This window comes from uncultured Pseudoxanthomonas sp. (assembly GCF_947498795.1).
Classification (GTDB): domain Bacteria; phylum Pseudomonadota; class Gammaproteobacteria; order Xanthomonadales; family Xanthomonadaceae; genus Pseudoxanthomonas_A.
The window spans coordinates 135,001-192,671 of record NZ_CANMLQ010000003.1; the positions used below are offsets into that span (position 1 = coordinate 135,001).

General features: G+C 67.9%; 45 protein-coding genes, 1 tRNA gene and 2 rRNA genes (2 of these 48 only partly in view). 29 read left to right on the forward strand and 19 right to left on the reverse strand.

Translation table 11 applies throughout. From position 1 onward, the window contains the following. The 7 genes from Q0907_RS10085 to Q0907_RS10115 all read left to right on the forward strand — a co-directional run. Positions 1–1,531: ribosomal RNA gene (locus Q0907_RS10085) — 23S ribosomal RNA — on the forward strand (it extends 1,348 nt beyond the left edge of the window). A gap of 126 nt (positions 1,532–1,657) precedes the next feature. Further along, positions 1,658–1,772 (forward strand): 5S ribosomal RNA (rrf, locus tag Q0907_RS10090). Positions 1,773–1,887: 115 nt separating this feature from the next. Then, complete coding sequence (locus Q0907_RS10095; protein ID WP_299344139.1) at positions 1,888–3,093, forward strand: dipeptidase; 1,206 nt, start codon at positions 1,888–1,890, stop codon at positions 3,091–3,093. 66 nt (positions 3,094–3,159) lie between these two features. Beyond that, positions 3,160–4,002: a metal-dependent hydrolase gene (locus tag Q0907_RS10100; RefSeq protein WP_299344142.1), complete on the forward strand. Its 843-nt coding sequence runs from the start codon at positions 3,160–3,162 to the stop codon at positions 4,000–4,002. Between the two features lie 185 nt (positions 4,003–4,187). Further along, positions 4,188–5,066 (forward strand): RNA polymerase sigma factor RpoH, encoded by an 879-nt coding sequence (rpoH, locus tag Q0907_RS10105; RefSeq protein ID WP_296282130.1) that lies wholly within the window; start codon positions 4,188–4,190, stop codon positions 5,064–5,066. Between the two features lie 76 nt (positions 5,067–5,142). Then, the gene (locus Q0907_RS10110) at positions 5,143–6,630 is read left to right on the forward strand and encodes a hypothetical protein (protein ID WP_299344145.1); all 1,488 of its coding nucleotides are present in this window, start codon (positions 5,143–5,145) and stop codon (positions 6,628–6,630) included. A 44-nt stretch (positions 6,631–6,674) separates the two neighbouring features. Then, positions 6,675–7,178, forward strand: coding sequence for a DUF1203 domain-containing protein (locus Q0907_RS10115; protein WP_299344148.1), 504 nt, complete (start codon positions 6,675–6,677; stop codon positions 7,176–7,178). Here the strand turns inward: Q0907_RS10115 and Q0907_RS10120 are convergent. The 3 genes from Q0907_RS10120 to Q0907_RS10130 form a co-directional block, all read right to left on the reverse strand. Next, entirely contained in the window at positions 7,151–8,428 is a 1,278-nt protein-coding gene (locus tag Q0907_RS10120; protein WP_299344151.1) for an NAD(P)/FAD-dependent oxidoreductase, read from the reverse strand. The genes Q0907_RS10115 and Q0907_RS10120 overlap by 28 nt on opposite strands. A 68-nt stretch (positions 8,429–8,496) precedes the next feature. Further along, the gene (locus tag Q0907_RS10125; RefSeq protein ID WP_299344153.1) at positions 8,497–9,813 is read right to left on the reverse strand and encodes an MFS transporter; all 1,317 of its coding nucleotides are present in this window, start codon (positions 9,811–9,813) and stop codon (positions 8,497–8,499) included. Further along, positions 9,813–11,999, reverse strand: a complete 2,187-nt coding sequence (locus Q0907_RS10130) for a primosomal protein N' (RefSeq protein ID WP_299344156.1) — start codon at positions 11,997–11,999, stop codon at positions 9,813–9,815. Before Q0907_RS10130 ends, Q0907_RS10125 begins: the two co-directional genes overlap by 1 nt. Positions 12,000–12,444: 445 nt before the next feature. Here Q0907_RS10130 and Q0907_RS10135 point away from each other — a divergent pair, with 445 nt between their 5' ends. After that, complete coding sequence (locus Q0907_RS10135) at positions 12,445–13,413, forward strand: hypothetical protein (RefSeq protein WP_299344159.1); 969 nt, start codon at positions 12,445–12,447, stop codon at positions 13,411–13,413. Next, positions 13,400–13,996 carry a DUF3106 domain-containing protein gene (locus Q0907_RS10140; RefSeq protein ID WP_299344162.1) on the forward strand — a complete coding sequence of 199 codons (597 nt, stop codon included), beginning with the start codon at positions 13,400–13,402 and terminating at the stop codon, positions 13,994–13,996. Before Q0907_RS10135 ends, Q0907_RS10140 begins: the two co-directional genes overlap by 14 nt. 42 nt (positions 13,997–14,038) lie before the next feature. Here Q0907_RS10140 and Q0907_RS10145 read toward each other — a convergent pair whose 3' ends face one another. Then, on the reverse strand, positions 14,039–15,265 hold the full coding sequence (locus Q0907_RS10145) for a DUF3667 domain-containing protein (RefSeq protein ID WP_299344165.1): 1,227 nt from the start codon (positions 15,263–15,265) through the stop codon (positions 14,039–14,041). Positions 15,266–15,367: 102 nt separating this feature from the next. Between Q0907_RS10145 and Q0907_RS10150 the strand changes: the two genes are divergently transcribed. Both Q0907_RS10150 and sppA read left to right on the forward strand, forming a co-directional pair. Then, positions 15,368–16,756: an MATE family efflux transporter gene (locus tag Q0907_RS10150; RefSeq protein ID WP_299344168.1), complete on the forward strand. Its 1,389-nt coding sequence runs from the start codon at positions 15,368–15,370 to the stop codon at positions 16,754–16,756. 49 nt (positions 16,757–16,805) lie between these two features. Next, entirely contained in the window at positions 16,806–18,710 is a 1,905-nt protein-coding gene (gene sppA, locus Q0907_RS10155) for a signal peptide peptidase SppA (protein ID WP_299344171.1), read from the forward strand. A 93-nt stretch (positions 18,711–18,803) separates the two neighbouring features. Here sppA and Q0907_RS10160 read toward each other — a convergent pair whose 3' ends face one another. After that, complete coding sequence (locus Q0907_RS10160) at positions 18,804–18,932, reverse strand: hypothetical protein (protein ID WP_296279150.1); 129 nt, start codon at positions 18,930–18,932, stop codon at positions 18,804–18,806. Positions 18,933–18,990: 58 nt separating this feature from the next. Here Q0907_RS10160 and Q0907_RS10165 point away from each other — a divergent pair, with 58 nt between their 5' ends. Next, a complete protein-coding gene (locus Q0907_RS10165; RefSeq protein WP_299344173.1) occupies positions 18,991–19,767 on the forward strand; it encodes an SDR family oxidoreductase in 777 nt (258 codons plus the stop codon). A gap of 71 nt (positions 19,768–19,838) precedes the next feature. Here the strand turns inward: Q0907_RS10165 and Q0907_RS10170 are convergent, their stop codons facing one another. The 10 genes from Q0907_RS10170 to Q0907_RS10215 all read right to left on the reverse strand — a co-directional run bounded on the left by Q0907_RS10170 (position 19,839) and on the right by Q0907_RS10215 (position 30,092). Further along, positions 19,839–20,492 (reverse strand): DUF4124 domain-containing protein, encoded by a 654-nt coding sequence (locus tag Q0907_RS10170; RefSeq protein ID WP_299344177.1) that lies wholly within the window; start codon positions 20,490–20,492, stop codon positions 19,839–19,841. A gap of 2 nt (positions 20,493–20,494) precedes the next feature. After that, the gene (locus Q0907_RS10175) at positions 20,495–21,208 is read right to left on the reverse strand and encodes a hypothetical protein (RefSeq protein WP_299344180.1); all 714 of its coding nucleotides are present in this window, start codon (positions 21,206–21,208) and stop codon (positions 20,495–20,497) included. 60 nt (positions 21,209–21,268) lie between these two features. Beyond that, positions 21,269–21,832 carry a Sua5/YciO/YrdC/YwlC family protein gene (locus Q0907_RS10180; RefSeq protein WP_299344183.1) on the reverse strand — a complete coding sequence of 188 codons (564 nt, stop codon included), beginning with the start codon at positions 21,830–21,832 and terminating at the stop codon, positions 21,269–21,271. A gap of 23 nt (positions 21,833–21,855) precedes the next feature. Then, a complete protein-coding gene (locus Q0907_RS10185; RefSeq protein ID WP_299344186.1) occupies positions 21,856–24,363 on the reverse strand; it encodes a DNA topoisomerase I in 2,508 nt (835 codons plus the stop codon). Positions 24,364–24,545: 182 nt separating this feature from the next. Beyond that, entirely contained in the window at positions 24,546–25,541 is a 996-nt protein-coding gene (locus Q0907_RS10190; RefSeq protein WP_296279156.1) for an RDD family protein, read from the reverse strand. Then, complete coding sequence (locus Q0907_RS10195; protein ID WP_299344189.1) at positions 25,538–26,428, reverse strand: RDD family protein; 891 nt, start codon at positions 26,426–26,428, stop codon at positions 25,538–25,540. The genes Q0907_RS10190 and Q0907_RS10195 overlap by 4 nt, the downstream gene beginning before the upstream one ends. Before the next feature lie 51 nt (positions 26,429–26,479). Then, positions 26,480–27,214: a pilin gene (locus tag Q0907_RS10200; protein WP_299344193.1), complete on the reverse strand. Its 735-nt coding sequence runs from the start codon at positions 27,212–27,214 to the stop codon at positions 26,480–26,482. 26 nt (positions 27,215–27,240) lie between these two features. After that, a complete protein-coding gene (locus Q0907_RS10205; RefSeq protein WP_299344195.1) occupies positions 27,241–27,714 on the reverse strand; it encodes a DUF494 family protein in 474 nt (157 codons plus the stop codon). Next, complete coding sequence (gene dprA / locus Q0907_RS10210; protein WP_299344197.1) at positions 27,711–28,889, reverse strand: DNA-processing protein DprA; 1,179 nt, start codon at positions 28,887–28,889, stop codon at positions 27,711–27,713. Before dprA ends, Q0907_RS10205 begins: the two co-directional genes overlap by 4 nt. 78 nt (positions 28,890–28,967) lie before the next feature. Further along, entirely contained in the window at positions 28,968–30,092 is a 1,125-nt protein-coding gene (locus Q0907_RS10215) for a LysM peptidoglycan-binding domain-containing protein (protein WP_296279161.1), read from the reverse strand. 132 nt (positions 30,093–30,224) lie between these two features. Here Q0907_RS10215 and def point away from each other — a divergent pair, with 132 nt between their 5' ends. The 7 genes from def (at position 30,225) to Q0907_RS10250 (ending at position 37,601) form a co-directional block, all read left to right on the forward strand. Then, positions 30,225–30,737: a peptide deformylase gene (def, locus tag Q0907_RS10220; protein ID WP_296279162.1), complete on the forward strand. Its 513-nt coding sequence runs from the start codon at positions 30,225–30,227 to the stop codon at positions 30,735–30,737. A 75-nt stretch (positions 30,738–30,812) separates the two neighbouring features. Beyond that, positions 30,813–31,733 carry a methionyl-tRNA formyltransferase gene (fmt, locus tag Q0907_RS10225; protein ID WP_296279163.1) on the forward strand — a complete coding sequence of 307 codons (921 nt, stop codon included), beginning with the start codon at positions 30,813–30,815 and terminating at the stop codon, positions 31,731–31,733. Beyond that, complete coding sequence (rsmB, locus tag Q0907_RS10230) at positions 31,730–33,025, forward strand: 16S rRNA (cytosine(967)-C(5))-methyltransferase RsmB (protein WP_299344201.1); 1,296 nt, start codon at positions 31,730–31,732, stop codon at positions 33,023–33,025. The genes fmt and rsmB overlap by 4 nt, the downstream gene beginning before the upstream one ends. A 205-nt stretch (positions 33,026–33,230) precedes the next feature. Continuing rightward, positions 33,231–34,544, forward strand: a complete 1,314-nt coding sequence (locus Q0907_RS10235; RefSeq protein ID WP_299344204.1) for an O-antigen ligase family protein — start codon at positions 33,231–33,233, stop codon at positions 34,542–34,544. A 98-nt stretch (positions 34,545–34,642) separates the two neighbouring features. Then, positions 34,643–35,719, forward strand: coding sequence for a glycosyltransferase (locus Q0907_RS10240; protein WP_299344207.1), 1,077 nt, complete (start codon positions 34,643–34,645; stop codon positions 35,717–35,719). 38 nt (positions 35,720–35,757) lie between these two features. Continuing rightward, positions 35,758–36,573 (forward strand): glycosyltransferase family 2 protein, encoded by an 816-nt coding sequence (locus Q0907_RS10245; RefSeq protein WP_299344210.1) that lies wholly within the window; start codon positions 35,758–35,760, stop codon positions 36,571–36,573. Beyond that, a complete protein-coding gene (locus tag Q0907_RS10250) occupies positions 36,573–37,601 on the forward strand; it encodes a CDP-glycerol glycerophosphotransferase family protein (protein ID WP_296279168.1) in 1,029 nt (342 codons plus the stop codon). Before Q0907_RS10245 ends, Q0907_RS10250 begins: the two co-directional genes overlap by 1 nt. A 91-nt stretch (positions 37,602–37,692) precedes the next feature. Here Q0907_RS10250 and Q0907_RS10255 read toward each other — a convergent pair whose 3' ends face one another. From Q0907_RS10255 to Q0907_RS10265, 3 genes are all read right to left on the reverse strand, one after another. Next, on the reverse strand, positions 37,693–39,219 hold the full coding sequence (locus Q0907_RS10255; RefSeq protein ID WP_299344212.1) for a PH domain-containing protein: 1,527 nt from the start codon (positions 39,217–39,219) through the stop codon (positions 37,693–37,695). After that, positions 39,219–39,725: a PH domain-containing protein gene (locus Q0907_RS10260; RefSeq protein ID WP_296279170.1), complete on the reverse strand. Its 507-nt coding sequence runs from the start codon at positions 39,723–39,725 to the stop codon at positions 39,219–39,221. The genes Q0907_RS10255 and Q0907_RS10260 overlap by 1 nt, the downstream gene beginning before the upstream one ends. Positions 39,726–39,804: 79 nt before the next feature. After that, positions 39,805–40,704 (reverse strand): lauroyl acyltransferase, encoded by a 900-nt coding sequence (locus Q0907_RS10265; protein WP_299344216.1) that lies wholly within the window; start codon positions 40,702–40,704, stop codon positions 39,805–39,807. A 92-nt stretch (positions 40,705–40,796) separates the two neighbouring features. Between Q0907_RS10265 and dtd the strand changes: the two genes are divergently transcribed. The 9 genes from dtd to Q0907_RS10310 all read left to right on the forward strand — a co-directional run bounded on the left by dtd (position 40,797) and on the right by Q0907_RS10310 (position 53,383). Continuing rightward, positions 40,797–41,237, forward strand: coding sequence for a D-aminoacyl-tRNA deacylase (dtd, locus tag Q0907_RS10270; protein ID WP_299344219.1), 441 nt, complete (start codon positions 40,797–40,799; stop codon positions 41,235–41,237). 99 nt (positions 41,238–41,336) lie between these two features. Next, positions 41,337–43,190, forward strand: coding sequence for an RNA polymerase sigma factor RpoD (rpoD, locus tag Q0907_RS10275; protein WP_296279173.1), 1,854 nt, complete (start codon positions 41,337–41,339; stop codon positions 43,188–43,190). A gap of 172 nt (positions 43,191–43,362) precedes the next feature. Further along, entirely contained in the window at positions 43,363–44,889 is a 1,527-nt protein-coding gene (locus Q0907_RS10280; RefSeq protein ID WP_299344222.1) for a glucan biosynthesis protein G, read from the forward strand. Next, positions 44,877–46,820, forward strand: a complete 1,944-nt coding sequence (gene mdoH, locus Q0907_RS10285; protein ID WP_299344224.1) for a glucans biosynthesis glucosyltransferase MdoH — start codon at positions 44,877–44,879, stop codon at positions 46,818–46,820. Before Q0907_RS10280 ends, mdoH begins: the two co-directional genes overlap by 13 nt. Continuing rightward, a tRNA-Ile gene (locus Q0907_RS10290) sits at positions 46,811–46,886 on the forward strand. The genes mdoH and Q0907_RS10290 overlap by 10 nt, the downstream gene beginning before the upstream one ends. A 219-nt stretch (positions 46,887–47,105) precedes the next feature. Further along, on the forward strand, positions 47,106–47,918 hold the full coding sequence (locus Q0907_RS10295; protein ID WP_299344226.1) for a transglutaminase family protein: 813 nt from the start codon (positions 47,106–47,108) through the stop codon (positions 47,916–47,918). Positions 47,919–48,079: 161 nt separating this feature from the next. Continuing rightward, positions 48,080–49,567, forward strand: coding sequence for a hypothetical protein (locus Q0907_RS10300; RefSeq protein WP_299344229.1), 1,488 nt, complete (start codon positions 48,080–48,082; stop codon positions 49,565–49,567). Positions 49,568–49,605: 38 nt separating this feature from the next. Continuing rightward, positions 49,606–50,280, forward strand: a complete 675-nt coding sequence (locus Q0907_RS10305) for a hypothetical protein (protein WP_299344231.1) — start codon at positions 49,606–49,608, stop codon at positions 50,278–50,280. Between the two features lie 313 nt (positions 50,281–50,593). After that, complete coding sequence (locus Q0907_RS10310; protein ID WP_299344233.1) at positions 50,594–53,383, forward strand: PAS domain-containing protein; 2,790 nt, start codon at positions 50,594–50,596, stop codon at positions 53,381–53,383. Positions 53,384–53,481: 98 nt separating this feature from the next. On the opposite strand, the gene Q0907_RS10315 is transcribed toward Q0907_RS10310, so the two are convergent. After that, on the reverse strand, positions 53,482–54,222 hold the full coding sequence (locus Q0907_RS10315) for a response regulator transcription factor (RefSeq protein WP_299344235.1): 741 nt from the start codon (positions 54,220–54,222) through the stop codon (positions 53,482–53,484). A gap of 226 nt (positions 54,223–54,448) precedes the next feature. On the opposite strand from Q0907_RS10315, the gene Q0907_RS10320 reads away from it, so the two are divergent. Further along, on the forward strand, positions 54,449–57,671 hold the beginning of the coding sequence (locus Q0907_RS10320; RefSeq protein WP_299344237.1) for a glycoside hydrolase family 94 protein. The gene runs 5,519 nt beyond the window's last position; the window shows 3,223 of its 8,742 coding nt (coding positions 1–3,223); the start codon lies at positions 54,449–54,451; its stop codon lies beyond the right edge, outside the window.

Below are 57,671 nucleotides of genomic sequence, written 5' to 3' on the forward strand. Positions count from 1 at the left end.
GCCGTAGTCGATGGGAAGCAGGTTAATATTCCTGCACCTCGCGTGAGTGCGATGGAGGGACGGAGAAGGTTAGGTGTACCGGGCGTTGGTTGTCCCGGGGAAAGGCGGTAGGTTTGGATCTTTGGCAAATCCGGGATCCTTTAAGACCGAGCACCGAGACGAGTCCTTTAGGACGAAGTCACTGATACCACGCTTCCAGGAAAAGCTCCTAAGCTTCAGCTCACGCAGACCGTACCGTAAACCGACACAGGTGGGTAGGATGAGAATTCTCAGGCGCTTGAGAGAACTCGGGTGAAGGAACTAGGCAACATGGCACCGTAACTTCGGGAGAAGGTGCACCCTCTTTGGTGGCCCATGCGGGCTATAGCTGAGGGGGGTCGCAGAAACCAGGCCGCTGCGACTGTTTATCAAAAACACAGCACTCTGCAAACACGAAAGTGGACGTATAGGGTGTGACGCCTGCCCGGTGCTGGAAGGTTAATTGATGGGGTCAGCCGCAAGGCGAAGCTCTTGATCGAAGCCCCAGTAAACGGCGGCCGTAACTATAACGGTCCTAAGGTAGCGAAATTCCTTGTCGGGTAAGTTCCGACCTGCACGAATGGCGTAACGACAGCGGCGCTGTCTCCACCCGAGACTCAGTGAAATTGAAATCGCTGTGAAGATGCAGCGTTCCCGTGGCAAGACGGAAAGACCCCGTGAACCTTTACTATAGCTTTACATTGAACGTTGAGTTCGTCTGTGTAGGATAGGTGGGAGGCTATGAAACCGAGGCGCTAGCTTCGGTGGAGCCAACCTTGAAATACCACCCTGATGTGCTTGACGTTCTAACCTAGGTCCGTAATCCGGATCGGGGACCATGTATGGTGGGTAGTTTGACTGGGGCGGTCTCCTCCCAAAGAGTAACGGAGGAGCTCGAAGGTACGCTCAGCGCGGTCGGACATCGCGCACTGTGTGCAAAGGCATAAGCGTGCTTGACTGCGAGATCGACGGATCAAGCAGGTACGAAAGTAGGACTTAGTGATCCGGTGGTTCTGTATGGAAGGGCCATCGCTCAACGGATAAAAGGTACTCCGGGGATAACAGGCTGATACCGCCCAAGAGTTCATATCGACGGCGGTGTTTGGCACCTCGATGTCGGCTCATCACATCCTGGGGCTGTAGTCGGTCCCAAGGGTATGGCTGTTCGCCATTTAAAGTGGTACGCGAGCTGGGTTCAGAACGTCGTGAGACAGTTCGGTCCCTATCTGCCATGGGCGTTGGAAGTTTGAGAGGGGCTGCTCCTAGTACGAGAGGACCGGAGTGGACGAACCTCTGGTGTTCCGGTTGTCACGCCAGTGGCATTGCCGGGTAGCTATGTTCGGAAGCGATAACCGCTGAAAGCATCTAAGCGGGAAGCGCGCCTCAAGATGAGACTTCCCGGGGCACAAGCCCCCTAAAGGAACCATCAAGACTAGGTGGTTGATAGGTCAGGTGTGTAAGTGGGGCAACCCATTGAGCTAACTGATACTAATGATCCGTGCGGCTTGACCATATAACCTCAAGTGGCCTTGGACTCGACGATATCGTCAGAGAAAATCCAATGCCCGCTACGTCACAAGACCCTATGAGAGATTGGCGCCTTAATCCGTTCCCTGGATGGCGACGCTCCAACCCTCTCCCTGGTGAAATTAGCGCTGTGGTCCCACCCGTTCCCATCCCGAACACGGAAGTGAAACGCAGCCGCGCCGATGGTAGTGTGGCTTAAGCCATGCAAGAGTAGGTCATCGCCAGGGGCTTTACCCCAAAACCCCCAGCTCAAAAGCTGGGGGTTTTTTCTTGCCCGTGTTTCGCCAACAATCGAGTCTCATCTCACGAAGGGGCGGGTGCATGAGGGTATGTCGATGGGCGTTGGCCGGCGCGCTGGCGATGATCTGCCTGGACGCCATGGCCGCCGATGAGGTGCCGCCGTCGGCAAGACGCGTGCACGATGAGGCACTCGTCCTGGATACCCATTTGGACACCCCTGCGAACTTCCGTCGCCCCGGTTGGAACATCGCCGACAACCACGAGCAAGAGGGAGATCTTTCACAAGTGGACCTGCCGCGCATGAAGGCGGGTGGGCTGGATGGCGGATTCTGGGTCATCTACACCGCGCAGGGTGCGCGCGACGTGGACGGCAAGCGCGCGGCTCGGGACCACGGACTGGATCGCCTGGTGAGCATCCATGAAATGCTTGCGGCCAACGCGGGGGAGATGGAGCTTGCGCTTACCGCCGATGACGCAGAGCGGATCGGACGCGCCGGCAAGCGCGTGTCTTTCATCAGCATGGAAAATGCCGCTCCCCTGGCCAGCGATCCCAGCTTGCTGACGGCCTACCATCGGCTTGGCCTGCGCATGCTGGGCATCATGCACGTGCGCAACAACGATTTCGGTGACTCTTCGACCGACCCGGCCGGGGCGGAATGGAATGGCCTGAGCCCGGCGGGTCGTCACCTGGTGGAAGAGGCCAATCGCCTCGGGGTCGTGCTGGACGCGTCGCATGCCAGCGACACCGTCTTCGATCAATTGCTCGCACTATCGAAGGCGCCGATCGTGCTGTCCCATACCAGTGCTGACGCGTTGTACGACCACGCTCGCAACATCGACGATTCGCGCATTCGGCAGCTCGCTTCGAAAGGGGGCGTCATCCACGTCAACGCGTTCGGTGGCTACCTGATCGATATCCCGAAGATTCCCGAGCGCGAAGCGGCCATGGATGCCCTTGGAGAAAAGTACGGCCCTGAAAATCGGCTGGCGACGGACCGCGTAACGGCATATCTGGCTGAGCGCCGTGCTATCGAAGCCCGGTACCCGGTCAAGCGCGCCACATTCGAGGACTACATGGCACACCTCCTTCACATCCTGAAGGTGGCGGGCGTAGACCATGTGGGGATCGGGGCGGATTGGGACGGCGGCGGCGGCGTGACCGGCATGGAGGATGTCAGCGCGTTGCCCCGGATCACGGACGCACTGCTGGCGGCCGGTTACACCGAGCAGGATGTCCGAAAGATCTGGAGTGGCAACCTACTGCGCGTGATCAGGGAAGCGCAAGCGATCGCATCCGCGGACCGTTGAGAACGCTCGACGATCGGCGTGCGGTCTTGCAGACGAATGTGACGGAGGCTTCGGGAGACAGGTGTCATGGAAGAGACGATCACCGCCCGTCGATTCATCGCCACGCTGGGCATGGACATCCCGAGGCATTGGCTGCCCGGCAATGAGGTGGTGTCGTCGTTGCTCAACGCGTACACCATTCTGGTGCCTGCCAACGAGGCGTTCTATATCCGAACGCTCAACGGGTGTCTGCCGCGCATCCCGGACGGCGCGCTTCGTGCGCGTTGCGAGGCCTTCCTCCGCCAGGAGGCGCAGCACGGGGTCGCGCACAAGCGTTACTGGGCAAATCTCGACGCGCAGGGTTACGCCTACCGTGGCGTGGAGCGCGTCGTGGAGCGATGCGTCTTCCGTGTGATGGATCGCCTCGCGCCCTTGTGGTTGCGCGTGTCGCTGGTGAGCTGCGTCGAGCATATCAATGCCTATCTGGGTTACGAATTCCTGAGCCAGTCGATCCTTGCAGACGCCGACCCGCGCCTTCGCGATCTGATGGAATGGCATTTCGCCGAGGAGATCGAGCATCGGGCAGTCGCATTCGACCTGCTCCAGGCGGTATCACCCTGCTATCCCGTGCGGATGCTGGGTGCGGCGATGACCGCCACGCTGTTCCATCTTCTGTTGACTGGCCTCGCAGGGTGGCTGCTCGCGCAGGATCGCCTGTTGTGGCGAAGGGCGACCCGGACACAGTTGATCAGTCATCTGGGGGCCGGACACGAGATGGGGCGCAGGTCGTTCGAGCACCTGCGTGACTACCTGGCGCCGCGGTTCGATCCTTACTGCTTGCCCGGCGCGGACGCGCTGGCGGCCGCCGTGCTGACGCGTCTGGGTGCGGAGCATTCGCCGTCCGTGGTCCCGATGGCGCCCCGAAACTGAACGATTGCCCGCTAATCCGCTTCCGCGGGTTACCGGCAGCACTGATGTTTGCGGCATATCCAAGTTGTTGATTAATAATCAATTTCATGCCTGGCGTTGAGGGTCCGGCTGTTGCAGGACTGGAACAATTCGGAACTTCCGGCACGGTTAGCAGTCGAACCCCCCGACTGCTAACATCCATGCCCATGAGCCAGAACACTCCCACTACCGCCCTGGTCACTCACAACCTGCCGATTCCCAGCGCGCTGGGTTCGCTCGACGCCTATATCAGCGCCGTGCACCAGATCCCGGTGCTGACGGTGGAAGACGAGCGTGCCCTCGCCAATCGTTACCGTGACGAGGAAGACCTTGATGCCGCGCGCGAGCTGGTGCATTCGCACCTACGCTTCGTCGTGCACGTGGCGCGTGGCTACAACGGCTACGGCCTGCCGCTCGGCGACCTGATCCAGGAAGGCAACATCGGCCTGATGAAGGCGGTGAAGCGCTTCGACCCGGACATGGGCGTGCGCCTCGTCAGTTTCGCGGTGCACTGGATCCGCGCCGAGATGCACGAGTTCATCCTGAAGAACTGGCGCATCGTGAAGGTCGCCACCACCAAGGCGCAGCGCAAGCTGTTCTTCAACCTGCGCAAGTCCAAGACGCGCCTGGGATGGATGAATGCCGAAGAGGTCAGCGCCATCGCCAAGGACCTCAACGTGTCCGAGCGCGAGGTGATGGAGATGGAATCGCGGCTGTCGGGGCGGGACATCGGGTTCGATGCGCCGTCGGACGAGGACGAGGACCATGCGCCCCCGTCACCCGCCAGCTATCTGGTCGCGCGCGACGAAGATCCGTCGCAGGCATACGAGCGCGCGGACAGCGAGGATAACCAGCTCGAGTTGCTGCGCGAGGGCTTGGCCAATCTCGATGACCGCTCGCGCGACATCATCAAGCGCCGCTGGCTGGATAGCGAAAGCAAGGTCACGCTGCAGGAGTTGGCCGACGAGTACGGCATTTCCGCCGAGCGCGTCCGCCAGGTCGAAGCCAATGCGCTGAAGAAGATGAAGGCGCTGTTCGCTGCCTGATCCAGGCATGCGCGAGTCGTTACCGGAGAGGCCCCATCGGGGCCTCTCCGCTTTTGTGGCGGGTGGATCGGCGGATGTGGTCCACTACGCCGCGACCCGCCGTGGGCGGCGCGGCAACCAGAAGGAGCAGGGCATGGGGTGGGGCAACAAGCGGCATTGGATCTTGGCATTGGTGGTGATGTGGGGAGCGTGGGGTGCGTCTGTCGTGCCGGCCCTGGCGGCGGACACGGGCAACCTCCCATCCGAGGGGCGAGAAGGCGGTGTGCGCTTCGGCATCGATCGCGAAGAGTACGACGCACAGGCGCGTGCGGCGATGCAGGTGGATCCCGTCGTGGCTGCGCATCTCGGTGCGATCCGCAAGATCTCGCTCGATGACGCCGCCAGCATGGACGAGCCCGGCCCGGACGTGCTGGTGTTCGACGTGGAAGGCAGCCGCGGCAAGGGGCGTGTTACCGCGCGCTTCATCACGGTCAGCGCCACCCAGGAAGCATTGGGACCCGGTGTCCTGGTCATGGCCGACGGCACGGAGCATACGATCACCGGCAGCGCCGATGCCCTGGCGGCGGAAGACGGCAGCCACGATCACCACCACCATGACCACGACGAGGACGTCGAGGCGGGGGCCGGTCTCTTCATCCAGCAGGCACGCGAAGCCGCGCAGCGCTATCCCGTGATCCAGCAGCACATCGGCCGAATCAGCGCCTTCGAGATCGACAGCGACGCTTCGGGCGCGGCGCCCGGCATGAACGCCTTCGTGTTCGATGTCGTGGGCGACAAGGGACGTGGGCGGCTGGAAGCCGACTTCATCACCGTCAGTGCCGATACCGAACGCCTCGGCAAGGGGGTGCTGACGCTGGCCGATGGCCGGCGCGTGCCTTTCGACGGCGAACCGCGCGGCGAGGATGAGCCTGCCGATGACGAAGGTGCCGGCGGACTGTTCGGCGACATGCAGGACAATATCTTCACGCGCCAGGCGCGCGTGGCCGTGCAGCGCTCGCCCATGGTGCAGGAGCACATCGGCACCCTGACGGCGTTCGACTTCGACCTGGCGGGCACGGGGGAAGCTGACGGCGCGAACGAGTTCGTGTTCGACCTGGCCGGCGACAAGGGCAACGGACGCATCCTCGCGGAGTTCATTACCGTGGACGCCGACACGGAGCGCCTCGGCAAGGGCGTGCTCACGCTGGCCGATGGTCGTGAATTCGCGTTCGAGGGTGAGCCGCCGGCGACAGGTGAACTGGACGCAGCGCGTGTCGATACCGACCGTGGCGAGGCTCCCGATGCGTTCGCGCGGCAGGACGGCATCTTCGTGCTGCAGGCCAACGCAGCCATGCAGGCCCATCCGGTCGTGCTGCGCCACATCGGCGACATCCGCGAGGCGGCGTTCGACCGCGACGCATCCTGGGCAGCGGAAGGCGAGCGCTACATCTTCGACCTGAAGGGCAGCAAGGGGCAGGGACGGCTGGAGGCCGAGTTCATCACCGTGGATGCCGACAGCGAGCGCATCGGCGAAGGCGAACTCGTCATGGCCGACGGCAAGCGCTACCCGCTGGGCGGAAAGTGAGCTGCGCAAGATCCGGATAGCGCCGTCTTCCGCGCGGCGCGAGCATGGCATCCCGTTCCCGAGAGCGCGATGCCATGCCGTTCGTGATCCGCGGGCTGTCGCCCGCGCCCTTCCTTCCCCTGTTCGCCCTTGACGATGCCGCGCTGGCGGCACGCAACATCCGCCGCATCGCCGCGGACGCCGACCGCGGCTTCCCCTGCCGCGTCTCGCTGCGCGATGCGCAGCATGGCGAGACCGTGCTGCTGCTCCACCATCTGCACCACGAGGTCGCCGGCCCGTATCGCGCCAGTGGCCCCATCTACGTGCGCGAAGCCGCGATGTCGTCCGGCGCGGCGGAATACCGGGACGCGCTGCCGCCCTCTTTCCCACGCCGCCTGCTGTCCCTGCGCGCGTACGATGCGGGCGGCGACATGCGCGACGCCGACGTCGTGGACGGTGCCGATGCCATGCCCCACCTGCAGCGCCTGCTCGGCCTGCCCGGCGTGGCCTACCTGCACGTGCACAACGCGCGGCCGGGGTGCTACGCCTGTCGCGTCGATCCCGCCTGATCCTCGTCACTGCCCAGGATGATCCGGGCGCCGCGCTGGTAGCTCCAGTACGCCCAGAACCAGTTGAGCAGCACGACCAGACGGTTGCGGAAGCCGATCAGGAAGAACACGTGCGCGGTCAGCCAGAACCACCAGGCCAGCACGCCCGAGAATTTCAGCTTGCCGAAATCGACCACTGCGGCCATGCGGCCGATCGTGGCGAGGTTGCCGTAGTCGCGGTAACGGAACGCGCCGGGCGATGCGCCGCCCGACAGGCGTGCACGCAGCACCTGCGCCACGTGGCGGCCCATCTGCTTGGCGGCCGGTGCCACACCGGGGACGGGCTTCCCATCCGCAGCCACTGCCGCCAGGTCGCCGGCGACGAAGATGTCCGGATGACCTGGCGTGCTGAGGTCGGGCTGCACCGTGACGCGGCCCGCACGATCCAGCGGCACACCCAGCGAGCGTGCGAGGGGCGATGCGGCCACGCCCGCTGCCCACACCACCGTTCTTGCGGCCACGAACGTGTCCCCGAGTTGGTAGCCGTCGGCGGTGATGCCGCTGACCGGCGTCCCGGTGACGACCTCGACCCCCAGCCTTTCCAATTGCCGACGCGCCTTTTCCGACAGCGCTTCGGGGAACGAGGCCAGGACGCGCGGTCCGCCCTCCACCAGCCGCACGCGCGCCTGCGAGGGATCGATCCGGCGGAACTCGTTCCTGAGCGTGTGCCGCGCGATCTCGGCCAGCGTGCCGGCCAGTTCCACGCCGGTCGGTCCACCGCCGACGATGGCGAAACTCAGCCACGCGGCGCGTGCCGCCGGATCGGTTTCCGCCTCCGCACGTTCGAAGGCGAGCAACAGGTGGCGCCGCAGTTGCAGCGCGTCGTCGAGCGTCTTGAGGCCCGGCGCGTGCGGCGCCCATTCGTCATGACCGAAATAGGCATGCGTCGCGCCCGTCGCCAGCAGCAGCGAGTCGAACGCGATGTTCGTCCCGTCCGTGAGCACGACGTGTTTGTCCCGAGCGGCGATCGAGGCGACTTCCGCCAGCCTCACCTCGACATTGGCCTGCCTGCGCAGGATGTGGCGCAGCGGCGCGGCGATGTCGGGTGCCGACAGACCGGCGGTCGCCACCTGATAGAGCAGCGGCTGGAACAGGTGATGGTTGTGCCGGTCGATCAGCGTGATGCGCACCGGCGCGGAGGCCAGCGCGCGCGTCGCCCAGAGGCCTGCGAAGCCACCGCCGACGATGACGAAATGGTGTGCCGGCTGCATGCCGTCTCCCGCGGCCACGGACCGTGGCGGATCGCGACGTATTGTCGCATGCGCGCCGGTGCCGTCGTTCAATGCGGGTCGCGATCGATCAGCGACGTCTCGCGCGTATCCGGCATCCACACGTACACCAGCAGCGAACACGCGATGCATGCAGTGACGTACCCGTAGAAGCCGGCTTCCATGCCGATCTTCTTGAACCACAGGGCCACCATGTCCGCCGTTCCGCCGAACAGCGCGACGGTCAGCGCATACGGCAGGCCCACGCCCAGTGCGCGGATCTCGACGGGAAACATCTCGGCCTTCACTACGGCGTTGATCGCGGTGTAGCCGCTGAGGATCACCAGCGCCGCCATCACCAGCCAGAACGCCTGCGCGGGGCTCGACACCGTCTGCAGCGTGGACAGGATCGGCCATGTGCACAATGTGCCCAGCACGCCGAACGCGATGAGGATGCGGCGCCGCCCGATCCGGTCGGACAGTGCGCCGACCACCGGCTGCAGCAGCATGAAGAAGAACAGGGTCGAGGCGTTGATCAGGCTGGCCGTCTCGCTGGCCATGCCGGCGCTGTTGACGAGGAATTTGTGCACGTAGGTCGTGTAGGTGTAGAACGCCAGCGTGCCGCCCATGGTCAGCCCGACCACGGCGAGGACGGCCCGCGGATGCCGCGCCAGCGCGCGCAGCGTTCCCTGCGCCTGCCCGCGGTCCGCGTGGCTGGCGTCACGGCGGCAGAACGATTCGGTTTCCACCATGTTCCGGCGCAGCCACAGCGCGACGAGTGCCGCCACGGCACCGATCGCGAACGGGATGCGCCAACCCCAGTCGCGCAGTTGTTCATCGGTGAGGAAGACGCGCTGCAGCGCGATCAGCACGGCCAGCGCGATCAGGTGGCCCATCACCAGCGTCACGTACTGGAAGCTCGACCAGAAACCGCGGTGCCCGCGCGTGGCCATCTCGCTGAGGTAGGTCGCCGAGGTGCCGTACTCGCCGCCGACCGACAGACCTTGCAGCAAGCGTGCCAGCACCAACAGGATCGGCGCGGCGACGCCGATGGTCGCGTACCCCGGCGTGCACGCGATGATCAGCGAGCCGCCGCACATCATCACCACCGACAGCATCAACGCGCGCTTGCGTCCATGGCGGTCGGCGTAGCGGCCGAGCAGCCAGCCGCCGAGCGGGCGCATCAGGAAGCCCACGGCGAAGATGGCCGCGGTCTTCAGCAACTGGCTGGTGCGGTCGCCGCCCGGAAAGAAGATCTCGGCGAAATACAGCGAGAACGCCGCATACACGTACCAGTCGTACCACTCCACCAGGTTGCCCACCGATCCGCTGAAGATGCTGCGCAGGCGCTGGGCGGAGGTGAGGCGCGTGGGGGGCGTCGGCGTCATCAGTACAGGTCCATGGGGTCGACATCCAGCGACCAGCGCGTACGGCGTGCTTCCGGGAGGGCATGGATCTGCGGCAGCGCGAGATCGAGCATGCGGTGCAGGGCACGTCGCTCCGGCGACGAGAGCAGCAACTGCACGCGATGCAGGCCCGCGCGCCGCGGCATCGGTGCCGGCAAGGGGCCGTGCATCTCCAGCACCGCGTCGTGCGCGCGGAGCACCTGCTTGGCCGCCTGCAGGAAGTGCTGCGCGGCATCGGCCTGCTGTGCCTCGGCGCGCAGCAGTGCCAGGTGCGCAAACGGAGGAAAGCCGGCCATCTGGCGTTGTTCCAGTTCGGCCTCGGCGAACGCGTGGTAACCGCCGTTGATCAGCGTGTTCAACAGCGGATGATCGGGATGGTGCGTCTGCAGCCACACATCGCCACGCTTGCCCGCGCGCCCCGCGCGTCCGGCGACCTGGATCAGCTGCTGCGCCAGCTTTTCGCCGGCGCGGAAGTCGGTGGAGAACAGGCCTTCGTCCACGCCGACCACCGTGACGCGGGTGAGGTGCGGCAGGTCGTGGCCCTTGGCAAGGATCTGCGTGCCGACCAGGATGCCGGGCGTGTCGCCCAGCTTCGCCAGTTGCTGCGCCAGGCCATCGCGCTTCTGCGTGGTGCCGCGGTCCACCCGCAGCACCGGCACGTCGGTGAACTGTTCGGCCAGCAGTTCCTCCAGACGCTCGGTGCCGATGCCCTGCGGTTGCAGCGCCAGTCCACCGCAGTCCGGACAGGCCGGCGGCGACGCCTGTCGTGCGCCGCAATGATGGCACTGCAGCCGCCTGCCCCCTGCATGCACCGTCATCGGGCTGTCGCAGCGCCTGCAGCGCGCGCTCCAGCCGCAGTCATGGCATAGGAGCACCGGCGCGTAGCCGCGGCGGTTCTTGAAGACCAGTACCTGGCCACCGGCGTCCAGCGCCTGGCGGATCGCCTGCAGGGTGTCCGCCAGCAGGCCCGCCTGCTGTGCGCGCTTGCGCATGTCCAGCACACGCACGCCGGGCGGTTGCGCCTCGCCGGCGCGGCGCGACAGTCGCAGGTGCGCGTAGCGGCCGCTGCGCGTGTTGTGCAGCGTTTCCAGCGATGGCGTGGCGCTGCCGAGCAGCACGGGGACGTCCAGCGCCTTGCCGCGGACCAAGGCGAAGTCGCGCGCGTGGTAACGGATGCCGTCCTGCTGCTTGTAGCTGCCGTCGTGTTCCTCGTCGATCACGATCAACCCGGCTTCGGGCAGCGGTGTGAACACCGCCGAGCGGGTGCCCACGATCACCCTGGCCTCGCCGCGCAGACAGGCCGCCCAGGTGCGCGCGCGTTCGCCATCGTTGAGGCCGGAGTGAAGAGAGTGCACGGGTACGCCCAGTCGTTCGCGGAACCGCGCCAGCGTCTGTGGGGTCAGGCCGATCTCGGGCACCAGCACCAGCGCCTGCCGTCCGCGGCGAAGGCAGCCGGCGATGGCGTGCAGGTAAACCTCGGTCTTGCCGCTGCCGGTCACGCCATCCAGCAGCAGGGCGCCGAAACCGACCGTGCCGGTGACCGCGTCAGCGGCGGCCTGCTGTTCCTCGTTGAGCGTCGGCCCGGGGCGTGGAGCGGGCACCGAGGGCACCACGGCGGCAGGGACGCGCTCGGCCAGCCCCCGCTTGCCCAGGTCGCGGGCGGTGGCGCGGCCGGCGTCCAGGTGCAGGTCCAGCGCGTCTTCATCCAGTGTGCCGTGCGCCACCAGCAGATCGGCCAGGCGGCGCGGACGGCTGCCGGCACGCAGGCGGTCCCGCCGGCCCAGCCCCGCCTCCGTCAGTCGCCAGTGCCAGGCGTGGGTGTCGGGCAGCGGCTCGCCCTGGCGCAGCAGGACGGGCAGTGCGGTCGCCACCACCTCGCCCAGCGGCGCATGGGTATAGCGCGCCAGCCAGTGCAGCGATTCCAGCAGTTCGCCCTGCAGCAGCGGATGGGCGTCCAGCAGGGCGTCGGCGTGGCGTAGTTCCATGCCGGGGTCCGTCGCGGGCGCGACGTCGGCGACGAAGCCGGTCAATGGCCGGTTGCCGAACATCACGCTCACCCGCTTCCCCACGTCCGCGGGGGTGGCGTCATGGCCGGGCGGAGGCAGGTAGTCGAACAGCCGCGGCAGGGGCACGGGCAGGGCGACTTGCAGGACGGACACGGGCGACATTGCGTGCAGTGTATCGGCCTGTCCCGGCGCGGGTCAGGTCTCACACAGTTGCGGTGATGTCCTGCCGGAATCTTGACGAAAATCACGCAAGTGCTGATCCCGGAAGGAGATTCCGGTTTATCCACACCTGCTGTGGATAAATCTGTGCATGGCCGGAATGCTTCACGGCGCGATGACGCTGCCGCAAGCATCCCGGCCGGGTTGGCCAAAAAAGTGCCAGCAATACTTTATTTAATTAAATCATATGGTTAGGCGTGAAACGCAGCTGACACAATCGGGGGGAGGGTGGCATCGCGGCCACCGATGACAGATAGGTGACTGCTGTGCACAACGTGATTTCCCGGAAACCCTTGTGGCGCCGAAGAGAGCAGATTCCGACGGTCTGTCAAGCGTCCGTACCGCCGTCGCAGGTGACTATGATCGCCAGTACGCCACCGGTTCCACGATGACCTCTTCCCGTTCCGATTCCTCCCCCGCCCCCGCCGCATTGGCCGCCTTCCTGCGGGGGTGCGAGCGCCGCGGTGCGGTGTTCGCCGAACTCCAGTGCGGAGACGCCGACCGCGGCGATGTCGCCCTCGCCGCCGCCCTGCGCGCCTTTCGGGGCAAGGCGGCCGCGCTCCCGATGGCGGACTGGCCCGTGCGCTTCTGGACACTGCTGGCGGCCACGCCGCAGCTGCGGGTCGATGGCCCGTCGGCGCGCTGGGCGGACGGCTTCGCCGCCCTTGCCCGGCCGGCGGCCGCCGATCGCGCTGCGCTGCTGCTGAGGCTCGCCGGCGGCCTGCAGGAAGCCGAAGCCGCCGCCGCGCTAGGTCTCGACGACGCTGCGTACCGCGATGCCCTCGCACGCGCCTGCCCGCGCGACTCCCTGGGACACCCCGATGCGGGCGCCTGGCGCGCCTTGGCCGAGGCGATCCAGCAGCACCTGCGGGAACTGCCGGACCACCGCCTCGCCACGCTCGCGCGCCTGCGGGAAGAGGCCCTGGCAGGGATTCGCATCACACCACCGGCACCCCAGGCGGGACCGGCAACGGCGGTTCCGGCCGCGCGCCGCCGGTATTGGATCCTGCTGCTCGCGTTCCTCCTGCTCGCGGCGGCCGGCGCGGGGCTGTGGTGGTGGCGTGGGTCGCCACCGGGGGCGACAACGTCGCTGCCGGCCGTGAGCGCGCTTTCTGATGAAGGCGTCGCGGCGCTTCCGGCGGATCCGGTGATCACCTCGGAACCGCTACCCGCCCCCGATGCGCCCGTTGGCCGCGCCGCCGGGATCGCCACCGCCGACGCTCATGCCGACTTTGCCCTCCTGTCGGACCCCGAGGGCGAAGCGCTCGCGCGCGAGGCGGATTTCCTGGCCTGGTACGTGGCGGGTGCCGGCGCGCCCACGTCTGACGCGGGAGCCGCGACCGATGCCGCCCGCTGACGTCAGGCGGGCAACGGCCCTGCGCGCGATCGCCGTGATCGTGCTGTGGGCGGGCATCGGTGCGTCGTCCGCCCAGGAGGCCTCGAATGCCGCCCGCTGGGCCGCGATGTCGCCGCTGGCGCAGGCCGCGTGGCAGCAGCGGCGCGTGGCGTGGGACGCCCTGCCCGCGCGCGAGCGCGAGGACCGTCGCGCGCGCTACGCCGCCTGGCGGGCGTTGGATGACGTGCAGCGCGCCCGGCTGCGTGCCGCCGCCGCCGAGATCGCCGGCCTGCCGCCGGAACACCAGGCGGCGCTGCGCACCCAGTTCAGCGTGCTGGACGCCATGCAGCGACGCGGCTGGCGCCTTGGGCCGGAACTCGGCGCCGACTGGCCACGGTTGCAGCCGCTGTTCGCTTACGTGCCGCCGGCCGAACGCGAGGGCCTGTTGTCGGTGCTGCGCCGACTGGATGCGGAACAGCGCGATGACCTGGCCGCCCTGGCGCAGCGCCTGCCACCGCAGGACCGCGATGCCTTCCGCCGTGAACTGTTGGCGGTGCCGGAGGGCCAGCGCCGCGCGTGGCTGCGGCAGCGGCGCGACCGGTAACGGGGCGGCGTCGCCACGCGATGGCGCAAGGCTCGCCTCGCGTTACGCGTTCGCCCACGTACTCAGCATCAGGTACATGGCCCCCATCACCAGCATGATGAAGTACACCGTGCCCAGCACCGAGAACTTCACCAGCGTCACCACCCCGTGCTGGCGGTACACGCGCTGCTGCATCCACAACAGGTAGAGCGGCATCCAGCAGAAGACCAGCATCTGCGCCATGCGCACCAGCCAGGAGGCGCCCTCGGGCAACAGTCGGCCGATGCCTGCGCACAGGAAGATCGCCAGCAGGCACAGGCACAGATAGGCGTGGCTGTAGAGCGCCACCACCAGGTGCTCCAGATAACCTCGCCGCGTCTCGATGTAGAAGAGTTTCAGCAGCACCGCGAACAACGGCACCAGTACGAACAACACCGACGGTACCGAGCCGATAAGCAGGTTGAAGAAGTGCGCCGGGTCCTGCTGGATGCGCGGGATGTTCTGCTCGGCGCGCGCGAGCTTGCGGCTCAGCCACCGGTTGGCGAAGTCGGGCAGTCCGCTGAGCCGTACGGGGTTGGTCTCTGCATCGAACGGCTTGTCGCCGACGCTGATCAGGGGCTGGGCGGCCACCTCGGGCAACGGCTGGCCCTCGGGGAAACGGTCAGGCAGGGCGAGCGCAGGGTGGTCGGGCTGCAGTTCGGCGATGCGCTCACGGGCGAGTCGCTGCGTCGAGAAGATGTTGTCTTCCATCGGCTTGCGCACGAAGCCCAGCCCGGCCGGCAGGCTGGCGCGTGCCGACACCAGGCCATCGATCGTTTCGTCGCGCAGCTTCAGCACGTCCTCGACCGTGGCGGCCTTGCTGAAATCCACGCCGCCCCGGTCGGGGGCGGCCATCAGGTTGGTGGGCTTGCCGTCGGCCGCCGCGGGGACGGACGGCGGCGCGATCTGCACGTTCGCCAGGTCTTCGGCGTGCAGGGTGAGCTTGGCCACGAAGAACGTCAGCACGGCCAGGATCACGAACAGCCGCAGCGGCGCCACGTACGGCGCGCGGTGGCCGGACAGGTACGCGTTGGCAAGTTTCCCCGGCGACATCAGCGCGCGCAGTGTGCGGAAGATGCGTCCGTCCAGGTGCCAGAACGATTCGAACACCTCCTCCACCGCATGCCCGAAGCTGCGCAGCGGGTTGTGCGCGTTCTGCCCGCACTGGTGGCAGAACCCGCCCTGCAGCGGCGTCTGGCAGTTCTCGCACGCGCGGGCGTGCACCGTGTCGGCGGGGTGCGATGACGTCATGGGGTGTTCGAACGGTGCGGGTGGCGAGCGGGTAAGATACCGGCCTCCCGTGACCCGGTGCCAGCGCGAAACCGTGCGGCCGCAGTCCGGCGGTTGATCCTCATGTCTTCCCCTGCTCTCCCGACCCCGCGCTTCGGCCAGGAAGTGCGCTCGACGGCCACGCTCGCCCTGCCGCTGGTGCTGGGCCATGTGTCCACCGGACTGATCGGTTTCGTCGACAACGTCATCGCCGGCCACCACGCCACCGCCACGCTCGCGGCGGTGACGGTGGGTACCGCGTTGCTGTGGCTGCCCATGATGGTGCCGATCGGCACGCTGATCTCGCTGACCGCCTCGGTCTCGCAACTCGATGGTGCGAACCGGCGCAGCGAGATCGCCCCCCTGTTCCGGCAGGCGCTGTGGCTGTCGCTGGGCCTTGGCCTGTTGATGTTCGCCTTCCTGAGCCTGGCGCCGCATGCGCTCGCGGCATTCGGCATCGCGCCCGACATCATCCCCGGCGCCACCGCCTTCCTGCACGGGATCCGCTGGGGCGTGCCGGCGCTGACGCTCTATTTCTGCATGCGCTACCTCAGCGAAGGCACGCACTGGACGCTGCCGACGATGATCCTCGGCTTCGGCGGACTGCTGGTGCTGGCGCCCGCCGGCTATGTGCTGGCCTTCGGCAAGTTCGGATTCCCCGAAATGGGTGCGGGTGGCCTCGGCGTCGCGTCGGCGCTGACCATGTGGCTGCAGGCGACCGCCTTCGCGATCTACCTGGCGCGATCGACGCGCTTCGCCGACCTTCAATTGTTCGCGCACCTCGAGCCGCCGCGCCGGGCACCGATCATGCAGTTGCTGCGCACCGGCCTGCCCATCGGCATCACGGTGCTGATGGAAGGCAGCCTCTTCATCGTCACCGCGCTGCTGATCGCCCGCCTCGGCGCCACGCCGGCGGCGGCGCACCAGATCGCCATCAACGTGTCGGCGCTGTGCTTCATGATTCCCATGGGCGTGGCCGAGGCCACGACGGTGCGGGTGGGGCATGCGGTGGGGGCGGGCAACGTGCAGGGCATCCGCCGCGCTGCCCATGCCGGCTATGTCATCGTGCTGGCCACGCAGGCGATGTCCGCAATGTTCCTGCTGCTGAGCCACGACCTGGTGGTGGCGCTGTACACCGATGATCTCGCCGTGGCCGCGCTGGCGGGTACGTTGCTGCTGTTCGCGGCGGCGTTCCAGTTCCCGGACGGCATCCAGGTACTGTCGGCCGGCGCATTGCGTGGGTTGAAGGACACGCGCGTGCCCATGTGGCTGGCGGTGGTCTCCTACTGGGGCCTGGGCATGCCGCTAGGTGCCGGGCTGGGCCTGGGGCTGGGCTGGGGGCCGCAGGGCATGTGGCTGGGCCTGATCGTGGGCCTGACCGCCGCGGCGGTGCTGCTGGGCTGGCGCTTCGAGCGCAGCAGCCGGCGCCACGCGGCGCTGCCGGCCGTGCCAACGGTGACCAACGGGGCATGAAAGCCCCGCCGCCGCACGCTACAGTGGCCCCAGTTTCCCGGAGCTTTCCATGAGCCAAGTCGCACCCGCACCCCGTCGCAGCCCGATCGTCGCGTTCTTCGTCGGCCTGTGGGACGTGATGAACTTCACCCGCAAGCTGGTCCTCAACCTGATCTTCTTCGGGCTGCTGTTCCTGATCTTCATCGTGTTCGTCATCGCCGCCGGCAGCGGCGGGGTGAAGCCGCTGTCCGAGCGCACCACCTTCGTGCTGGCGCCGGAAGGCCGCCTGGTCGAACAGTTCACCGCCGACCCCGCCACCCGCGCGCTGGCCAAGGCGCTGGGCGACAAGGCCGCCGAGGAAGTGCAGCTGCGCGACCTGCTGCGCGCGATCGAGGCGGCGCAGAAGGACGAGAAGATCGAACGCATGCTGCTGCGCGTGGACGAGCTGCAGCCGACCGGCTACGCCTCGCTGCGCGAAGTCGCCGCCGCGCTGGCGAAGTTCCGCGCCTCCGGCAAGCAGATCGTCGCGTTCGGCGAGAACATCAGCCAGACCCAGTACCTGCTGGCCGCGCAGGCCGACGAGGTCTACCTCGACCCGATGGGCAGCCTGATGCTCGAGGGCCTCGGCCGTTACCGCCAGTACTACCGCGAAGGCCTGCAGGACAAGCTGGGCGTGGACGTGCACCTGTTCAAGGTGGGCGAATACAAGTCCGCTGCCGAGCCCTACGTGCTGGACGCCGCATCCAAGGAAGCCAAGGAAGCCGACCTGTTCTGGATGAACGATGTGTGGCAGCGCCTGCTGGCCGACATCGCCAAGGTCCGCAAGACCACGCCCGAAGCGCTGGCGGCCGGCATCGACACGCTGCCCGAGGGCGTCGCCGCCGCCGGTGGCGACCTGGCCAAGTACGCCCTGCAGCAGAAGCTGGTGGACGGCCTGAAGACGCAGGAAGAGGTCGAGAACCTGCTGATCGAGCGTGGCGTGGCCGACGAGGATTCGGATACCGGTTTCCGCGCCATCGGCCTGGCCGGTTACCTGACCCAGCTCGACGCCAAGAAGAATCCGCTCGACAAGCGCCCGCAGGTCGCGGTGGTCGTGGCTGAAGGCGAAATCACCGACGGCGACCAGCCGGCCGGTCGCGTCGGCGGCCTGTCCACCTCGGCGCTGCTGCGCGAAGCGCGGGACGACGACGACGTGAAGGCGGTGGTGCTGCGCGTGGATTCGCCCGGCGGCGGCGTGTACGCCTCCGAGCAGATCCGCCGCGAAGTGGCGGCGCTGAAGAAGGCCGGCAAGCCGGTGGTCGTCTCGATGGGCGACCTGGCGGCCTCGGGCGGCTACTGGATCAGCATGAATGCGGACCGCATCTACGCAGACCCGTCCACCATCACCGGTTCGATCGGCATCTTCGGCGTCATCCCCACCGTGCCGCGCACGCTGGAGAAGATCGGCGTGCGCACCGACGGCGTCGGCACCACCCGCTTCGCCGGCGCGTTCGACATCACCCGTCCGCTGGATCCGGCCGTCGGCCAGGTGATCCAGTCGGTGATCGACAAGGGCTACGCCGACTTCACCGGCAAGGTGGCCGAGGCGCGCAAGAAGCCCGTCGAAGAAATCGATGCCGTCGCCCGTGGCCGCGTATGGAGCGGCGCGCAGGCGAAGGAGCGTGGCCTGGTGGACGAACTCGCCGGTTTCGATGCCGCCGTGACCGATGCCGCCAAGCGTGCCAAGCTGGGCGGAGCCGATGCGTACCGCGTGCGCTACATCGAGAAGATGTCCTCGCCGTTCTCGCAGTTCATGGGTGGATTCGCAGGCAGCCGCATCGGTGCGGCGTGGCTGAAGGATTCCGACTTCGCTCGCGCGCTGTTGGCGCGCAGCCTGCCGGAGATGGAAGCGCAGCTGCGTTTCGTCGACGAAGCCGTCAACGATCGCCACGGTGCCCCGGTGAAGAGCCTGGCGTACTGCTTCTGCGGGTTCTGACCCGCTTCGCCATGCCGTGATCGACGGGCCGCGCGGGCAACCGCGCGGCCCGTTGCGTTTTGCGCATCGCAGGAAGACACGATGTCGCGCGACTCAGGACGATGCGGTATCGCTCCCGGCCTGCGGCTCTGGCGGTTCGTCGGTCGGCGGCGGCTCGGGGGCGCGGCAGGCGGCGCAGGCCAGCAAGGCGGCGGCGAGCAGGATGAGGCGGATCCGGATCATGGCGACGGTCCTCCCGTGACGTGGCGCTATGCTACGCCCATCGACGAAGGAGGCGCAGGTGGCAGCGAACCGGTGGCGGCTGGACGGACAACGGGCGCTGGTGACCGGCGCCAGCGCGGGGATCGGGCTGGCGATCGCCCGCGAGTTGCTGGGCCTGGGCGCGGACCTGCTGATGGTGGCGCGCGATGTCGATGCGTTGCAGGATGCGCGTACCGAGCTGGCGGACGAATTCCCCGAACAGGGGATCGGCACCCTGGCTGCCGACGTGGCCGACGACGAAGACCGTCGCGCCATCCTCGACTGGGTGGAAGACCACGGCGATGGCCTCAACATCCTGGTCAACAATGCCGGCGGCAACCTCACCCGCGCCGCGGTGGACTACACCGAAGACGAGTGGCGCGGCATCTTCGAAATCAACCTGTTCTCCGCCTTCGAACTGTCTCGTTATGCGCATCCCCTGCTCACGCAGCATGCGACATCCAGCATCGTCAATGTCGGCAGCGTGTCCGGCATCACCGCGGTGCGCAGCGGTGCGCCCTATGGCATGACCAAGGCCGCGCTGCACCAGCTCACCCGCAACCTGGCCGCCGAATGGGCCGAGGATGGCGTGCGCGTCAACGCGGTGGCGCCGTGGTACATCCGCACGCGCCGCACCTCCGGGCCACTGTCCGACGCCGACTACTACGAAGAGGTCATCGCCCGAACCCCGATGCGCCGCATCGGCGAGCCGGAGGAAGTGGCCGCCGCCGCCGCGTTTCTGTGCCTGCCGGCGGCCAGTTACGTCACCGGCGAATGCATCGCGGTGGATGGCGGCTTCCTGCGGTACGGTTTCTGAGGCATGGAAATCCTCGCCCTCATCATCCTGCCGATGACGCTCGCGCTGTGGTCCGCGCGACGGGTTGATCGCTAGAGGCCGCAGCTGCTTTCAGCGACGATGCGTGCGACACGCTCGTAATCGGCGCGGTTCTTCTCTGCATTCTCGCGGCGGGCGAAACGGAAGGCGACCTCGGTCTCGTCGCGGCGCTTCTTCCATGCATCGCACAGCGCGCCATCGGGCACGCGCGCACACGTGTCGCGCACCACTTCGCAAGCCTGGCCGGCGCCGGCCTGGGGATTTCCGTCCAGTCCCACGGTGCGCAGGTTCACGCAGCGCGAGGCCGGCTCGACGTCCTCCGTCACGTACGTGTCCTTGTCGTGCGTGGTGCACTGGAACAGGATCGGCGGCGGCAGGCGACGGACATCGGTCGACGCCGCGGGCGCGGGTGGGGTCGTGGGTGTCGCCGGACGCGGCGCCGTGGGCGTGGATGCCGGCGTGGAGGACGGCGGCGTCGCAGGGGCGGTGGGCGTGGTGCCCGGCCCCATCGGCACGGTGTTGACGCCCTGCATGGTGCGCTGTTCCTGCTTCATGCCTTTCGGGCACGGCGAATTCTGCAGCGTCAGCGCGCCACTGGCATCGGTGCAGCGGTAGATGACCACCTCGGCGCGCGCGGCGGTGGTGCCGAGCTGCCAGGACAGCACGATCAGCAGCAGAAGCACGAGGGGACGAGCGGTGGTTTTCATGTTCATCTGCAATCGTTGGCCATGCGCGCATCGATGCCGCGCTGCTCCAAGTCTAGCGCGCGGCGTTCACTCGGCATCGCGCTGCCGTAGCGGCGAAGGATGTCGTAGCGCCGGTCGGACAGGCGTGAACAGATTTCTTCCTGCGGCAGCGGATGGCAGGGGTCGCGCACCCAGGTGCCGCCGGGCACGAACACGGGACCCGGCCGATGATGTCCGCCGGCCGGTGGAGGCGGGCGGGGAGGATCACCGCTGCGGAAGGACAGGTTGCCGTTTCCGATCGACACGTTGCCCGACACGCTGCCGCCGCTGCGCGGCCACGCGGGGTAGGCGGGATACGGCAGCCCGTAGGACACCCAGCGGGGATTGCCGTCGCCGGTATCGCTGGTATAGGTCTCGCCCTCGGGGGTGGTGCATTCGTACATCGGCTTGGGCGGGCTGAGGTAGACCACGCGTGGCGCCGGCGCCGCAGGGGCGACGAGTGGCGGAGGGGGCGTGGCGGCGCTGGCCGGCACGTGCGGCGGATCCTGGGGCCGCTGCATGGCACGGACTTCCTGTTTCTCGCCCTTCAGACAGGGCGAATCGCGCAGCGCGACGTTGCCGTTGGGGGCAACACAGCGGTAGATCGTCACCGGGGGCAGTGGGGCCGGCTGCGCGTGAGGGACCGACGGCAACGCCGTCAGCAAGGCGATCAGCAGGCGTGGAGTCGGGCGGCGCACGGGCCCATGGTGCGCGCCGCAGCGTTCGATGGAAAGGCGATGGCGCGGCCCGTATGGCCGTCAGTCACGCAGCGACTGCCCGGTGAGGGCATCGCGGATGACGGTGGGACGGTCCAGGCCCCCCGTGAGGCCGGGCACGAGCGCATCGACCCGCGCCAGCAGGGCGGGATCGAGCGCGGCCGCCTCGCTCACCGCGGGCTTGCCGCTCAGGTTGGCGCTGGTGGAGACGAGCGCGCCGCCGTACGCCTCGCACAGGCCCACCACGACCGGATGCGCGCTGACGCGCACCGCGATGCCCCGGTGCGCACCGGTGATCCAGCGCGGCGCCTGTGCGGACGCCGGCATCACCCAGGTATGCGGGCCGGGCCAACTGGACAGTACGTCGGTGAGGCGTGCGGTCGGCACGGCGGCGATGTCGATCAACGGCTTGAGCTGTTCCAGCGTAGCGGCGATCAGGATCAGGCCCTTGTCGACCGGGCGCTGCTTGATCGCCAGCAGCCGGTGCACCGCGCCCTCGTCGAACGGATCGCAGCCGAGACCCCACACGGCCTCGGTGGGGTAGGCGATCACGCCTCCACTGCGGATGACGTCGGCGGTTTCCTCGATGGTCCGTTCGGTGGGCATGGCGTCGGTATCGTCGTGGGGCGTCAGAAGGGCGCGTCGTCTCCGGCGGCGACCTTGGCCGCAGCCTTCTTCACCGTCTTCTTGGCGGCCGTCTTCTTCGTGGCCGTCTTCTTGGCCGTCTTTTTCGCCGCTTTCTTCACCGCCTTCTTGGCGGGTGCCTTCTTGGCGGCGTCGGCCTTGGGCGCGGCAGCCTTCTTCACAACGGCTTTCTTCGTCGCCGCCTTCTTGCCGAAGCCCTTGCGCACCGGCTTGCCGGTTTCTTCCAGCAGCTTCGTCACTTCGTCGAAGGTGAGCGACGCCGGCTCGCGATCCTTGGGAATCTTGCCGTTGAGCTTGCCGTCGCTGATGTACGGGCCGAAGCGGCCGTTCAGCACCTGGATGTCACTGCCGTCGAATTCCTTGATGATGCGGTTGCGCGCGATCTCTTCCTTCTCTTCGATCAGGAACACCGCGCGCGCCAGGTCGATCGTGTACGGGTCGTCTTCCTTCTTCAGCGAGGCATACACGCTGCCGCGCTTGGCGAAGGGACCGAAGCGGCCGATGCCCACGCTGACCTCTTCATCCTTGTCCTGCCCCAGCTTGCGCGGCAGCTTGAACAGCTCCAGCGCGTCTTCCAGCGTAATGGTGTGCATCGACTGACCGGGGCGCAGCGAGGCGAACTCCAGCTTCTCGTCGGTGTCCTTGTCGCCGATCTGCGCATACGGACCATAACGGCCCAGGCGCACGCTGACCGGCTTGCCGGACTTGGGATCGTTTCCGAGTTCGCGCGCGCCGGTGGCTTCGCTGCGGTCGACCGTTTCCGCCTTTTCGTCCACCAGTTCCTTGAACGGGCCCCAGAACTTTTCCATCAGCGGCACCCACTCTTCCTCGCCGCGGGAGACGGCATCGAGCTCGTCCTCCAGCTTGGCGGTGAAGTCGTAGTCCACGTACTGGGTGAAGTGGCCGGACAGGAACTTGCTGACCGCGCGGCCCACATCGCTGGGCTTGAACGCGCGGCCTTCCATTTCCACGTACTTGCGGAAGATCAGCGTCTGGATGATCGACGCGTAGGTCGACGGACGGCCGATGCCGTATTCCTCGAGCGCCTTGACCAGCGCCGCTTCGGTGAAGCGCGGCGGCGGCTGGGTGAAATGCTGGTCGGCGTGGATGCGGTCCAGCGGCACGGTGTCGCCGGGCTTCATCGGCGGCAGCTTGCGCCCTTCGTCGTCGTCCTCGGCGTTCTTCTGGTCCTTGCCTTCCTCATACACGGCGAGGAAGCCGGGATCGACCACGGTGGTGCCGCTGGCACGGAAGCTGTGCTGGCTGCCCGCGGCGAGGTCGACGCTGACGGTGTTGAGCGTGGCCGGCACCATCTGGCAGGCGACGGCGCGCTTCCAGATAAGGTCGTACAGCTTGCGCTCGTCGTCGCTCAGGTACCTCGCCACCTGCGCCGGCGTGCGCAGCGCGCTGGTCGGGCGGACGGCTTCGTGCGCTTCCTGCGCATTCTTGGACTTGGTGACGTAGACGTTCGGCTTGTCCGGCAGCGCCTGGGTGCCGTAATCGCGCGCGATGACGTCGCGGATCTCGGCCAGCGCATCCTGTGACAGGCTCACCGAGTCGGTACGCATGTAGCTGATCAGGCCGACCGTGCCTTCATCGCCGATGGCCACGCCTTCGTACAGCTTCTGCGCCACCTGCATCGTCTTGCGGGTCGTGAAGCCGAGCTTGCGCGAGGCTTCCTGCTGCAGCGTGGAGGTGGTGAACGGCGGCGCCGGGCGGCGCTTGCGTTCCTTGCTGGTCACGTCGGTGACGTGCAGCGCGCCTTGTGCGGCCTGCTGGATGCGCAGGCGGGCGGCTTCGGCGGTGTCGCCGTCGGTGACGGTGAACTGTTCGAACTTCTGGCCGTCCAGCCTGGTGAGCTTGGCGGTGAAGGCCTGGCGCGGATGCGCGCACTCGGCCTCGATGCTCCAGTACTCGCGGGCGATGAAGGCTTCGATCTCCTCCTCGCGCTCGACGATCATGCGCAAGGCCGGCGACTGCACGCGGCCGGCGGACAGGCCGCGCTGGACCTTGCGCCACAGCACCGGCGAGAGGTTGAAGCCGACCAGGTAGTCCAGGGCGCGCCGCGCCTGCTGCGCGTCGACCAGGTCGCCTGCGATCTGCCGCGGCTGGCCCATGGCTTCCTTGATGGCGCGCGGCGTGATCTCGGTGAACACCACCCGGTGCAGCGGTTTGTCCTTCAGCAGGCCGCGCTCCTTCAGGATCTCGGCGATGTGCCAGCTGATCGCCTCGCCTTCGCGGTCCGGGTCGGTGGCCAGGAAGATGTCGTCGGCACCCTTGGCGGCCTTGGCGATGGCATCGACGTGCTTCTCGTTCTTCTCGATCAGGTCGTAGCGCATGGCGAACCCGTTGGCCGGGTCCACCGCACCTTCTTTCGGCACCAGGTCACGGACATGGCCGTAGGACGCCAGGACGGTGAAGTCCTTGCCGAGGTATTTGTTGATCGTCTTGGCCTTGGCGGGCGACTCGACGATGAGCAGGTGCTTGGGCATGTCAGGGATTCAGGGGAGTTCGGGTGGGCCGTCCGGGGCCGGCTAGGGTGCCCCGGATGCGGGCGCCAGAGAAGCGGACGCCCGGAGCGGGGGCCCCGGGCGTTCAGTTTCCTATTTATAGTGGTGTCACGGTCGGGGCCGGGCTGTCAAGCCGTATCCGCCCGCCGGAGGTCCCCGGGGGCTCAGCGCCAGTTGCCGTTGCCCATCGAGGCGATGGCCGCGAAGGCGACGATCATGAGGATCAGCGCGCCCACCACCAGCAGTCCGCCGATGATCAGCACCACCAGCGCCACCGTGCCCAGTTCCTCGCGCTGGCGCTCGGGTTGGGCCGTGAACGCCCACTTGTCGACGACCAGGGTGTCGCAGATGAGGTCGTGCAGTGCCTGCTTGCGGCCGGTGAAGGCGGCCATCAGGAACCCGATGCCGAGGATGATCATGGACAGGAACGTGGCCCAATAGCGGCCAAATCCGCGCAGGAAGCTGATCTTCTCGCCACTGGTACGCACGACCTTGATGCCGATGGCGAGCTTGCCCGGCGTGGCCATCAGCCCGGCCGCGGAATGGAACCAGCCGTACGTCAACGCCATGAGCAGGTACGAAATGCCCGATTCGCCGACGTTGAAGGTGGAAGCGGCCCCGAAGGAACTCGAGAAAGCGTTGCCCATGCCCAGCAGCCCGGCGACGATCGCGGCCACGATGCCGACCGGAATGCCGATGGCGAACGCGTCGATGAAGCTCGCCGCCACGCGCTTCCAGAACCCGGCATACACCACGTGCCCATCGGTGACACGCGTGCCGTAGGCGCGGGTTTCGACGTCCGCCCGCGGCGCGGCGTAGAGCGAGTCGCCGGACGTGACGGCCGGCGACTGCCGTACGGCCGGGGCAGGCGAGGCGTAGGTGGGCTCACTGGCGGTGAAGACCGCGCGGCCGGTCAGCGGCCTGTCGACGACGGGCTCCGCGGCCGCCGGCGCCTCGGGCGGTGGAAGCGAACTGGCGGGCGTGACAGCGAGGCCCAGTTCGTCGGCAAGTTCGCCCAGCGGCGTCCACTGGCCCATGCCGTCCCGCCAAGCGAGCGAGGCCGGGGTGAGTGCTCCCTTTCGATACAGCGCCACCAGGGCGTCCTGCGCCACCGGACCCTGGCGCTCGTGGCGCAGGTCGACGTAGTACCACTCGGTCATGACAGGTCCTTCATCAACATCGCCCCCATCACGGCGTAGATCGCGATGCTGCCGACGATGGCCAGGCCCGCCAGCACCAGGATCACGATGGTGACCACGCCGAGCTCGTCGCGCTGGCGCTCCGGGAATGCGGTGAAGGCCCACTTGTCGACCACCAGCGTGTCGCACAGCATGTCGTGCAGCGCCTGCTTGCGCTCGGTCAGCGCCACCATCAGGCCGGAGATCAGCACGCCCAGGCCGCAGGAGACCATGGTGAAGACCAGATAGGCCAGCGAGCGCAGGAAGCCGCGCCAGAAGCTCATCCGTTGGCCGTCGGTGCGCGCCACCTTGATGCCGACCGCGAGCTTGCCCAGGCTGGCCTGCAGGGAAGACGACTGCATCCAGCCGAAGTAGATGCAGGGCGCAAGGAACAGGATCGGGTAGATGGCCAGCATCGAGGCGATGCCTGCGCCGGTGGCGAAGGGATTGTCGGAGCCACCTGCCCCCATCACGCCGACGCCGATCAGCATCAGTGGGATCATCAGCGCGTAGCTGATGATGGTCGTGACGATGCTGTCGATGAAGCTGGCTGCGAAGCGCTTCCACAGTCCCGCGTGGACGAGGTGGCCGCCGGCCACCGGCTGGAAAGACGCCAGGTCCGCCGCCGGTGGGGCGTAGGGCAGGTCGGCGCCGGGCAAGGCGGTGTCGGGCGCGGGTGACGCCGGGGTATCGAGTTGCAGGTCGAACTCGGAGGCGAGCGAGCCCAGCGGCTGCCAGTCCTGCAGGCCCTCACGCCACACCAGCGTGTTCGCGTCCAGGCGCGCATGGCGCACATGGCCTTCCAGTTCCGCGGCCGAGAACGGCCCGTGCCGTTGCCCGCTGGCATCGGCGTAATACCACTGCGTCATCGCGTCATTCCCCGGTGAAACGCGTGGCTCCCGTCGCCACGCTGACGGTCATCAACCGCGGCAGTCCAGCGGCAGGTACTTGTCGTCGATTTCCGACGAGCAGTTCCACGCGCTGCCGTCGGTCCCCATGTCCCACCACAGCTTGCGGCCATCGATCTGCGCGTTGCCGGTGTTGCCGAATTCCAGTTCGAAGCCACAGGTGCCGTCATCGAACTCACCGACGATCGCCCGCGTCACGTAGGTGCCGGCGTAGCTCTCCGGCGTGCCGATGTCGCCTTCGCCGTTGCCGGGGCATCGGTCCTCGCCGGTGCGGATGGACTCCACCTGCAGCTTCAGCGGCTCGCTCTCGGCGATCGCCTGCGACACCTTGGCGCGCAGCGTGTAGTCGTTGTAGGCGGGAATGGAGATCGCGGCCAGGATGGCGCCAATCCCCAGGCAAGGGACCAGCAGCACGGCGGCGACGATCAGCGCGATCTTGCCGCCGGACATGCGCGGCTTCGGGGCGGGGGCGACCGGTGTGCGCAGCAGGCGGTCCTGCGACGCCACCGCGGCGGCCGGCACGGCCGGCGGTACCGGCGGAGGCGTGCTGGCCATCGATTCGGACGTTGCGGGTGTCAGGCCGAGTTCGTCGGCGAAGGTGCGCAAGGGCTGCCACTCCGGCAGGCCTTCCCGCCACACCAGGCCGTCGAGGGCGATGCGTCCGAAACGGTAATGGGTGACCAGTTCTTCCGACGAGACCGGACCGTGCTGTTCACGGTTCCGGTCGGCGTAATACCAACCCGACATGCTTCCCCCTGAAGCGGATCAACGCCTCAGTGTACCGGCTCGGGCTCGTCGGAAAACATCTGGGTTTCCATCCACGCATAGGCGGCTTCGGAACCCGGTTGGTTGAACAGCACCATCAGCACGACCCATTTGAGATCGTCCAGGTCCAGTTCGTCCTGGTCCAGCGCCATCGCCCGGTCCAGCACCAGCTCACGCTGGTCCGCGTCGAGCACGCCATGCTGTTCCAGGAACAGCAGGAAGCCGCGGCACTCGACATCGAGCTTCTCCAGCTCGGGGCCGTGGAACACGCGGGTGGGGCCGCCGGCGCGCGGCTGCGAAGCGGCCGGCCTCTGGTCGGCCAGCGCGTCGAGCCAGTCGAAGGCCTTGCTGATTTCGGCGGGGCTGAAACCGGCCTGGATCAGGCCGTTCTGGAGAGAGTCGCGATCACGGACGGGGTCCGCGTCCTCGGTGAAATAGTGTTCGAACAGGTACAGCAGTACATCCAGGATGCTCTCTTTCATTGCCCCTCGGCCTGCGTCGTCGACGCTGTGGAGGTGAAGAAACCGGTCTTTCTCTGGTATCGGCCGTGGTCCGCCGTTACTAAGCCATCCAGTTCCATGACCAGCAGCATGGAGGACAGTTCCGCGGCCGTCAATCGGGTGCGTGAGACAAGCTGATCCATACCTGTTGGGTCATGGCCCAGTGCTTCCCACAAGCGCTTGTAGTCGGCCTCAAGATGCAGGGGCGTCTCTCCCGTCCCTGCGATCACCCCGGATTCAGTCTCGCCAAGGCGTGCCCTGAGCGCGTCGGCCAGGTCCGCGGCGAGGGGAGCCAGCGCCTCGATGACCTCGTCGGCGGATTCCACCAAGGCCGCGCCATCCCGGATCAGGCGATGGCAGCCGCGTGCCTTGGGGTTGTGGATGGAGCCCGGGATGGCGAAGACCTCGCGTCCGGCGTCGCCAGCCTGCCGGGCGGTGATGAGCGCGCCGGAACGCTCAGCGGCCTCGACCACCAGCGTGCCCAGCGCGAGGCCGGCCAGGATCCGGTTGCGGGCGGGGAAATGGCTGCGGAGCGCGGGGGTGCCCGGCGGGTGTTCACTCACGACCGCTCCGTGCAGCGCCAGCCGGTCGCGCAGCCGGTCGTGCCCGGGCGGATAGACCACGTCCGGGCCCGTGCCCACCACCGCCACGGTGTTGCCGGTCCCGATCGCCAGTGCGGCCTCGTGCGCCGCGGCGTCGACGCCACGCGCCATTCCGCTGACCACCACGATGCCGGCGGAAGCGAGCGCCCGCGCGAAGGCCTGCGCATTGTCGCGGCCGCCGCTGGTGGGGGTGCGGCTGCCGACGACCGCGACCGCCGGGCGCCACAGCAGGCTGGGGTCGCCATCGACGAACAGGGCGAACGGTGGGCTGGACATCGCCCGTAGCGGGGCCGGGTAGTCGGCATCGTGCCAGCCGATCAGATGGTGGCCGTCGACCTGCAGCCAGCGCAGCGTGCAGGCCAGCGCGTCGTCCTCGCCCTTCTGCTGGAGCTGCGCGATCCGCGGGCCGTCCAGTCCCTCCGCGCGCCAGGCCGTTGCGCCAGCGGCCATGGCCGCACTCGGTGAACCGTATCGTTCCAGCAGGCGACGACGCGGCAGGACAGGGCCGCCGGCCAGGACCAGCCGGGCCAGCGCGATCAGGTCATCGTTGGGCATGCGCCCAGCGTAGGCGCCAAACGACGACGGCGCCCTCGGGCGCCGTCGCGGTACCGCGTAGGAATTACCCGACGCGCGTCAGTAGGTTGCGTCCGGATGTTTCAGCTCGTAGCCGACGCGCGTGGCTTCCACGCCTTCCATGACCAGCGCGTAGCTGACCTTGTCGAAGGTGCGGAACACCATGGCATGGCTGGCGTACTCGTCCGGCAGGCTGACGCGACCGGCCCCGGACTTGGGCGACTCGCTGACGCGCGAGGATTCCGGATACGCCATGCGGTTGGCCGTGTGGCTGCCATTGCGCCAGACGGAGAACACCGTGCCGTTGTCGACGCCGTCCAGCCGGCCGCCGGAAATGGCGATCACGTCGCGCGGACCGCCCGATGTCAGGGCATCGGCCACCGCCAGCACGCGCAGCTTGCCGGCCGGATCGCGGGCGGGCGGGTGCGGGAAGAAATGCAGGTCGTAAGGCTGGGCATCGACCGGGATCAGGCGGTCGCCGACGCGGACTTCGTGACCGCCGATATCGGCGACCAGGGTGCTGACCTCGGTGCCCGGCACGACGCCGCGGGTGAAAGTGGCCACGTTGACCCGGACCAGCTCGTAACCCAGGAACTCGCCCTTGCCGCTCTGCTCGACGATGTCCTTCCACTGGTCCACTTCGCCGCGAATCGAACGGCCGCGGAAATCGAGATCCTGGGCGCGCGGATTGTCGGTGAAGCGGGCGGTGGGCCGCACGACCAGGTAACGCTGGCCCGGCTGGCCGGCATCGAGGCCGCGCACGTAGATGTTGTGGCCGCCGGAGGCGCGCAGGCGGTCTTCGTCCAGGCCGGCGACATGCGGCAGCTGTTCGAAGCTGTCCACCACGCGGCGATCCTTGAGGAACGGCTCGATGTCGGACAGCGGTATGGCGTTGAGCGGAGCATCCTGGCGCGGCCCCGGCTGCACCGCGACGCGGTCCAGGTAGGCCAGGCTGATGACGTCGCCCGGGTAGATCAGGTGCGGGTTCTGGATCTGCGGGTTGGCCTGCCAGATCTCCGGCCATAGCCACGGCTTCTTGAGGAAGCGCGCGGAAATGTCCCACAGCGTGTCGCCACGCTTGACCACATAGGTATCAGGATGGCTTCCCGCCATCTCGGCGGCAGCCGCATAGGTGCCGACGGTCAGCACCGCAACGGCGAAAACCGTACGAAAACATTTAAACATGGCGGTATCTACCTGATTCCCCGACAGGTGGTCAGCACTATAGTCCAGAAAACCCGGCGCAACGCAAGCGCCCGCGTTAGAATTCGTGAGGCCTTGCCGGATTCCACTGGCGCCCCCATCCCGAGACGTACCATGGCCCTGCTTCCCATCCTCGAATTCCCCGATCCGCGCCTGCGGACCAAGGCCGCGCCGGTCGATGCCGGATATGTGACGACGCCCGCTTTCCAGCGCCTGCTCGACGACATGTTCGAAACCATGTACGACGCGCCCGGCATCGGCCTGGCCGCCAGCCAGGTGGACGTGCACCAGCGCTTCATGGTGATCGACATCAGCGAAGAGAAGAACCAGCCGCAGGTCTTCATCAACCCCGAGCTGAGCGACAAGGCCGGCGAGCAGGTCTACCAGGAAGGCTGCCTGTCCGTGCCCGGCATCTTCGCCGACGTCACCCGTGCCGACGAGGTGACGGTGCGCTTCCTCGACCGGCAGGGCCAGCCGCAGGAGCTGCGTGCCGACGGCTTGCTGGCGGTCTGCATCCAGCACGAGATGGATCACCTGGACGGCAAGCTGTTCGTCGACTACCTCTCGCCTCTGAAGCGCGAGATGGTGCGCAAGAAGCTGGCCAAGCAGCGCAAGCACGTCGCCTGACGTGCGCGTGCGGCGGGACCGGATGACCGGGCTGTCCCCGCCGGCTCCCCTCTCCCTTCCAGAAGCCTGCCCCCCATGAGAATCGTCTTCGCCGGCACGCCGGCGTTCGCCGTGCCCTGTCTCCGCGCGGCGCATGCCCACCATGAAGTCGTCGCCGTCTACACACAGCCCGACCGGCCTGCCGGCCGCGGCCGCGGACTGACGCCCTCGCCGGTGAAGCTGGAGGCGATACAGCGCGGCATCCCGGTGCTGCAGCCGTTGTCGCTGAAGAAGAAATCCACCCAGGATGCGCTGCGCGAGATGCAGCCTGACGTGATGATCGTCGTGGCGTACGGCCTTATCCTGCCGCAGGCGGTGCTTGACATCCCGCAGTACGGGTGCTGGAACGTCCATGCGTCGCTGCTGCCCCGCTGGCGGGGTGCGGCGCCGATCCAGCGCGCGATCGAGGCCGGCGACGACGAGACCGGCGTCTGCCTGATGCAGATGGAGGCCGGTCTGGATACAGGGCCGGTGCTGCTGGCGCAAAGCCTGCCCATTGGACCTGACGACACCGGCGGCCAGCTGCACGACCGGCTTTCCGACCTGGGCGCGCAGGTGCTTCGCGATGCGCTGGGGTTGTTGCGTGCCGGGATCCGGCTTCCGCCGCACCCGCAGTCCGACGTGGGCATCGAATATGCGCACAAGCTGGACAAGGCCGAGGCGAAGCTGGACTGGACGCAGCCCGCCGACGTGCTGGCGCGCAAGGTGCGCGCGTTCAACCCGTGGCCCGTCGCCGAAGCACAGGTCGCCGGTGAGCGCCTGCGCATCCATGGTGCCGTGCCCGTCGACCACGGGCATGCCGCAGCCCCCGGGACCTTGCTGGCCGCGAACAGGCAGGGTCTGGACATCGCCTGTGGCACGGGCGTGCTGCGCCTGCGCGTCGTCCAGCGGGAAGGCGGCAAGGCCATCACCGCGGCGGACTACCTCAACGCGCGGCGCGACCTGGTGGCCTCATGACGACCCAGGCCGGCGTCGCGGTGCGGGTCATCGCGACCCGCGTCGTGGACGCCGTGATGCATCGGGGTCGCTCGCTGAAGGCCGAGCTCGCCGCGAACCTGCCCCGCATCGAGGATGCGCGCGACCGCGCGCTGCTGGAGGCGATCTGCTTCGCTGCCCTGCGCTCGCGCGTGCGCGGCGAGGCGGCGATCGCGGCTTGGATGAGCAAGCCCCCGGGACCGGGCGACAGCGAGCTGCGCGCGCTGTTGCACGTGGGGTTCGCGCAACTGGTGGTGATGGCACTGCCCGCGCATGCCGCACTGTCCGCCACGGTGGAAGCCGTGCGGGCGTTGGGGCGACCGCACCAGGACAAGCTGGTGAATGCGCTGCTGCGGCGCGCGCAGCGCGAAGGCTTGCCGACGGTGCCTGCCGACGCAGCCTGGCCCGCCTGGTTGCGGCGGCACGTACGCACGGACTGGCCGCAGCAGGCCGACGCGATCTTCGCCGCCAGCCAGCGCGAGGCGCCGCTGTGGCTGCGGGTGAACCGCCGCCACGGCACGCGCGAGGCGTATCGGGGGCGGCTTCAGGATGCCGGCATCGCGGCCGAGACCGCCGACGGCGTGGCGGATGCCCTCCTGTTGCGGGCGCCCGTCGCGGCCACCACGTTGCCCGGCTTTGCCGAGGGCCATGTGTCGGTGCAGGACGGTGCCGCCCAGCGTGTGGCGGATCTGTTCCACGATCTGCCGGCCGGTGCGCGCGTGCTGGACCTGTGCGCAGCCCCCGGTGGCAAGTCCGCGCATCTGCTCGAACGCGACCCGTCGCTGCAGCTCGTGGCGCTGGATATCGATGCGCGCCGCCTGCAGCGGGTGCGCGAAACACTGGAGCGCGTGGGCGTGAGTGCACGCCTGCACGCAGCTGATGGTGCCGATCCGGCGTCGTGGTGGGATGGACAACCATTCGACGCCGTGCTGCTCGATGCGCCCTGCTCCGCCACGGGTATCGTCCGGCGCCAGCCTGATGTCCTGCTGCACCGCCGTGCGGAGGACATGGTGGCGTTGACCGGCCTGCAGGCGCGCCTGCTCGACGCCGCATGGCAGGTGCTGCGCCCGGGCGGCCGGCTGGTCTACGCCACCTGCTCGCTGCTGCGAATGGAAAATGCGGAGCAACTCGCGTCGTTCAGGGCAAGGCATGCCGATGCCGCGATGGAGGCACTGGGTGACGCGTGGGGTCGCGCCGATGACGGTGGCAGGCAGCGGCTTCCGGGCGAGCAGGACATGGACGGGTTCTTCTATGCCGCACTGCGGAAAGCGTGAGCCCGGTTGCAGGACGTCGCATCTCACCCGCGCGTCGTTGCAGGGGTGTGCCGTGAAGGCGCGCGGCTGACGCATACTTGCGCGCCGCGGGCGGTTCGAGTGTCGCGCGGTCGCGGCACGAACGTGCCGCGATGGCGGTCGCGCCCGCGGCAGTGCGGAGACCGCCGCCTTTATCGTCACGTCGAAATGCGCAGGACCGGGAGCTATGCAGGACAGGAGTGAACGTCGACAGGAGGTCGCGCGCGGGCTGACATGGCTGGCCGGCTTCGCCGCTACCGCCCTGCTTGTCGTGCCGAAGGGCCTGTCCGTGTTCGCCGCTCTGATGTGCCTCGCCACGTTGCTGGCGCTGCCGGACGCGCTGCGCGATCGGCGCGCCGTGCCGCGTGCCTTGTATGCGCTGCTCGCCGTCGCGGTGTTCGTGATCGCCGTCGCTGCCACGTCGATGTGGCGAGGCGATGCGCGGCTGGCCGAACTGGACAACCCATCGCGCACCTTGCTGCTGCCTTGGTGCGCCTGGCTGGCCTGGGTGACGCGCGTGCGCCTGTCCGGCCTGTGGTACGGCGCCTTGGTCGGGCTGCTGGTCGCATCCGCCGTATCGATCGCGCAGTCGGCGTTGGGCATGGATCGGGCAGGCAGCGACGCCAACCCGATCGTGTTCGCCAATGCCGTGTTGGCGTTGTCGGTGGTCGCGGTGTTCTGCAGGCCCGCGGACGAGCGGGGAAGGATGCGCCTTCTGGTGCTGGCGGCCATCGTACTGGCCAATGTCGCGGTCACCCTGAGCGGCAGCCGCGGCGTGCTGCCGGGTCTGGGGCTGGTGGTGCTGATGTGGCTGGTGGGCACGGCGCCGCGCCGTCGCTGGTGGCGGCTCGGCGGCGCGGCCGTCGTGGTGGCGGCGCTGTTCGTCGCGATGTGGACGGTGCCGTGGTTGTCCACCCAGTTCCGTCTGGATCAGTTGCACGCGGACGTGGCCGGCCTCTCCCAGGGACAGGTGGACAAGCCCATCAGCGCGCGTATCGCCCTGCTGTCGGTGGCCTGGGACGCGTTTCGCGAAGCGCCGCTCACGGGGACCGGCATCGGCGGGTTCGCCGAGCGGATCGATGACAGCCGGTACTGCCTGGGACGAGAGCGGCATTTCTGCGGACTGCAGCACGCGCACAACGACATCGCCCAGTGGGGGGCGACGATGGGCTTGTTCGGTATCGCAGCACTGGCCGCGCTGTACCTGGTGCCCCTGCTGATCGCTGCGCGCCAGATCCGGCAGGCCCGGCTCGACCGGCTCGACCGGCTCGACCGGCTCGACCGGCTCGACCGGCTCGACCGGCTCGACCGGCTCGACCGGCCGCGCGGCGCGCCCTGGACCGCAGGCATGCTGGCAGCGACCTATCTGGTGTCCGGCCTGACCCAGTCGATGTTTTCCCACGCCCTGAGCACCAGCGCCTTCGTGTTGCTGGCTGGGTTGCTGCTGGGCAGTGGGATGGTGGCTTCAAGGGGCTCGAGCGAAACCCATTCACATTCGTGAATTCAGGTGAAACGTACCGCGGCCGTGCTTGATGGCTCTCACAATCGAGTCATGGAGCGATTTCTACAATCGGCCCTCCACCGCCTCCCCTCTCTCCAATGCCGCACGTGAACCTGATCGGCTGGGACAACGGTGTCGGCCTGAGCCGCGATCTCCGTCTCATCGAACAGGCACTGCGGGACGCCGGCTATCGGGTCAGCCTGCAGCCGGCGCGCGGCCGCGGCAAGCTGAGGAAGTGGTTCGGTCCTTGGCTGCAGCGGGCTCGTCTTGCCGGACGGCGCCTGGTCGGCGCAGAGCGGTTCGACCTGAACATCATGCTCGAGCACGTGGCCCCCGAGTACCTGCAGTCTGCGGCCCGCAATGCCTTCATTCCGAATCCGGAATGGTGCCTGCCGCGCGACGTGCGGCGCCTGCGTCGCGTCGATGGCGTGATGACGAAGACCCGCCATGCCGAGCAGATCTTCCGCAGTCGGGGTGCGGCCATCGCACCCATCGGGTTCACAAGCAGCGATCGCCGTCTCCCCCACGTGGAAAGACAGCGCACCTTCCTGCACTTGGCCGGGCGCAGCAACGCCAAGCGCACGCGCGTGGTGCTCGAGACATGGGCGCGGCACCCCGAATGGCCCACGCTGACGGTGGTACAGCATCCGCGCATGGCGGACACCCGGCCACGGGCGTCGAACATCGTGCATCGCGTGGACTACTTGGCGGACGCCGAGCTGCGCGAGTTGCAGAACGCAAATCTCTTCCACCTGTGTCCCTCGGAAACCGAAGGCTTCGGCCACTACATCGTGGAGGCGCTCAGCGTGGGTGCCGTCGTGCTGACGACCGACGCCGCGCCGATGAACGAACTGGTCACCGAAGAGCGCGGCGTGCTGATCCCGTACTCGCACACGGATCGCCAGCATCTGGCCACGCGCTACCTGGTGGATGCGCAGGCCCTGGAGGCGGCGGTCTCCACCGTGTTGGCGATGGACGATGCGGCGATCCAGGCGAAACAGCAGGCGGCACGCGCGTTCTTCCTGGACAACGATGCCGCGTTCCGCGCCCGACTGGTGGAGGCGGTGACGGCGATGGTCGGCCAGCCGCGAAGCGCGGGCGCCCGGGACGCCCATGCTGCGGTCCTGGAGGCTTGTCCAGCGCAGGAACCCGCCCTGCCGGTCGCGCAGGCCTGAGGCCGCCACGCCGCGGACCGCGCGGGTAGAATCGGCGGATGCCTCTTCTTCCCGTTTCCCTCGTCGTCATCACCCACAACGAGGCCTCGAACATCGCGCGCTGCCTGGACAGCGTGCCCTTCGCCGCGGACAAGCTGGTGGTCGACAGCGGCAGCGAGGACGAGACGGTCGCGGTTGCCGAAGCGCATGGTGCGCGCGTGGTGCACCAGCCCTGGCTGGGCTTCGGACCCCAGCGCAACTTCGCCGACACCCGGGCCATCCATGACTGGGTGCTGGTACTGGATGCGGACGAATTCCTTTCCCCCGAACTGGCTGCCCAGCTCGAGGCCGGTTTGCCCGCGCTGATGGCGTCCGACAAGGCCGGCGCCTGGTTGCGGCGACGTACCTGGCTGATGGGCGCGCCGATGCGCTGGTATCGCCCGATGGTGGGCGAGCGCATGGCGCGGCTGTACCACCGGGGGCGTGCGCGCTGGAGCGATGCGCGCGTGCATGAATCGCTGCGCTTCGACGGCGAAGCGCTGGAGTTCACTGCGCCGTTCAACCACGCCGACAATCCCAGCCTGGTGCACAAGCAGTTGAAGGTGCTGCGCTACAGCGAGCTGAAGGCGCTGGACTGGAACGACAAGGGGCGCCCGGTGCGGATGTGGCTGGCGCCACTGGTGTACCTGGCCAGTTTCATCAAGGACTATCTGGTGCGGCTGGCGTTCCTGGATGGCTGGCGCGGCTTCATCATCGCGCAGACCGCCGCCAGCTACGCCGTGTACAAGCGCATGCGCTATTACGAAATGCAGCACAACCCCGCATCGATCGATGCCGCACACCGCAAGCTCGTCCGACACGAACTGGAACGCTGATGGCCAAGCATTACCTCCTCTACGGCTCGGAGCGCTACGCGCTCGCCATCCTGCGGCCGCTGCAGGACGCGATCCGCGCCCGCGGCGGCGAAGCCGCGTGGTTCTTCGACGGTCCCGGCGCGGAAGACCTGAGGCCGGACGAGAAACTGCTGGCCACCACGGAAGAGGTCCGGCGCTGGAACGCCATCGCCGTGATCACCGGCAGCAACGCGGTGCCGCACTTCTTCCCGGGCGTGAAGGTCGAAACCTTCCATGGCTTCGATGCCGGCAAGCCGCGGCACATCTACATCCGCGGCTTCTTCGATCTCTACTGCACCACCGGACCGAACGATACGCGCGCGTTCTCCGAGATCGCCGCGCGCGTCGGCCACTTCAAGGTGGTCGAGACCGGCTGGCCGAAGATCGATCCCTTCATGCAGGAGATCGCCGGCGGCGTGCCGCCGGTGCGCGAACCGCCCGTCATCCTGTACCACTCGACGTTCTCGCCGTCATGGAGCGCGGCCGAGACGCTGTACGAGGAAGTGAAGCGGCTGTCGCGCAGCGGCGAATGGCGCTGGATCGTGACCTTCCATCCGAAGATGAATCCGGACACCGTCGCGAAGTTTCGCGCGCTGCAGAACGACCACCTCCGGTTCGCCGACGACGACAACATCCTCGACCTGTTCCCGCAGGCGGACATGATGTGTTCCGATACCTCGTCGGCGCTGAACGAGTTCCTGTTGACCCACAAGCCGGTGGTGACCTTCAAGAACCGCCGCCCCGGGCCGCAGCTGATCGATATCGATGACGCGGCGCAGTTCGAGCCCGCGATCCGTCGCGCGCTGGCCCGGCCGCCGGAACTGATGCAGGCCATCGTCGACTATGCGGACAGCATCCACCCGTATCGCGACGGGCGCTCCAGCGAACGGGTGCTGGACGCCATCGATGACTTCATCGCTGCCGGTGCACGGAATCCGCGCCCGAAGCCGATGAACCTGTGGCGCAAGCTGAAGATCCGGCGCCGGATAGGCTACTGGGGGCCGGCGTGAGCGAAGCTGCCGGCTGCCACCGTGCAGCGGCATCGCAAGCACCCTGGGGCTCGCCATCAGGGCGCATGTCGCGGCGCCCGAGATAGCTCCATCACCAGCGCATGCGATGCGCGGCCAGCGTGTCGCGCAGCTGCCGGTAAACGCTCTCGGCGTCACGCACAGGCACGAAGCGCAACGCCAGCGGCGCGGCGATCCCGTTCGCGCCCGCCGTGTCCAGCCAGAGCGTCGCGGTGCCGCAGGCATGGTCCAGCGGCGAGCGCGACAAGCGCAGCGCCTGCAGTTTGTCGATTTCGGCGAAGCGCCAGTAGCGCGACCACCAGCCACTGCGCACGGCCACCAACTGGTCGTCCAGCGACCAACCCATGCGCTGTGCCTGCCTGCGTGCGGCATGCCCGGCGAAGAGGATCCATGCCAGCCCCAGCCACGCCCACCCGCCGAGATGCCAGGCGGCGACACCGGTCGCCGGCAACAGGATCGCCAGCGAGGGCAACCACAGGCGCCAGCGCGCGGAAGCATCCACCGGCTGCCAGTCGTCGCGTGGCCATGGCGCGCGGGGCAGCAGGTGGCCGATCAGCGCGTCGCATGCGTCGGGGGTCGCAACCGGCGCGATGTCCTTCAGGGCGCGTGAGTCCTGCCCCGACCTGTCGGCGACGGCCGTATCGATGCGCAGCGAGCGTCGACGGAACAGGCGATGCAGGACGCCTTCGTGCAGGGTCCACGCCTGGATCCGCCGTCGCGCCACGCTTGTGCGCAGGCGAGCGAACAGGCCACGCTCCACCATCAGCCTGCGCGGCTCCTCGGTCAGCCGGAATCCGTGGAACTGCGACAGCGCCAGCGCGACCGAGAGCAGGCGTACCAGCGCCAGTGCGATGCCGATCAGGGCGACGCCGCCGGCCGCGCCCGTCAGCCAACCCAGGTGCAGCTCCTCGGCATAGCCGTAGGCCTGCCGCGCGCCTTGCCGGAAAAACTGCTCGATCATCCGCTCCGGCAGGATCTGCCACGCGGCACCGAATCCGGCGGCCACGACGATCATGCCGCGATTGGAGATCAGTCCCAGGCGGATGACGTCCAGCGTCGACAGGGACAGCAGCGTGGTGCCTTCGCGGGGCGCTGCCGCGTCCGGTTCGGACGACGCTGGCGCGGTCCCGTGCGCCTGGTGTCGCACCAGGTCCTCCAGCGCCAGCGCGTCGCGAAGGCCGAGCACGCGCATCTGCGCCTCCGGCTTCTGCCCGCCCGCCGACTCCAGCCGGACTTCGGCGACACCGAACAGGCGGTGCAGCAGGGACTGGTGCACGACCACGTTGTGGATGCGCGAGAACGGAATCTCGCGGCGCGAGCGATGCAGCAGGCCTTCCCGCACCGTCAGGCCGTCGCGTCCGATGGTGTAGCGGTAGGTGAAGTACTGCAGTATCGCCAGCACGACCAGCACCGTGATGCCGATGACGGGTGCGAACGAGGCCCACAGCTCGCCGTCGCCACTGCTCTTGCGCGCACCGAACACCAGCAGCGCGACCAGCGGGAAGATGAACTGCTTGAGCTGCTGCAGCAGCACGAAGAGCCACGACCACGGATGCAGTCGGCGTTCGTCCGGCGCGGCGCCCGGGATGGCGTCGTCCATCACAGGGCGTCGTCGTGGTCGACCTGGGTGGCCAGGCGCTCGCGCAGGCGTTCCGCGTCGTCCGCATCCAGTCCGGAGACCGTGACGGCGGCCATGCGTGTGCCGGCCGTGTGAACGACGAGCGTGGACAGGCGGGCGTTGCGTTCCAGCGGTCCGCGTTTCAGGTCGAGATGCTGCACGCGCGAAATCGGCACGTGCGTTTCGCTCTGCCACCAGTTGCCCCGGCGCACGGCGAATCCCCGGTCATCCAGCCGCCAGCGCGTACGGCGATGCCGCTTCACCGCCACCCAGGCGCCCAACCCCGCGCCGGCCAGCGCGGCCACGGGGACCGCCAGCCACGGCGACACCATGTCGGTGGCGCGCGACAGGAAGAACGCCGGGAAGCCGAACGGGAACAGCAGCGCCGCGCCGCCAAGGGCGGCGAGCCACGCGCCGCGAGTGGGCAGGGCCTGCCAGTCGGGGGATGGCGCAGCGTCGATCGCGGGCGTGTCCATGGGGTGGCTCATGCAGCAGGCGCATCCTCTTCGCGCGAACGTAGGCGAGGGGATGCGGTGCATCGCGCGTCATGCCATCCCCGGGTCCGGCTCAGCGGTAAGGATTTTCCTCGCCGCTGCCCGGTGGCCGCAGCGTATAGCGTTTGTAGGTCCACTGGTACTGCGCGGGATCGCGCCGGGCGATCCGCTCGACGGTTTCGTTGAGTGCGGTGACGGCGGTGACCGGATCCGCGTCGGCGATCGCCGGCGGTGCCGGCTCCACATGCAGTGAGAAGTCCGGCCCGGGGCCGATCCGTTCGCACCAGGCGAACAGCACGGTCGCGCCGGTACGCTCGGCGAGCCGCGATACCAGCGTCATCGTCAGCGCGGGGGTGCCGAAGAAGGGTGCGAACTCGCCATCGCCGGCTTTCGGTTGCTGGTCGGGCAGGATGCCGACGGCGCCGCCTTCCTTCAGGACCTTCCACAACTGCCGCACCGCCGGGCCCTCGGCACGCACCTGGCGGATGTTGTCCGCGCCGCGAACGCGCAGCAGGAAGGCGTCGCCCACCGGCGACGCCGGGGGGCGGTACACGATGGCGAGCGGGCCGCGCGAGGCCAGCCACTGGTTGAGCAACTCCCAGTTGCCGAAGTGCGGCGCCGCCACGATCACTCCCTTGCCGCTGGCCAGTGCTGCGTCGTACAGCGCCTCGCCGTGGCGTTCGCGCAGGCAGGCGAGGTTGTCGGCGGGCTTCCGGGTCCAGAAGCGGAGCGTTTCCAGCGCCTGGCGCGCGGTGGTCCGTAGGATCGCCTGGTGCAGGTCCTCGCGCTGGCTGGGCAGCAGGTCGGGATAAGCGATCTCCAGGTTGCGGCGCGCGACGCGACTTTCGCGCGCGTCCGCCTTCCGCCAGACCCACGCCATCGCATCCCCCAGTGCGCGCAGCCACGGCCAGGGGAGGCGCCCGACCAGGGCGGCGGCGTGGTAGCCAAGGGCGGCGAAGGTGTCCGGTTTCATCCGCCGAGTGTAGCCAACCCGCACGCCCCGGCTTCTGATGGCCGCGCATGTCCCGCTATCCTGCCCGCTGCTTCGACCCCGGACTTGCGCCCATGCTTTCCCTGATCCAGCGCGTGACGCAGGCGACCGTGACCGTCGACGACGCGGTCGTCGGCGCGATCGAAGGGGGCTTGCTGGCGCTGGTCGCGGTGGAGCCCGGCGACACCGAGACCCAGATCGCGCGCATGGCCGAGCGGTTGCTGGGCTACCGCGTCTTCGCCGACGACGCGGGGCGGATGAACCGCTCCCTGGCCGACACCGGAGGAGGCCTGCTGCTGGTCAGCCAGTTCACGCTGGCCGCCGACACCCGGTCGGGCATGCGTCCCAGCTTCACCACCGCCGCGCCGCCCACTGAGGCTGAACAGGGCTTCAACCGGTTGGTATCGATCTGTCGCCAACGGCATGCCGGAAGGGTGGAAACGGGGCGTTTCGGCGCCCATATGGCGATCAGCCTCGTCAATGACGGGCCCGTGACCTTCCTGCTGCGTCCCTGACGTTCCTTCCTTGCCAAGGGTGGGCTTCAGGAACGGAAGCCGGCCCGGGCTGGTATAATACGAGGTTCTCCCTTCCTTACTCCCGGTGGCGCAACCTCCATGGCCAACGAACGTCCTGCCCAGCAGTCCGACATCAAGCTCTTGATCAGCAAGGGCCTGGAGCAGGGCTATCTGACTTACGCCGAAGTCAACGACCACCTCCCCGACGACATCGTCGACCCGGAGCAGATCGAAGACATCATCGGCATGATCAACGGCATGGGCATCGATGTCCATGAAGTCGCCCCCGATGCAGAGACGCTGCTGCTCGCCGACGGCAATACCGGCAACCGCGAAGTCGACGAGACCGCGGCGGAAGAAGCCGCCGCCGCGCTGACCTCGCTCGATACCGAAGGTGGCCGCACCACCGACCCGGTGCGCATGTACATGCGCGAGATGGGCACCGTCGAACTGCTGACCCGCGAAGGCGAAATCGCCATCGCCAAGCGCATCGAGGAAGGCCTGGGCCAGGTGCAGGCGTCGCTGGGCAACTTCCCGTGGTCGATCGAACTGCTGCTGGAAGAATACGAACTGCACAAGGCAGGCAAGAAGCGCCTGGCCGAAGTGGTCGTCGGCTTCAACGACATCGAGGAGCCGGCTGAAGAAGTGCCGGCCGCCGAAGAAGTGGTCGAAGCGGCGGACGACGATGCCGATGACGACGATGCCGGCGACGACACCGCCGAGGAAGCGGCCCCCACGGGTCCCGATCCCGAGGAAGTCGCCCGTCGCATGCAGGTGCTGGCCGACGGCTATGCCAAGTTCAAGAAGTCGTATGCGAAGAACGGCGCCGACAACAAGGCGGTCGTCAAGCTGCGCACCGAGCTGGGCGAAACCTTCGTCACCCTGAAGCTGCCGCTGCCGCTGACCGACACGCTGGTGCGCAAGCTGCGCGAAGTCGTGGCCCAGGTGAAGGACCACGAGCGTCGCGTGCTGCACCTGTGCGCCAATGTCGCCAAGATGCCGCGCAAGGAATTCCTGCGCGCCTGGGAAGGCAACCAGACCAACCTCGGTTGGGTGGACGAAGTGCTGAAGCGCAAGCAGAAGTGGTCGTCCGGCCTGCGCGACGTACGCGAGCAGATCGTCGCCGAGCAGGAGGCCACCATCGCCGTCGAGCAGGCGATGCACCTGACGCTGGCCGACATCAAGGACATCAGCCGCGCGATGGCCTACGGCGAAGCCAAGGCACGCAAGGCCAAGAAGGAAATGGTTGAGGCCAACCTGCGCCTGGTGATCTCCATCGCCAAGAAGTACACCAACCGCGGCCTGCAGTTCCTCGACCTGATCCAGGAAGGCAACATCGGCCTGATGAAGGCGGTGGACAAGTTCGAGTACCGCCGCGGCTACAAGTTCTCGACGTACGCGACCTGGTGGATCCGCCAGGCGATCACCCGCTCGATCGCCGACCAGGCCCGCACCATCCGCATCCCGGTGCACATGATCGAGACGATCAACAAGCTCAACCGCATTTCCCGCCAGATGCTCCAGCAGTACGGCCGCGAGGCCACGCCGGAGGAGCTGGCCAAGGAAATGGACATGCCCGAGGACAAGATCCGCAAGGTCATGAAGATCGCGAAGGAACCGATCTCCATGGAAACCCCGATCGGCGACGACGAGGATTCGCACCTGGGCGACTTCATCGAGGACACCAACGTGGAGTCCCCGATCGAGAACACCACCAACATCAATCTGTCGGAAACGGTCCGCGACGTGCTTGCCGGCCTGACCCCGCGGGAAGCCAAGGTGCTGCGGATGCGTTTCGGCATCGACATGAATACCGACCACACCCTCGAGGAAGTCGGCAAGCAGTTCGACGTCACCCGCGAGCGCATCCGCCAGATAGAAGCGAAGGCGTTGCGCAAGCTGCGCCACCCGTCGCGCTCGGAACAGCTGCGCAGTTTCCTCGATATCGACTGACGCGAGGAACGCGGCGTTTGCACCAACGAAGCGCGGCCCTTGATGGGCCGCGTTTCTTTTTGGTGCGACGAGATGCGCCTGCGGCGTCGTGCGTTCTCATCGTCATCACGCGACCGTCGTTATGCTGTCGCGACCCCACGAGTCAGACTTTCGCGTGCAGCGACGGGACGCCATGAAATCCGTCCTTGCCATCGCGTTGCTGGGCACCATGCCCCGCGTGATGGCGCAGGCCACCCGAGCAGCGGACACCGCCGCGACCCCCGCACGATTCGATCTGGAAACGGTTCCACGCCTGGCGCGCGCGCTGGCGCGGCAGCCGTATCACGCCCCTGACGCCCAGCTGCCTGCGTCGCTGGACACCGGTTACGACGCATACCGCGATCTGCGTTTCGATCAAGCGCAGGCGATCTGGCGAAAGGAGGGCCTGCCCTTCCAGTTGCAGATGTTCCATCGCGGCTTCCTGTTCAAGCAGCGCGTCGACCTGCATCGCGTGCACGACGGTGTCGCCACGCCCATCGCCTATTCGCCTGACCTGTTCGCGTTCCCGCCCGGTGTCGATCCGGGCATGCGGGACGACATCGGCTTCGCCGGGTTCCGCGTGCATACGCCACTGAACCAGCCCGGCGTGTACGACGAACTGATCGCGTTCCTGGGGGCCAGCTATTTCCGCGCACTGGGCAAGGGGCATGCCTACGGTCTGTCGGCGCGCGGCCTGGCGCTGGGCAGCGGCGACGCCGGGGAGGAAGAGTTCCCACTGTTCCGTACGTTCTGGATCGAACAACCCGCGCCCGGCGCGCGTCGCCTGGTCGTGCACGCGCTGCTCGACAGCCCCAGCATCGCCGGTGCGTTCCGTTTCGAGATCCTGCCGGGCGACGAGACCGTCATCGACGTGCAATCGCGCCTGTTTCCCCGCGTCGATCTCCCCCGTGCGGGCATTGCGCCGCTGACCAGCATGTTCGAGTTCGACGCCGGCGATCGCGTCGGTACCGACGACTATCGGCCTGCGGTGCACGACTCCGACGGACTGGCGATCCTCAATGGCCGAGGCGACCAGATCTGGCGACCCTTGAGCAATCCGCGGCGCGTGCAGATCAGTGCTTTCGCCGATGCGGGTCCGCGGGGTTTCGGCCTGATGCAGCGCAAGCGCGGGTTCGCCGACTATGCGGACATCGAGGCGCGCTACCACCAGCGCCCCAGCCTGTGGATCGAGCCACGCGGCGACTGGGGCAAGGGCGCGGTGACGCTGGTCGAAATTCCCACCGGCGACGAGTACCACGACAACATCGTCGCCTTCTGGCGCCCGGAGCAGCCGCTGCGCGCCGGCCGTGAGCATCGTTTCGACTATCGCATGCACTGGTGCGATGCGCATCGCTGGAAAGCCGACCTGGCCATCGTCGCCGATACGCGCATCGGTGCGGCGCCGGATCCGGCACGGCGCCTGGTGGTGCTCGATCTCGAAGGGGGGCGCCTTGCCTCGCTGCCGCGCGATGTCCGGCTGACGCCCGACGTCTGGGCCGCCCGTGGCGAAGTGGTCGGCGCGGTGGTTTATCCGAATCCCGAGACGCAGGGGTGGCGCCTCAGTTTCGAGTTCCGCCCGCAAACGCAACGTGGGGACGACCGCGACGTCGAGTTGCATGCGCGCGTCCTCGAGGGCCATGCGCCGCTGTCCGAAACCTGGCTGTATCGATGGAGCCCGTGACCATGCACGATGCACACTCGCCGTCGCCTTCTTGGCTGCCGCCGGAATCGCCGTTGCCCATGCCGGTGCAGGATCTGCGCAATGGCCGCCTGTCTTCGCGCCGCCTGCCGACGTCGCCCTCCGGGATCGCCTGGCGCCGCGCGGGGGTGATGGGCATGGCGGTCGCGATGACACTGTTCGCCACCTACCAGATCTGGTGGGTGCTGCGGGGAGACGGCATCAGCATGCTCGAGGGCGTACTGCTGGCGCTCTTCGTCGCTTTGTTCGCCTGGATCGCCCTGTCGTTCTCCAGTGCGCTGGCAGGATTTGCGTTGCTGCTGTCGAAGCGTCCGTACCCGCTCGGCATCGACGAGGGTCACCGGCCATCGCTGACGACACGCACGGCACTGCTCGTGCCCACGTACAACGAAGACCCGCAGCGGGTGCTGGCCGGCGTGCAGGCGATGCATGAATCGCTGGTGGATACCGGTCAGTCCGCTTGCTTCGACTTCTTCATCCTCAGCGACACCACCGACGAGGACGTGCGACGAAAAGAGGCCGTGGCCGTGCACGCGTTGCGGCATCGCCTGGGCCCGGACGCGCGCGTCTTCTATCGGCGCCGGGAGAAGAACACCGAACGGAAGGCCGGCAACATCGCAGACTGGGTGCGCCGCTTCGGTGGCGCGTATCCGCATCTGCTGATCCTGGATGCGGACAGCCTGATGAGCGGCGAGACGCTGGTGAGGCTGTCGGCGGCAATGGAACGCGAGCCGACGCTCGCCCTCATCCAGACGCTGCCGATGATCGTCAACGGGCGCACGTTCTTCGCGCGCATGCAGCAGTTCGCCGGGCGCGTCTACGGTCCCGTGGCGGCGCACGGCATCGCATGGTGGCATGGGGCGGAGGGCAACTACTGGGGCCACAACGCCATGATCCGCACGGCCGCCTTCGCGCGCCACGCGGGCCTGCCCCGGTTGGGGGGTGGCAAGCCGTTCGAAGGCGCCGTGCTTAGCCACGACTTCGTCGAAGCCGCACTGCTGCGTCGCGGTGGCTGGGCGGTGCACATGGTGCCCGGCATGGGCGGCAGCTTCGAAGAAGGACCGCCGTCGCTGATCGACATGCTCGTGCGCGATCGCCGCTGGTGCCAGGGCAACCTGCAGCATGGCGCCGTGCTGCCCGCGCGTGGTCTCCATTGGATCAGCCGAATGCACCTGATGGTGGGAATCGGCCACTACGCCACCGCGCCCATGTGGGCGATGCTGATGCTGGTGGGTCTGGCGATCCCGCTGCAGCAGGCGGGTTTCCACTTGTCACAACCGCAGCTCGACGGGTTCACGCCCGCGCTCTACTGGCGAGGCGGTGATCCCGAGCGTTTCCTCTGGGTCTTTTACCTGACCATGGCGGTGCTGCTGGCGCCGAAGGTCATGGGGTGCATTGCCACGATGCTCGATGCGCCGTTGCGTCGGCAGTGCGGCGGTGCGCTGCGCATCGCCGGCAGCGCCCTGCTGGAGACGATGATGGCGGCCCTGATGGCGCCCGTGACCATGTACGTGCAATCGCGGGGCGTGGCCGAAGTGCTGGCCGGGCGCGACTCCGGGTGGGAAACGCAACGTCGCGATGACGGCAGCGTGCCGCTCGCGGGACTGGTGCGCCGCTACGCCGGCCTCAGCGTGTTCGGTGCCTTCAGCGGCGTGCTTGCGTACCTGGTGTCACCGGCGTTGGCCGCATGGATGGCCCCGGTGGTGATGGGCATGGTGCTTTCCGTGCCGCTCAACCTGTTGACGGCATCGCCCTCGCTCGGCGACCGCTTGCGCAGGGCAGGCTGGCTGCGCACCCCCGAAGAAGCCGCGCCGCCCACGATCCTCGCGCGTGCGCTCGAGCTCCGCACGCCGTTCGTCGAGGCACCGTCCCCTACCGCCTCCGGTACAATTCCGGCGGCGGAGGGCCTATAGCTCAATGGTTAGAGCAGAGGACTCATAATCCTTTGGTTCCAGGTTCGAGTCCTGGTGGGCCCACCAACCGCTTGAGGCCGTCAGGCCTTGTCGTGCCTCGCACGCCGAAGCAGGGCTTCGCCTCTGGTGGGTCGCGACGACCGTCGTGACAGCGAACTTTCTTCGCGGGAAGGCGTCGACGTCGACCACCTGGTACGCGTGCGCAGTCCAGGTACGGTGTGCGGCAGCGTCGGCGAGACCCGGGCCGGCCGTGTTTGCAGTGAATCCCTTACCCTTGGATCGAACATGCGCCTGCTGGCCGGATGCGAATTGACCGTCGAATGCCTCGAAGACTGCGCGGTGGTCGCGATGCTGCGGCCGCGCAGCGGCGAGTCGCAGTGGTTGGCCAGCGAATCCTATTCCTTCGATCCCCATGTTCGGCCGACGGAGTACGTCGATGTGTTCGGCAATCTGTGCCAGCGCTTCGTGGTGCCGCGCGGGCGCATGCGGATACGCGCGGAGCTCGAGGTCGAGACCGAGCGGGACATCGCCATCGCGCCTTGGATTGCGCCGACACCTGCGGCCCGGCTGCCCGATCACGCGCTGCAATACCTGCTGCCGAGCCGCTACTGCCCGAGCGATCGTGCGTTCGAGCAGGCGCAGGCCATCGTGGACGCAGCGGACCCGCGCAACGGCCAGGTAGGGGCCATCGTGGAATGGATCCGCACCCATATCGCCTACCGGTACGGGGTCAGCGATGCCACCACGGATGCGCTCGGCACGCTCGAGGCGGGTGCCGGCGTCTGCCGCGACTACGCGCATGTCGGGATCACCTTGTGCAGGTGCCTGCGAATTCCGGCCCGCATGGTGGTGGGCTATCTGCATGGCCTGGAGCCCATGGACCTGCACGCGTGGTTCGAGGCGTTCCTGGATGGCCGTTGGTACACGTTCGACCCGACCCAGTCCGCCCCCCGCGGTGGCCGGATCGTGGTCGCGCACGGGCGCGACGCCGCCGACGTGGCGTTCCTGACGAACTACGGTTGGCTGCAGACCGTGGACATGCAGGTGTGGGTGGGTGAGCGGATGGGCGAGGCGCCTGCTTCGTCGTCGAGCGGATAGCGTTCGGTCGCCGTCCAACTGCATCCGCGGAGTGGTGGGCTTCTGGTCCCGGATGCACCGCACGCTCTCGGGAGAGCGGTGCCCATGGATCGGCGCGAGCACGTGTATCGCCCGCCGCGCAGTTGCTAAGCTGGCGGGGTCGGGATGCTCTGGGGAGAGCCATGTCGTTGATGGGGAAGTGGACGGTCGGCGTGTGGCTGGCCGTCGTGCTGTGGATGTCGGCGTTTGTGGAAAGCCGGGCGGGGGACGCCCCGGCGCCCGTTGCGAATCCGGCGTCGTGGGGTCTCTACGCGGAGGTTGCGGGCAAGACCTGGACGGGGGAACACGGGTCCGTTTCGTGGGCATGGGCGGCCGATGGCACGCTGGTGCAGTCGGACGCCGGCTCGACCAGCGTGATCAGGCTGGGTGAACGTCCAGGCCGGCTGATCCAGGAGAGCGGCAGGCTGTACACCTATGACGGGCACATCGCCGCCGACGGCTCGGTCCTGTGGCTGCGGCGGGGTCCGATCAAGTCGCCGATGCGGATTTCATTGAAAGAGGGCCGCGTGGTGGCGGAGTCGGTCAAGGTCGATGACGACTTGCGCGTGGTGGACATCGGACGCGCACGGAGCTACGGCCCGCTTCTTCCTGCCACACCCGCGTCCGCGCCTGCGGCGACAGCGGCGGTCTCCGCATCGGGCGGGCCCGCCGCGCCGTCGCATCCACGCACCAGTGTCGACACGCACGTTGCTCCTGCGGCCGCGCCGAAGTCCGGCCCTCGCACCCTCTCCGAAGCGGACCTGGCCACGCTGCGCCAGCGCATCCAGGGCGACAAGGCGCGGCGTACGCAGGCATTGACCCAGGAGCGCGCGGCGGCGGAACAACTGCGCCAACAGCTTGAACAGGCGCAGCAGATGACCGCAGTCGAGGAAGACGTGTGGGAGGAGGAGCCGCCCGCACCCGCGCCCAACCTGGCCGAGGTCTTCCTCACCACCCTCGGCAATGAGATGGCCAAGAACCAGGCCGAGCGCGAAGCGCAGGACGCGTTCATCCGCGATATCGAGCGCCAGCAGGCCGCTGCGCGGGAGCGTCGGCAGCGCGAAGAGCAGCGCCAGCGCGCGGCGGCGGACAGCGCGCGCCAGGCGCAGTACGCAGCCGCTGTGCCGGCTCAGCAGCCGGCAAGTCCCGTCGTGTCCGATGCCGCCGCGCAGGCACGGCAGGCGCAGGTCGCGGCGCGCGACCGGGAGCTCGCCACTCAGGCGGCGGCAGAACGGCTGCGACGGCAACAACTGACGCAGCCGCCGGTGGCCGCGTCCGCGACGAAGCCCGCCGCGGATGCGGCTGCGAAGCCGCTTCGGTTCGTGCTGTCCATCGGCCTGCTCAACAAGCCGGGCGATACGGTCAATCCCATGTGCTATTCGAATGTCATCACGCGTCCCGGGCCGCCGGGTTGGGGCGGGCCCGGATTCCTGCCGCCGGGCTCGGGGGAACAGGCCCATGCGACGGTGCATTCGCTGAAGGACGCCTTCATCGCACGCTGCCGCGCCAGCGGACGCGAAATCACCAGTGAAGGCAACTTCAGCTACGCGTGGAACCGCAGCCAGGGCGAAGAGGCCGGCATGCAGGACGTACGTCCACGCCACCGTGAAGACGTTCTGGTGTCGCTGTGACGTTCCGCAACCATTTTCGAAAGACGCGTGGGGAATCCATGATCAAGCTGTCGGCGCTCGGCGCCATGCTCGTTGCCACCCCGCTTTGCCTGGTCGCCGCCACCGCAGGGGCGCACGCGGCGCAGACGGCCGAAGGCGCCCAGGCCTTCCTGGCCGCGATGGCCAAGCAGGGTTTTGCCCGCGCTACCTTCGTCGACGCGCTGGGTCGCCCCAACCACGCGACAGGCACGCACACTGTCGAGATCAGCCGCATCAAGCTGTCCATCAAGGAAGAGAAGAGCACCAACGCCGTCGAGAAATCGCTGGGCGAGTTCACGCTTGCCGGGCTGTCCTACGGTGACGCCCAGGGAGCGGCGGATGCCTGTACGACGCGCATCGAGGGTGTCCAGATGCCCGCGAACGCCTTCGAACACAGCAGTACCTCGTGGGAAGAGCCCGGATTCCTGACGTCGGTGACGGTGCTGAAGAACGAGTCGTGGAACTACACGGAGGGCTTCCAGAAGTTCGCCGGCCCGCACTTCATCGACTGGCGACAGGCACAGGTGGTGCGCAGCAACGACGGCAGCCGCATCGACGTGCGGGCGAAGGGCCAGGCGTTCCCGACGAACATCCTCTCTTTCGTGCCGGGCGATCCCGAACTGGCCGACCGCATCGAGTACGCCGCGAAGTTCCTGCGCATGAGCTGCGACGAGGCGGCTGCGACCGGATTCTGACCGTTTCCGAGAGCGTGACGCCGCAAGCCGGGTGCCGCGTTCGTGCGCCTCGGCGTCGACCGATCGCCGCAACCGTGCGTCGATGCCGCGCTTCGCATGACTCCGGCGTCGCGTTGACCATGCCTGCACATGCGATCGGACAGCATGCGCGCTCGTCGCGGCCGCTGCGGAACTCCGGAGGCGCATGCTGTGATGTTTCGCCGTGCCGGGCGGCACCCGCGCCGGCTCGTATAGACTGCGCCGAGGCTGCGGGACGCTCGGTCCCGTCCCGGGTTCGCCCACCGTTTGCCGGTCCGTCCCGAGGAACCCTCCGATGCCGCATCGATCCCCCGATCTTTCTCTGGACACCCTGGACAGCGAGCGCGTCCGCGTGGCGTTGGCCGCAGGCGCCATCATCGGAACCTGGTTCTGGGACGTGCAGTCCGACACCGTGACGGTGGATCCGGCGCTGGAGCGCAGCTTCGGCCTGGAACCGTCGGGCGACCGATGGAAGCTGCACGACCTGATCCAGTCCGTCCATCCCGAGGATCAAGCCGGCCTGCAAGCCGCCATCGGCGATGCGATGGCACGGGGTGGCCAGTACCTGCACCGGTATCGGACCCGCGGGGGCGAGGAGGGGTGGCGGTGGGTGGAGGCGCGGGGCTGGGTGGATCTCGATGCGCATGGCGCCGCCGTCCGCTTCCCCGGCGTGCTGATCGACATCAGCGAGGCGCGTCGCGTCGAGGACGCGCGCGACCGCGCGGAGAGCCTGCTCAACACGTTCGTGGAGGCGGTGCCGGGCGTCGTCTACGCCAAGGACAGGCAGGGTCGATTGCTGATCGGCAACCGCGGCACGACCGAGCTGATCGGCAGGCCGCCCGAAGAGTACCTGGGCCGCACGGATGCCGAACTGCTGGATGACCCGGCGCAGGCCGCCGCGATCATGGCGGCGGACGCGCGCATCATGGCCTCCGGCAGGATCGAGCAGCTGGAAGAGGAAGTGAGCTACCCCGACGGCCGGCGCGCGTTCTGGCTGTCGACCAAGGCGCCGTTGCGGGACGCGCAAGGCGAGATCGTCGGCCTGATCGGTGCCTCGCTCGACATCACCGACCGGAAGGCGGTCGAAGCCAGCCATCGGGAGATCGAGGAGCGCTACCGCCTTGCCGCGCTCGCCACCAGCGACGCCATCTGGGACTGGCGGATGGTGGACGGGCATGTGATCTGGAACGAAGCGCTGGCGACGCTGTTCGGCCACGATCGGCTGGAGAGCAGTGCGCAATGGTGGCTGGACAACATCCATCCCGACGATCGCGAGCGGGTCAGCGAGGGCATCCATGCGGTGATCGATCACGGCGGCGATGCATGGACGGATGAGTACCGGTTCCGTCGGGCCGATGGCGGATACGCCGACATTCTCGACCGCGGCACGGTGCTGCGCGGATCCGCCGGCGAGCCGGTCCGCATGATCGGCGCAATGCTGGATCTCAGCGCCCGCAAGGCCGCCCAGGCCGCGCTGGCAGAGAGCGAAGAGCGGCTTCGCCTTGCCACCGAGGCATCCGACATCGGCTTCTGGGATGTGGACCTGGTCAACGACCTGCTCATCTGGCCGCCGCGGACGAAGGCCATGTTCGGCATTTCGCCGCACGTGCCTTGTTCGCTGGAGGACTTCTACGCAGGCCTGCATCCGGAAGACCTGGAACGGACCAGCGTGGCCTTCGCCGCCGCGGCCGATCCCGCGCAGCGGGCGCTCTACGACGTCGAGTACCGCACGGTCGGCAAGGAGGACGGGGTGACGCGCTGGGTGGCCGCGAAGGGCCGGGGCCTGTTCGATGGCGACCGTTGCACGCGGGTGGTGGGCGTGGCGATCGACGTCACGGGCCGCAAAGCCGCCGAAACGCAACTCAGGGAACTCAACGAACGACTCGAGAGCCGCGTCGCCGAGGAAGTGGCCGAGCGCACGCGCGTGGAGGATGCCCTGCGCCAGAGCCAGAAGATGGAGGCGGTGGGCCAGCTGACCGGCGGCATCGCCCACGACTTCAACAACATGCTGGCGGCGATCATCGGCCCGCTCGATCTGCTTGCCGGCCGGCTCGATCCGGAGGATGCGCGTGCCAGGCGCTACGTGGACATCGCGATGGAAGCGGCGCGTCGTGCGGCCCAGCTGACCCAGCGGTTGCTCGCGTTCTCGCGTCAGCAGCCCCTGCAACCCGAGTCGCTGGACGCGAACAAGCTGGTGGCCGGCATGTCGGACCTGCTGACCCATTCGCTGGGGGGCGACGTGCAGCTGGAAACCGTGCTCGCCGGCGGTCTCTGGCGAACCCACGCCGATCCCAACCAGCTGGAGAACGTGATCCTCAATCTCGCCGTGAATGCGCGCGACGCGATGCCGGAAGGCGGCCGCGTCACGGTGGAAACCGCCAACTGCTACCTCGACCATGGGTACGTGGAAGCGAACCCCGGTATCGCGCCGGGTCAGTACGTGCTGGTCGCGGTGTCCGATACAGGCGGCGGCATGCCGGCCGACGTCATCGCGAAGGCCTTCGATCCATTCTTCACGACCAAGGAGGTGGGGCGTGGCACCGGTCTGGGCCTGTCCCAGGTCTATGGCTTCGTGAAGCAGTCCGGCGGACACGTGAAGATCTATTCGGAAGTCGGCAGCGGCACCACCGTCAAGGTGTACCTGCCGCGCCAGCTCGGCGCGCATGCGGTGACAGAGAGCGTGCCGAGCGCGCACCCGATGCCCCGCGGCGAGTTGCAGGAGGTCATCCTGGTCGTGGAGGACGAACCGGCGGTACGGCAGTTCTCCGTCGATGCGTTGACCGAGCTGGGGTACCGCGTCTTCTCCGCAGACAGCGCCGCGGCGGCACTGCGCATCCTCGAAGCGGAGCCGTCCATCAGCCTCCTGTTCACCGACGTGGTGATGCCGGAGACCAACGGACGCAAACTGGCGAACGAAGCCTGCAGGCGCTGGCCGCACCTGAAGGTCCTCTTCACCACCGGCTACAGCCGCAACGCCGTCGTCCACAACGGCGTGCTGGACCCCGGCGTCAACCTGATCGGAAAGCCCTTCACGCTGCAGGAGCTCGCGGCACGCGTGCGCGAGGTACTGGAGAAGCCGGCCTAGGGATCCACCAGGCGGCGTGGTCGCAGGAGCTCGCGACCGCCACGCGCGCGATCACCACCACGGTCGGCCACGCGCGTGGCACGCCGTGCTTCCGCGGGCTAGGCGGCGGCGCCCTGGCTCACGCCGGCGCTGCCGGAGGACTTGCGGGGAGGCGACATGTCCGCCATGCGGTAACCGGCGCTCTGGACGGTATGGAGCAGCGGATTGTCGAAACCGCGATCGATGACCCGCCGCAGGTTGTACAGATGGCTGCGCAGCGAGTCGGAATCGGGCAGGTCGTCTCCCCACAACTCGCGTTCGATTTCCCGCCGGCTCACGACGCGCGGCGACTCGCGCATCAGGATGTTGAGCAGCTTCGTGGCGACGGGCGACACCTCGATCTCCTTGCCGGCGCGGTGGATGCGATGGCAGGCGGGATCGAAGGACAGATCGCCGACCTTCAGCACTTCGCGCCCCAGTTCCCGGCGGTTGCGGCGGATCACGGCGCGAAGGCGCGCCTCGAGCTCCGGCGTGGCGAAGGGCTTGGTCAGGTAATCGTCGACCCCGCGTTCGAGCCCGGTGATCTTGTCCTCCAGGCGGTCGCGTCCGGTGACCATGATGATCGGCGTCGAGAGGCGCGCCTCGGTGCGGAGCCTGTTGACGATGTCCAGCCCATCCAGTCGGGGAAGATGCCCGTCCAGCACGATGGCGTCGTATCGCGTCTCGGTGGCCAGGCGATAGCCTTCCGCGCCGTCGTGGGCGTAGTCGACCTCCATGCCTCGTGCTTCCAGGTAGGCACCGACCGATTCCGCGATGAGCCTGTCGTCCTCGATGATGAGAACAAGTGCATTCGTAGGCATGGCTGCATTCCGTGTCATGACGTCATCGTGATGAAGGGTGCGCCGTCCATCGTCATGGTGCCGTGAAGCCGGCGCGCGTTATCACCGTCCGGACCGTCGCGCATTGGAGTCCGCGGTCCGCCTGCATCGTCGCGCGCAGCAGGAACCCGCGGCCGTGCGGGTCTTCACGCGTCGCGGGTGGGGCCGGGTGAGACGATGCCGGCATTCCTGCCCCCACAGGTTCTTCATGACCAACTTCAGGCGCACCTTCGGACGCTGGCTACGCCTGCGCCGGCGGCTCAAGCGATTCCGCCGTACCCGCTTCCCCGTCGATCCCGTCGCCAAGGGCGAAGAGCCCCTCCGGGCGCAACTGCTCAGCGTCGAGCAGATGGAGGCGTACGGCCGGTCGCTTGCGCATGCGCACAAGGTGAAGATGGAGCCGACGGAAGAGCGGCTGTTGGCGCGGCTGCAGTCGAACCAGAAATTACTCGGCGAGGCGAACGACCTGCTCAACGATCTCGTTCGCGAGGAACTGAGGATCTCGCCGGCCGGCGAATGGCTGCTGGACAACTACCACGTCATCGAAGAGCAGATCCAGCTGGCGCGGCGCCACCTGCCCACGGGTTACAGCCGCCAGCTGCCTTCGCTGTCGCAGGGCGCCCTGCGCGGCCTGCCGCGGGTGTATGCGCTGACGATCGAGGCGGTCTCCCACGGTGACGGACGCATCGATGGAGAGACGCTGCGTCGCTTCATCGCAGGCTACCAAATCGTTGCGCCCCTCAAGATGGGGGAACTATGGGCCGTGCCCATCATGCTGCGCCTCGCGCTGATCGAGAACCTGCGCCGCATGGCCTCGCATGTGATGCGCGACGGCGCGCATCGTCGTTTGGCCAGTACGTGGGCAAGGCGGCTGAACCGGGCGGCGATCGACGCGCCCGGTGACGTGGTGCTGATCGTGGCGGACATGGCGCGTTCCACGCCGCCGCTGACGGGCGCATTCGTCGCCGAGCTGATCCGCCGGCTCGATAGCCGCACCGGGCCGCTGGCGCTGCCGGGCGCCTGGCTCGAACAATGGGTCGCAGCCGCGGGCTACCGGATCGATGAGCTGGTCACTGCCGAAAGCCAGCAGCAGGCCGCCGACCAGGTGTCCATCGGCAACAGCATCGGCAGCCTGCGCTTCCTCGCCACGATGGACTGGAAACGCTTCGTGGAAGACATGAGCGTCGTGGACCGGCGCCTGCAGGAAGACCCGGCAGGCATCTACGGCCTGATGGATTTCGGCACGCGCGACGCCTACCGGCACGTGATCGAGAAGATCGCACGTTCCAGTGGTGCGTCCGAGGAAGACGTGGCCGGCGTGGTGGTCACGCTCGCGCGCGCCCATGCCGGGCCCGATGGGCCGGACATGCCTGACATGCCGCGCCCGCAGACCGGGCATGTGGGGTACTGGCTGCTGGACGACGGACTGGATCGCACCCGCGAGGTCGTGGCCAGGGCAGCGCCGGGCTACCGTCGCGCGCGACTCCGCCCACGGCACTATCCGCTGCTGGCGTACCTGATCCCGATCGCCGCGATCATCGCGCTGGCGACGTGGGCGCTCGTGGCCAGCGGCTATGGCGATGTTCCCCTGTGGATCGTCGTGGCGCTGTCCATCGTGGTCTTCAGCGAGCTGGGCATCGCGCTGGTCAACTGGCTGGCGACGCTGCTCGTCGCGCCCCGTCCCCTGCCACGGATGGACTTCAGCACCGGCATACCGGACACCTGTCGCTCCGTCGTCGCCGTGCCGACCATGCTGTCGAGCGAAAAAGGCATCGACAGCCTGGTCGAAGGGATGGAGGTGCGCTTCCTCGCCAATCGCGATGCGCAGCTCAGGTTCGTGTTGCTCACGGATTTCCTGGATGCGCCCAGCCAGTCGATGCCCGGCGATGAGGCGCTCGTCGCGTACGCGGCAGCTCAGATCGAACGGCTCAACCGGCGGTACGCCCCCGAGACGCTGGACCGGTTCTTCCTGCTGCACAGGCCGCGGCAATGGAACGCCTCCGAAGCCGTCTGGATGGGGTATGAACGCAAGCGCGGGAAGCTGTCGGCGCTCAACGCGCTGATCCTGGAAGGGGAGCAGGCTCCCTTCATGCGCATCGTGGGCGATGCCTCGGCGCTCCGGCATGCGAAATACGTCATCACGCTCGATACCGACACCCGCTTGCCGCGGGATGCAGCCCGGGAATTCGTGGCGACGCTGGCGCATCCGCTCAACCGTCCCGTGATCGATCCGCGACGCAACGTGGTGATCCGCGGCTACGGCATCCTGCAACCCAGTGTCGGCAGCAGCCTGAGCGGGCGCAGGCCGTCGCGCTTCGCCACGGTCTTCGGCAGCGAGCCGGGCATCGATCCGTACACGCGGACGGTCTCGGACGTCTACCAGGATCTGTTCGGCGAGGGCTCTTTCGTGGGCAAGGGCATCTACGACGTGGCGGCCTTCGAGCACGTGCTGGCGGAACGCCTGCCCGAGAACCGCATCCTCAGCCATGACCTGCTCGAAGGCTGCTTCGCCCGCGCGGGCCTGGTGAGCGACGTACGCCTGTACGAGGACTATCCGGAACGCTATGCGGCCGACACCAAGCGGCGGGCACGCTGGATGCGCGGCGACTGGCAGCTGCTGCCGTGGCTGCTGCCGCGCATCCCGACCGCCGACGGGACTTGGGAACGCAATCCGCTCAGCTGGCTCTCGCGCGGCAAGCTGCTGGACAACCTCCGGCGCAGCCTGGTGTCGATGGCGGCACTGGCGCTGTTCGTCATCGGATGGGTCCACGCGCCCCAGCCGCTGGCGTGGACGCTCATCGTGCTCGCGCTGTGGTTCGCGCCGGTGATCCTCTCGGCGCTGAAGGACGGTATGACGTTGCCCGACGACATGCCGGCGGAGTCGCACTGGGTGCAGGTCGGGCGCGCGACGGCGCGTTCCCTCCAGCGCGCCGCGCTCAACGTGGCGTGCCTCGCCCATGAAGCGTGGCTGGCCGGCGGCGCCATCGTGCGCACGCTGTGGCGACTCGGCATCAGCCGCCGCCACCTGCTGCAATGGAACCCCTCCAGCGAGGTGGAGCGATCGCTGGCCGGCGACCGGAGCGCCGACTGGCGCGGCATGTTGCCGGGCTCGGTGATCGCGGTCGGCATCGCATTCCTGCTGCTGTGGCTGCGGCCCGACGCGCTGGCGATCGCGGGACCGTTGCTGCTCGCATGGATGTGGGCCCCTGCCGTGATGACCTGGCTGAGCCATCCGCCAGAACGCGAGGATGCGGCACTCAGTCCGCCCCAGCGCGCTTTCCTTGGAAAGCTATCGCGCCGCACGTGGTCGTTCTTCGAGACGTGGATCCGGGAAGAGGACCATTGGCTGCCGCCCGACAACATCCAGGAACATCCCTCGCTGGTCGTGGCCCGGCGCACGTCGCCGACGAACATCGGCTTGTCCCTGCTCG

Coding starts and splice junctions, on each gene's coding strand:
- Q0907_RS10100 (WP_299344142.1), top strand. CDS start 3,160: ATGGAAGAGACGATCACCGCCCGTCGATTCATCGCCACGCTGGGCATG.
- rpoH (WP_296282130.1), top strand. CDS start 4,188: ATGAGCCAGAACACTCCCACTACCGCCCTGGTCACTCACAACCTGCCG.
- Q0907_RS10115 (WP_299344148.1), top strand. CDS start 6,675: ATGGCATCCCGTTCCCGAGAGCGCGATGCCATGCCGTTCGTGATCCGC.
- Q0907_RS10120 (WP_299344151.1), bottom strand. CDS start 8,428: ATGCAGCCGGCACACCATTTCGTCATCGTCGGCGGTGGCTTCGCAGGC.
- Q0907_RS10125 (WP_299344153.1), bottom strand. CDS start 9,813: ATGACGCCGACGCCCCCCACGCGCCTCACCTCCGCCCAGCGCCTGCGC.
- Q0907_RS10130 (WP_299344156.1), bottom strand. CDS start 11,999: ATGTCGCCCGTGTCCGTCCTGCAAGTCGCCCTGCCCGTGCCCCTGCCG.
- Q0907_RS10135 (WP_299344159.1), top strand. CDS start 12,445: ATGACCTCTTCCCGTTCCGATTCCTCCCCCGCCCCCGCCGCATTGGCC.
- Q0907_RS10140 (WP_299344162.1), top strand. CDS start 13,400: ATGCCGCCCGCTGACGTCAGGCGGGCAACGGCCCTGCGCGCGATCGCC.
- Q0907_RS10145 (WP_299344165.1), bottom strand. CDS start 15,265: ATGACGTCATCGCACCCCGCCGACACGGTGCACGCCCGCGCGTGCGAG.
- Q0907_RS10150 (WP_299344168.1), top strand. CDS start 15,368: ATGTCTTCCCCTGCTCTCCCGACCCCGCGCTTCGGCCAGGAAGTGCGC.
- sppA (WP_299344171.1), top strand. CDS start 16,806: ATGAGCCAAGTCGCACCCGCACCCCGTCGCAGCCCGATCGTCGCGTTC.
- Q0907_RS10160 (WP_296279150.1), bottom strand. CDS start 18,932: ATGATCCGGATCCGCCTCATCCTGCTCGCCGCCGCCTTGCTGGCCTGC.
- Q0907_RS10170 (WP_299344177.1), bottom strand. CDS start 20,492: ATGAAAACCACCGCTCGTCCCCTCGTGCTTCTGCTGCTGATCGTGCTG.
- Q0907_RS10180 (WP_299344183.1), bottom strand. CDS start 21,832: ATGCCCACCGAACGGACCATCGAGGAAACCGCCGACGTCATCCGCAGT.
- Q0907_RS10185 (WP_299344186.1), bottom strand. CDS start 24,363: ATGCCCAAGCACCTGCTCATCGTCGAGTCGCCCGCCAAGGCCAAGACG.
- Q0907_RS10190 (WP_296279156.1), bottom strand. CDS start 25,541: ATGACCGAGTGGTACTACGTCGACCTGCGCCACGAGCGCCAGGGTCCG.
- Q0907_RS10195 (WP_299344189.1), bottom strand. CDS start 26,428: ATGACGCAGTGGTATTACGCCGATGCCAGCGGGCAACGGCACGGGCCG.
- Q0907_RS10200 (WP_299344193.1), bottom strand. CDS start 27,214: ATGTCGGGTTGGTATTACGCCGACCGGAACCGTGAACAGCACGGTCCG.
- Q0907_RS10205 (WP_299344195.1), bottom strand. CDS start 27,714: ATGAAAGAGAGCATCCTGGATGTACTGCTGTACCTGTTCGAACACTAT.
- dprA (WP_299344197.1), bottom strand. CDS start 28,889: ATGCCCAACGATGACCTGATCGCGCTGGCCCGGCTGGTCCTGGCCGGC.
- Q0907_RS10215 (WP_296279161.1), bottom strand. CDS start 30,092: ATGTTTAAATGTTTTCGTACGGTTTTCGCCGTTGCGGTGCTGACCGTC.
- def (WP_296279162.1), top strand. CDS start 30,225: ATGGCCCTGCTTCCCATCCTCGAATTCCCCGATCCGCGCCTGCGGACC.
- fmt (WP_296279163.1), top strand. CDS start 30,813: ATGAGAATCGTCTTCGCCGGCACGCCGGCGTTCGCCGTGCCCTGTCTC.
- rsmB (WP_299344201.1), top strand. CDS start 31,730: ATGACGACCCAGGCCGGCGTCGCGGTGCGGGTCATCGCGACCCGCGTC.
- Q0907_RS10235 (WP_299344204.1), top strand. CDS start 33,231: ATGCAGGACAGGAGTGAACGTCGACAGGAGGTCGCGCGCGGGCTGACA.
- Q0907_RS10240 (WP_299344207.1), top strand. CDS start 34,643: ATGCCGCACGTGAACCTGATCGGCTGGGACAACGGTGTCGGCCTGAGC.
- Q0907_RS10245 (WP_299344210.1), top strand. CDS start 35,758: ATGCCTCTTCTTCCCGTTTCCCTCGTCGTCATCACCCACAACGAGGCC.
- Q0907_RS10250 (WP_296279168.1), top strand. CDS start 36,573: ATGGCCAAGCATTACCTCCTCTACGGCTCGGAGCGCTACGCGCTCGCC.
- Q0907_RS10255 (WP_299344212.1), bottom strand. CDS start 39,219: ATGGACGACGCCATCCCGGGCGCCGCGCCGGACGAACGCCGACTGCAT.
- Q0907_RS10260 (WP_296279170.1), bottom strand. CDS start 39,725: ATGAGCCACCCCATGGACACGCCCGCGATCGACGCTGCGCCATCCCCC.
- Q0907_RS10265 (WP_299344216.1), bottom strand. CDS start 40,704: ATGAAACCGGACACCTTCGCCGCCCTTGGCTACCACGCCGCCGCCCTG.
- dtd (WP_299344219.1), top strand. CDS start 40,797: ATGCTTTCCCTGATCCAGCGCGTGACGCAGGCGACCGTGACCGTCGAC.
- rpoD (WP_296279173.1), top strand. CDS start 41,337: ATGGCCAACGAACGTCCTGCCCAGCAGTCCGACATCAAGCTCTTGATC.
- Q0907_RS10280 (WP_299344222.1), top strand. CDS start 43,363: ATGAAATCCGTCCTTGCCATCGCGTTGCTGGGCACCATGCCCCGCGTG.
- mdoH (WP_299344224.1), top strand. CDS start 44,877: ATGGAGCCCGTGACCATGCACGATGCACACTCGCCGTCGCCTTCTTGG.
- Q0907_RS10295 (WP_299344226.1), top strand. CDS start 47,106: ATGCGCCTGCTGGCCGGATGCGAATTGACCGTCGAATGCCTCGAAGAC.
- Q0907_RS10300 (WP_299344229.1), top strand. CDS start 48,080: ATGTCGTTGATGGGGAAGTGGACGGTCGGCGTGTGGCTGGCCGTCGTG.
- Q0907_RS10305 (WP_299344231.1), top strand. CDS start 49,606: ATGATCAAGCTGTCGGCGCTCGGCGCCATGCTCGTTGCCACCCCGCTT.
- Q0907_RS10310 (WP_299344233.1), top strand. CDS start 50,594: ATGCCGCATCGATCCCCCGATCTTTCTCTGGACACCCTGGACAGCGAG.
- Q0907_RS10315 (WP_299344235.1), bottom strand. CDS start 54,222: ATGCCTACGAATGCACTTGTTCTCATCATCGAGGACGACAGGCTCATC.